Here is a 55889-nt window from a genome sequence, read left to right on the forward strand (position 1 = left end):
GAATGCTGTCGCCCGTAGAGTTCGAGAGGCAGCAGAAAATCTAACCCGAGGGGGTCTACGAAAATCGGGGCTATTCAATTGGCTATGACGGCAACACGCCGTTCGGACTTGCCTTGTCGACCATCTTCGGCAAATGTTCGGCAAGAAGTTGAGGGAGTTGGTCGACGTCGACACCGAACGACTGGGCGAGATTCCGCAAAGTATCGGACGAAAGTGCGGTTTTGATTTGACCTTCGGAAATCGGCAGGTTGGAGCCCGTCCCGATCCAGGACGTGACCTGTTCGCCCAGTCCTGCCTGGTTCAATTGCGCAACAATACCATTCAGGCCACCGGCGTTTTGCAAGACCTGCCCCGCCACCGCCATGAGGTCGACCGGCTTTCCGTTTAGGGCGTCACTGACAATGTTCTGCAGTCCATCAAGCAGTCCCATGGATATCTCCGATTCAGACCCGATCTGGCATTGCGAATAAGAGGATACTAAATTGTGCTCAAACGAAGGCAACGTGCCGGAGCTTTGAAAACGGCTCACGTAATCACTAGGCCGGGGGGCTTGGATGTGCCGCGCGTCGTCAGCTTGCGGTAGTCGCGGCTGGAGACGCTCACTGCTTCCAACAGTTCATTCTGTAGGCGTCGGCGAAACAGAACTGGCACTGAGGTTATGTCTACGCAGACCCGGGGACCGTTGGATTTTCGAGGATTTGGATCGACTTTCTTCTAGTTTGCTCTCGCGAAGTCCGTGAGCTGCAAGGGAAAGAAGCGCGCTGTTAGCTCTCTATTGTAGAATTTCAAGCAGCCCCATCCGAAACTTCTTTCGCTTTTCCTGTTTTAGAGTGCGTTGACAAGTAACCCGGTCAGTTAGATATTCACCGCGGAAGGGGCAACCTCCAAACAGGAGATTCAACAAGATGATCCGGACAGTAATTTTCTCATCCTTCGCGCTGCTTGCTACGGTGGCGCTCACTTCCCCCGCATCCGCGCTCACCATGAAGGAGTGCAGCACCAAATATCAGGCGGCAAAGGCCGATGGCTCTGCCAAGGGCATGAAATGGAATGACTTTCGTGCCAAGAATTGCGGGACCGACGCTGCTGCGGAAGATGCAGCAGACGAAAAAGACATAGCGGCCACGCCCGATAAAGAGCCGGCGAAGTCCACGAAGAAAGCCCCCAAAAGCGTTGTTTTCCCGAAGGCCGTTGACAAGAAGTATTCCAGCGAGACGCCCGGGAAGCAGCGGCTCCATACCTGCGTCGACAGCTATCGGGCAAACAAGGATAATGGCACCCTTGGCGATCTGAAATGGATCCAGAAGGGTGGTGGTTACTGGAGCCTGTGCAACACAGCCCTGAAGAGCTAACCCTCCGCGGCTAGCGAAGTCTCGAAGGTCGCTTGAACTTATCGGGCGGCCTTCTTGATTCAACAGCCCATGCGTTTGTTTCAGCGTAAGCATGAATGGATTGTACTGTCTCTTGTCCTTAGCTATGGAGAGGACAAGAAGCTTGAATAGCTCCTGGATTTGTAGACGTCTTCTTTCCTACTTTTGAGGTAGGATTTTCAATATCGACGCCCCCGAGCTGGAAGGTCAGTGCCGATATGAAATTGACCTCGCCTTTCGGTCAAAGCGTCGGCTGGCCGACATTCTCGACGGCCAGCGGGTGCAAATTCATCGACAGGGCACGGACCGTTACGGTCGCACATTGGCTGCCCTTTCGGTCAACGGGCGCGATGTCGGCGACCAGCTCGTGAGCGAAGGTCTTGCGCGGACGTGGAGCGGCCGTCGCGAACCTTGGTGCTGAATCGACAACGATGTGCCTGTGCAATTGGCCGCGCGCCATAAGGGCCGCCTTCGTTTTCGCTACGCCTCGAACGCGGAGTGATAACTGACGTCGCCGGCAGCCGGCGGGCCATTAAGGATCAGGCGCTGAAAGTAGGGCGAAGGATCGCCGCCATAGGTCAGAGCCGGATCGCTCACAAAACCGAACCGCTGATAATACCGGGGATCGCCCAGGACCACACAGCCCGCGGCCTGCAACGATCGAAGCCGTTCGAGCCCGGCTCGAATGAGCAACTGACCAATCCCCTGGCCCTGGTGCTCCAGACTGATGGAGACCGGCCCAAGGCCATACCAATCCTCTTGGACGTCGGCGATACTTATGGGCGAGAACGCCACATGACCGATGATCTCATCCTGATCGACGGCAACGAGAGATAGGGTCAGCGCTCCGGCCGCCCTCAGGCCCTCGATGATGCGAGCCTCGGTCCCGCTGCTGTGGGGCGCGGTCTTGAATGCCGCGGTGGTGACAGCGCTGATTGCGGCGATGTCGGCTGGTTGCTCGGATCTGATTTCCAATGTCATGAACCTTTATAGAAGCCCAAGTATACAACATGCGCCGCACCGCGGATCAGGCGACACGGGCAGGCTGCGATCGCGTGTCTCAAGCGAGATAGTTAGAGGGTTCCCACAAGCATGGGCGGAGGCTAAGCCACTCGAACCTCAATTGCAATTTACTCCTCTTCTGCGCCGGAACATCGGGATGACCTACTTTTGGAATTGAATAGCGAAATGCGGACCCAGGGATTTGTTCAATTCAAACAAACCACGCAGATCGAGGCTGTCACTCCCGCCCCTCATGCATAATATATAGGCTTGCCGTTGGCCGTTTCGTTGTCAGCTATCCAATTTACGCGCTCCGGTTCCGGCTACGGTCTGTCCGATTGCCGTCCGAGCGACATCCCGTCCTTCATCCAGTCCGCATCCCCCGAAGAAAGGTGCCTATCGTGACATCCGAAACCACAAGCCTGAAAGACAAGTTGCGTCGAATTCCATCCTTGAAGGCGCCACTTCCGGACATGGACCTGGAGGCATTCCCCAGAACTCCACAAGAGGCCTTTGCAATCTGGCTGGATGAGGCACTGGCGGCCGGCATACGCGAACCACATGCGATGACGCTTTCGACCCGCGACGAAAATGGCTGGCCGGATGCCCGCGTGCTGATCCTGAAAAATGTCGATGGGCGCGGCTGGCATTTTGCGATCAAGGCAGAAAGCCCAAAGGCACAGCAGATAGCAGCGGAGCCGCATGTTGCGTTGACGTTCTATTGGCCGGTGCTCGGCCGGCAAATCCGGCTGCGCGGACTGGCAAGTCTTCTTCCAACCGACGAATGCGCTGCCGACTACCTTGAGCGCCCGCAAGGCTCTCGGGCCAGTGCCCTTGCCTCGCGACAGAGCGCGGTGCTTTCGGACGCAACGGAACTGGAGAGAAAACTGGCGGAAGCGGAGGCGTTCCTTTCGGCCAATCCAGATCACGTCGCCCCGGGCTGGCAGGTCTATGCCGTCGCACCTACCGTTGTCGAGTTCTGGCAAGGGGCGAGCGACCGCAACCATAAGCGCCTGCGCTTCACGCTATCCGCCGATCACAAAGAATGGGATCGGGTTCGGCTCTGGCCTTGATCGTGGGTCATGTGGCTTGATGGCTTGGCTAATGCAACATTCTTTGCGTCGGTTACTTTGTTTCTTACCGTCGCCATTCTCCCTGCCACTTTGGCTCAAAAACCGGAAACGCCGTTTTCAAGGTCTCCCGATCCTTGACAACCGAAGCAGTTTTCACCAGACGCCTGGAACCAGTCTCCATCGCACCCAACGGGAATACGCGTCATATCCGGGCAGTTCGACTTGCAGCAGCCGATCTTCCCATGACGTGCGCAAGACAAGCACTGCCCTGCTCGTGCAGCCGGGATGAGCGCCCAGAACGAACCCAGCGCAAGCGCCATGCCGAAGAATGTCAATCGGCGCGGAATGTTGACCCCTTGGGGATGCGGACTAAAACTTGGACCACCAGGAGGTAGTTCATGTATTCCCATGCTGACAGAATTCGCGCGGTCGAGCTGTATATCAAGCTCGGCAAGCGGGTTAAGGCGACGATCCGCCAGTTGGGTTACCACCACGCCGCTCGGGGCCATAGCCCGCATCGAACATGCGCTTGACGGTTTCGAGGGCGAGCGGGAGCGCTATCGTCAGCGTCTCGCCGATGGCCGCCGCAGGCTGGCTTCATATCAGGCCCGCGACGGCGAGGCCGCATTCGCCTTCGCCGGCGAGTTGGCGGAAAAGCGCAAGCTGCTTGCCGTAGTCGACGAGGCGCTTGCCGCCGATATCGAGCGTCCAGACGATGCGCTCCAGATAGCGTCCTGATCCGGCCCTCGCGCCAGCCATCACCAGAAAAAACTTTGGCTGGGTAGGTGCTCGGGTTATTCCGCCTTCATTGTTACCGGAAGCAAAGGGGTGGAAGGGAGACAGTCCGGTCCTGGCTAAGGCGCGCTTGAGAGCTGACATCAGTTGGCGGGCGACGCCCGGACCGGGAGACGGCTGATGCTGTGCCCTGTGGCTGTTTCGGCTGCGCGACGCAGCATGGCCGGGTCTGACACTCCCTGATGGTCGAGCCGCGGCGTATAGGGCGCCTCCAGCCTTTCTGCCTCGTCGTCGGTGAGACTGATCGAGAGGGAGGCCACGGCGTCGTCGATATGGTCTGGTTTCAGCGCACCCACGATCGGCGCTGCCACCACGGGATTGCGACGCAACCAGGCCAGCGCGATCATCGACCGGCCGACGCCTCGCTCTTCGGCAATGGCCCCCACCTCATCGACAATCCGCTTGTCGCTGTCGGCCGTGGCTGCTCCCAGCTTGTAGGCCGTTTCGCTTTCCGCTCTTGCCGTGACCGCGCCCCACGGCCGGGCCAGCCGGCCACGGTTGAGAGGGCTATAGAGAATGGTCTGCACCCCTTCGTCGATGCAGAGCGCATGCATCTCGCGCTCTTCCTCGCGGTCAAGCAGATTGTAGGTATCCTGCATCGACACGAAGCGGGCCCAGCCGTTGGATTGCTGCAGGTGTAGCGCCTTGCCGAATTCCCAGGCCTTCATGGACGATGCACCGAGATAGCGGACCTTGCCGGCCTTGACGACATCGTTCAGGGCCTCGAGCGTTTCTTCCCAGGGCGTGGTCCTGTCGCGACGATGGATCTGGTAGAGGTCGATATAGTCGGTGCCAAGGCGCCTGAGGCTCATATCGACTTCGGTCATGATCGCCTTGCGCGACAGCCCTATACTGTTAGGTCCGTCGCGCATCGGGGCGCTGAGTTTGGTGGCGATCACAACGTTTTCGCGGTGCGCAAAGTCCTTGAGGGCCCGCCCGAGGATTTCCTCGCTGGACCCGTTTGAATAGAGATTGGCCGTGTCGAAGAAATTGATGCCCGCCTCCAGTGCGTGGCGAATGAGGCGCCGGCTTGCTTCCTCGTCAAGCGACCAGGAAGGGTAGCCTCGCGACGGGTCCCCGAACCCCATGCAGCCAATAGCGATAGGCGAAATATCGAGGCCGGTGCGGCCGAGCTTGGCATATTGCATGTCTGTCTCCGCATCCGCTATATTCGGACAAGTGTCCGCTTGCTGTTGTGTAACGGACAATTGTCCGTTTAGTCAAGGGGCGATATGGCTGCAGGAGAAGATGGATTGCGGGCGGACGCGCGCGCCAACCGTGATCGCATACTTGAGGTGGCGCGGGAGGCTCTGACCGCGGATCCCGAGACGCCGCTCAGCGCCATCGGCAAGGCAGCCGGCGTTGGACAAGGCACGCTCTATCGCCACTTCCCGACGCGGGAAGCTCTGGCCCTGGCTATCTATCGCAGGGAGATCAGCGCCCTGGCGGCTCTCCCATCCACGCTTCTGCAGGAGCATCCTCCCCTTGAGGCGTTTCGTCTGTGGTGCGCCCAGCTGGCCGTTTCCAGTGCGATGAAGCGCGGAGTGGCAAAACTTCTGCAAGGAGCTACGTCCGAGGACGATGAACGTGAGACCTATCGGCAGATCGTGTTGGCGGTGCGCTCACTCCTAGCTGCAAGTGAGGCTGCGGGTGCAATCGATCGCGGTGCAAATGCCGACGATGTCCTGATGCTTCTCGGCGTGCTTTGGCAAATCCCATCCCACCCCGGCAGGGATGCTCAGGCAGCGAGGATAATAGCTCTCATCTTCAGGGGGTTGGGCGCCAAGGACGAGCTGGATGGCCTTGCTGGACCATGAAGCTCGTTCCGTGTTGGAGCGCTTGTCGGGAGTGACCGGTTCGTCGGGTCTGCATGTACCGCGAGTGCAGAGTTGCGGTGCAAGCCCGTGCCTGATCTCACGCCTTCGATTTCAGGCGGCTGACGTCAGAAATGGGGGGGGAAGCGGACGGTCAGCTATTGCAAGGCAAGGCTACCAGATCGGACGAGCGTGAGCACGTTCGGCATGAACAGTGATCCGAAGGCAAGATGCGATGAAGGCCAGCGGCGATCTTGCGGCACAACTGAACTCGGTGGAAGCAAGCGGGCTCCATCGGGGGGCCCGCATACTCCCGATCAATCAGGCTACCGCAGCGCGCTTGAGTTTTCGAACAACGGCGTCGATGAACGTGCCCATCGTTACTTCACCCATATCCACGGCCTTGGCACCTTCGCCATGGATAGTCCTTACGTCGGTGATGCCGAGGACGTTGAGAATGGCCTTGAGGTATCGCGGGGCAAAATTGAGGTGGTCGATGGGCGAGGCCTCGCCATAGATGCCGCCGGACGCCAGCACCACGGTGGCTTTCTTGCCGATCAGCAGTCCCTTGCCGTCGAAGCCAAGCGTTACGCCCTTGCGCACGACGTGATCGATCCAGGCTTTGAGGCTGGCCGGGATATTGTAATTGTAGACCGGCGTGGCGATGACAAGCTCGTCGGCTGCCAGCAATTCGGCAACCAGCGCGTCCGAAAGACGCAGTTGCTCGGCCATGTCCGCGGTATGGGCATGCGGTGGCGTGAAATAGGCCGACAACCACGGCATGGTCACGTGCGGCAGCGCATCCACGGCCAGGTCGCGCCGCACGACCGCGCCATGCGGGTTCACCTCAAGCCAATTGGCGACAAGGCGTTTGGTCAGTTGACGGGAAATCGAAGCCTCGCCGCGCGCGCTGGTTTCGACAACGAGAAGGTTGGGCATGGCGTCCTCAAGGTTTTGGGCTGAACAGCCGTGACTGATACGGACGATATAGGGCTTTCCATCCAGCGGCGGGAGCGATAATAAAGTGATCATCTCTATCGGCAAATATGATGGATTATGATCGGCAGTCTCAGCCTCGATCAGTTGCGCATCCTGGTGACCATTGCTGATGCCGGCAGCTTTTCGGCGGCCGGGCGGCAATTGCGCCGTGCGCAATCGGCAATCAGCCAGTCGGTGGCGACGTTGGAAGCCGCCCAGGGCGTCCAGCTCTTCGACCGCAGCACCCATCGCCCCCGCCTGACTGAAACGGGCCGGGTTCTGGTCGATCAGGCCCGGCTGGTGCTTTCGAGCGCGGCTCGCTTCGAGGCCGTCGCGACCGGCGCGCGAGGCGGGGTCGAGCCCGAGCTTGCCCTGGCCATAGATCCGCTGGTGCCCACCGCCCCGCTCATCGAAAGCCTGCGCGCGTTGCACCTGGCCTATCCGCATCTTCCCGTCAGCTTCTCGACCGAGGGCCTGGGCGGGGCGCTGCGTCGTTTGCGCAGCGGCGACGTCGTACTGGCCTTCTGCCTGCTGCTGCCGGTGGTGCCCGAGGACGTCGTGGCTTCGCCGCTCCTGCGCGTGGTGCTGACGCCCGTGGTCAGCGCCGAACACCCATTGGCAGCGCTTGGCCGTCCGGCAACCCGCGACGACCTGGAGCGCCATATCCAGCTCGTCCTGTCCGATCCGGTCGATCGGGAAGCGAACAATTACGGCCTGGCCAGCGCCACGCGGTGGCGCTTTGTCGACCTCGGCCGCAGGTTGGATTTCCTGCTGGCCGGCTTCGGCTGGTGCCGGATGCCGGAGCATTTGATTGCCGATCATCTCGCAGCCAGCGATCTGGTTCGGCTCGAGCTGGCCGAAGATGCCCGTGACCCGGCAGACGCCCTGACCATCTACGCCGCCCGCATGGCGGGCCATGAACCTGGCCCGGCCGGCCGATGGCTCCTTAACGACCTGCAGGTCCGGCTGTCGCTCTGATCCGATCAAACACTTGTCGTCGGTATTGCCTAATCCCTGAGAGATACCGGAAGAGCCGCGATGAACGCGGTCAAAATCGGCTCTTCGGTGTTAGTCGCACTATCGCCAACGTCCGAAATGAGATCGATGAACGAACCGGCGCCTTTGGCGTGGTTAACCTGCGAATGACCATTAGGGGATCGGCACCAGACTGGCGATTCCCGGTGCCAGGATATCCGTGTTTTGATTGCCTACTGCCGCATGAACGGACAGATCGACGGCCGAGCCGAGATAATCGGCCAAAAATTGGCCGAACGCTTCCGCCAGCCGCTCGCTTTCATCGTTCTGCAGGGTGGCAGGCAAATGCCCTTCCCAAAGCGTTGCAAGATTGGTTATTCGGCGGCCATCGGCATGGCGTGGTGCTCGTCGAAAAGCTCACCCTGGCTGGCGGACTTCTCGTCTTCCTTTTTCGCCTTCGGCTCGCGGCCGAAGAACAGCGCGTAAGCTGCCGGCAGGACAAGGATGGTCAGCACGGTCGCAACCAGAATGCCACCCATCATCGCATAGGCCATCGGCCCCCAGAACAGACCGCGCGAGATCGGGATCAGCGCCAGCACGGCGGTCAGCGCTGTCAGCGTGATCGGCCGGAAACGGCGGACCGCCGCACCGACGATCGCTTCCATCCGCGGATGGCCGGCGGCGATATCCTGGTCGATCTGGTCGACGAGGATGATCGAGTTGCGCATGATGATACCGAGCAGGGCGATGACGCCGAGAATGGCGACGAAGCCGAAGGGGGCACCGGTGATCAAGAGCGCCATGGCAGCGCCGATGATACCGAGTGGGCCAGTCGCCAGAACCAGCATCGCCTTGCCGAAATGCTGCAGCTGGATCATCAGGAGCACGAGGATGACGAGCAGCATGATCGGCGCCTTGGCGGCGATCGACTGCTGGCTTTCCGCCGCATCCTCGGCACCCCCCTGAATCTCGACCTTGTACCCTGCCGGCAGCTTGGCGCGCAGATCGGCCATGCTGTTATAGAGGTTCATCGTCACCTGGGTCGGCTCAACGCCATCGGGCAGCGTTGCCTTGACGGTGATGGTCGGCAGGCGGTCGCGGCGCCATTCGATACCCTGTTCGAGCAGCGGTACGACCTTAGCGATCTGCGAGGCCGGCACGAAACCGCCATTGTCGGTCGGGATATAGACCGAGTTGACGGCCGAGAGGAGGCTGCGGGTCGCATCCGGCTCGCGCACTACGATCGAGACGGTTTCCTCGCCATCACGGAAATCGCTGATCGGGGCGCCGTTGGTCGCAGTCTGCAGCATCTGCCGCACGCGCTGCGAGGAGGCGCCGAGGGCACGCGCACGATCCTGGTCGATCACCAGTTTCATCGCCGGCACCTGCTCCATCCAGTCGTCATGAACGGCGCCGAAATTCGGCTGCTGTTCAAAACGCTGCTTCACTTGATCGGCAATGCTGCGCACTTTCGCACGGTCCGGGCCAATAACGCGCATCTGCACGGCCCAGCCGACGGGAGGTCCGAGGAAGAGGCGGTCGACCTTGCCACGCACGGTCGGGAAATCCTCGGCCAAAATCTTGCGCAGCTTGACGATCATCCGTTCGCGCTCTTCGAGCCCGTTCGACATGACGAGAAGCTGGGCATAGTTCGGGTTGCGCAGCTGCTGGTCAAGCGGCAGGAAGAAGCGCGGCGCGCCTTCACCGATGAACGTGGCGACGAACTTCTTGTCCGGATCGTCCATGATCTTGGCTTCGAGCGCCTTGGCCTGGCGTTCGACTTCCTTGATCGCGGTGCCTTCTGGCAGCCACATGTCGACAAGGATTTCCGGCCGCGACGATTGTGGGAAGAAGCTCTGCGGAATGAACTGGAAGGACCAGAGGCTACCGACAAAGGCCCCGAGCGTCAGGAGCAGCACGATCGCCTTGTGGCGCACGGCCCAGCCCACGGTGTGGCCGACGCCGCGATAAAAACGGGTGTCATAGGCATCATGATGCGTGCCGGCATGCGCCCGCTGCTTCAGGATCATATAGCCGAGCCAAGGGGTGAAATAGACGGCGACGAACCATGAGGTCACCAGCGCAATGCCGACCACGAAGAACAGCGAGCGGACATATTCACCCGCCGTGGAGGCGGCAAAACCGACCGGGATAAAGCCGGCCGTGGTGATCAGCGTGCCGGTCAGCATCGGAAAGGCGGTCGAGGAATAGGCGAAGCTCGCCGCATCCAGGCGGTTCAACCCCTCTTCCAGCTTGCGCTCCATCATCTCGACGACGATCATCGCATCATCGACTAGAAGGCCGAGCGCAATGATCAGTGCGCCGAGCGAGATGCGCTGCAGCTCGATGCCCATATAGAACATGATGGCCAACGTCGCAGCGAGAACGAGCGGAATGGCAATCGCGATGACGATGCCCGAACGCCAGCCGATCGAAATCAGCGAGACGATCAGCACGATGACCAGAGCTTCCATCAGCGCCTGGGTGAATTCGCCGACCGCTTCGGTGACGACTTCGGGCTGGTTGGAGATCTGCGTCACCTCGACCCCGACCGGCAGCGTGTCTTCAAAGCGTTTGTAGGTTTCCTCGACGCCCTTGCCGACATCGGTGACCTTGAAGCCCTTGGCCATCACCACGCCGAGTTCGACGGTATCATGGCCATTGACGCGGAATTTTCTCTGATAGGGCTCTTCGAGCCCGTCCTTGACGGTGGCGATATCGCCGAGACGGATCACCTGATCACCGGCCTTGAGCCTGAGTTCGCGGATTTCAGCCGGCGTCGTGACATCGCCTTCAACGGAGATGCGTACGGAGCGATCGGCGGTTTCGACACTGCCGGCCGGATCGACATCGTTCTGGCCCTGCAGGGCGTTCTGGATATCGACCACGGTCAGGCCGCGTTCGGCCAGTGCCTTGGAGGAGACGTCGATAAAAATCTTCTGCGGCTGGTCGCCGAGGATGACGGCCTTTTCGACGCCGGGCGTGGCGATCAGCATGTCGCGTGCCTGGATCGCGAACTTCTTCAGCTCCGGATAGGAATAACCGTCGCCGCTGATCGCGTGCAGAGTGATGTAGGTATCGCCGAATTCGTCGTTGAAATAGGGGCCGAGCAGGCCGGACGGCAGATCCTGCTTGATATCGCCGACCTTCTTGCGCACCTGGTAAAAGGCGTCTGCCACATCGGCGCCGTTGGTGTCACCCTTGATCTGGATCGTGGTGATCGCCACGCCAGCGCGGATATAGGATTTGACCCAGTCGAGATGCGGGGTTTCCTGCAGCTTGCGCTCGATCTTGTTGACGACCTGGTTCTGCATGTCGTCGATCGAGGCGCCCGGCCAGACCGACTGCACGACCATGACACGGAAGGTGAAATCCGGATCTTCCTTCTGGCCCATGTTCATGACGCCAAGGGCGCCCATGACGATGATCAGGCCGAACAGGAAACGGGCGATGCTGGGATGTGAGATCGCCCAGCGGGAAAGGTTGAATTTATGCTTCTCTTCCGTCGAAGAAGGCGCGTTGTGCGAAGTCATGAGCGTGGTTCTTCGATCCTAAGAGTCAGGGTGCGACCGAGGCCGTGGTGAGGCTGTTGACGCTGCCGAAGCGTGAGGTCACTGTTTCCGGCAGCCTCACCTTCATGTCTTCGCGCATGAACTGCGTGCCGGCCGAAACGACCAGAACGCCGGTCGAAAGACCCTTGGAGATGCGGGCGCCGTCATCGGAAAAATCGACGACTTCGACCGGCCGCGAGCTGACCGTGCCCTTCTGGCGGTCGACGACCCAGACGACCTTCTTGCCGTCCTTTTCGCCGAGCGCGGCAAGCGGCACGGAAAACGCGGGAACCGCATTGTCGGCCTTTGCCTCGATCGTCGCGGTCATGCCGAGCAGCACACGCTGATCCTCGGGCAGGCTGACGCGGACGGAGAAGGTGCGCGACTGGGGATCGGCACTCTGGGCGACTTCACGGACTTTTCCTGTCAGCACAGTCGTGTTGGCAGCCCAGAAGCTGGCGGAGACCTGTTTGCCCGGCTGGAAATGCGAAACATCCATTTCCGGCACGGCGATCTGCACTTCCTTTTCGCCATCGACGGCGACCGTGACGATCGGCGTGCCGGCCGACACGACCTGGCCGACATCGGCGCTGACCGTGGTGACGATGCCCTTCTGATCGGATTTCAGATCGGAATAGGCAACCTGGTTGCGGGCCTGCTCGAGTGCGGACTCGGCCGACTGGAGGGAGGACACGGCCTGATCGCGTGACAGCGACGCCTGCTCGAGGGTCGATTGCGACGTGACATTTTGGGCAGCGAGCGTCTGGGCGCGGCGATACGCGAGATCGGTGATTTCGACCTGTTTCCGGGCTGACGAGAGATCGGCTTCGGCGCGGGTGAGGGCAAGCTTGTAATCGACCGGGTCGAGGCGCGCGAGCACGGCGCCGGGGCTGACACGGTCGCCGACATTAACCAGCCGCTCGGTGATCTTGCCGGAAACACGGAAGCCGAGGTTCATCTCGGTGCGAGCCTTGACCGCACCGGAATAGACGAGCTTGCGGCCTTCATCCGGCGCGCCGATCTCGGCGACCTTGACGGGGCGCACCACGTCCGGTGCCTCCGCCTTTTTCTCTTCCGAGCAGGCGGCAAGAAACGAAAGGGCTCCTACAACTACGGCGATTTTCAGAACTGTCGTGGCAGTAACAAAACGAAACGAGGACATGGCCCCACTCCATGGAATGATGACGGGTGGCGCGGGAGACGCCGGTGCTTGGGTAGAAATTATTTCAGGCCCCGAAGGGCGAAATCGATCAGGTCTTCCGGCTTGCCGATACGGGTTTCGGCAAGGCATTTGGCAACAAGCTGCGGATGACAGAGGAGGATTGTTGCCGACATGAAATTCTCGGCGGCAAGTGCTGCATTCTGTTCGCGGAACTCTTCGGCGGCGATGCCCTCGGCGATCACACGTTCGATAACGATGCGGATCCGTTCAATATGTTCCTCGATGACGGGCCAGTTCTCTTCCATGGCGACGACGACCATTTCATGGACCTTCTTGTCGGCCAGCATGGTCTCGGCGGTGATCTTGAACTGGGCAAGGATGAAATCCCTCAGCCGCACGCAGGCGCTGTCTTTGCGCGCGGCAATTTCCACGGCAACCTGCTGGCTGGCGGCGAGCATCCGGCGGCAGAGTGCTTGGTGGATATCGGCCTTGGAGGAGAAAAAACGGTAGATATTTGCCGGCGACATGCCGAGATCGCGGGCAATGTCGGCGACATTCGTTTTCGTATAACCGTAATGCTTGAACAGCCGCTCGGCCGCATCAAGGATGCGGGTGATATTTTCCCGGCGGACTTCGTCGAAGCTGGTGGTCGTATCCATGGCAGTGACGGCTTTCGAGTGACGTGTGACGATTTTCATTTTTCGTTAGTCGTAAAACGAAAGCCAGCATCTGTCAACCATTTGCAGGCTTGATGGGCGATCAGTGGCTGGGAAATCGTAACCGCCGCAGCATTCGCCTCAGCGGCTGACACCCGGCGGTGGCGGTGGCGAGAGCTCTGTCATTGGTGTGTGTTACGCTTCGAAGAGCTTCTTCAATCTTCTAAAGCGAGAACGTATACGTCGCAGGGTCTATCGTTCACGCGATGAAGCACGCCAGGACGTGTTCGACTACATCGAAATGTTCTACAACCCGAAACGCAAGCACGTCAGAAACGGGATACTGTCGCCCGTCTCGTTTGAGAAGCAGCAGAGAATCTAACCCGAGGGTGTCTACGAAACTCGGGGCTATTCAAGTCCTAGCGCTGGACCTCCCAGGTCACTGCCCCTCTCCGGCAAGTGTGAGGCGCAATGTCATTCACCATTCCCGGGAATTGTTTTTTCGCCGATCCATGCCCGGGTCTCGGACAAGAGTTCGCCCGACAGCGCGGGGTCATCGATCGACCGCGAGAGGATGAGGGCGCCGACCATCGCGGACCAGCTACCAATTGCCGCCCGGCGCCGCTTGGCAGGGTCAGCACCTGGCATGACATCGGTGAGCGTGTTGATCTGCAAGGCGAGGACCTGTGCCATGGACGCGCGTGCTTCCGGGGCCTGCTGCCGCATGAACCCCGCAAGGGCAGCCATTGGGCAGCCCAGGTCCGGATGCTCACGATGCAGTTCGGAGAGGTAGGTGTCGATCCAGACGCCAAGGTCGTCGATCACTGATTGGCTGCCGACGGCGTGAGCGATGGCTTGGGCGACCAGATCGTCCTTTGACTGGAAATGTCCATAAAAGCCACCATGGGTCATGCCGGCCGCTTTCATCACTTCGGCGACACTGACCGCATCGAAACCCTTTTCCCGAAACAGCCGCGCTGCCGCGGTTAAAATGCGGTCTCGGTTTTGCGCCTTCTGCTCCTGACTCACTTTCATCTCGCCTGGTCTCCGCTCGCTATTGACATTTTGATGATGGCTATCATATTTAGGATCAATGATGACAATCATCATGAATATAGTTTCAATGCCACGAAAGGGCAATGCCATGACCGACAAGCCAACCGTCCTTATTACCGGCGCCTCCACTGGCATCGGCGCCGCCTACGCCGAGCGCTTCGCGCGCCGTGGTCATGATCTGGTGCTGGTCGCCCGTAACACGGCGCGGATGGAGACGCTGGCTGATCGCCTGCGGCGCGACACCGGCGTGACGATCGACATCGTGGCGGCCGATCTCGTCAATCCGGCAGAGCGCGCAGCGGTTGAGGCGCGACTGCGCGATGACGCGCGGATCGGCATTCTCATCAACAATGCCGGTGCGAGCCTGGCGGGCAACTTCCTCGAACAAGCCGCTGACGATATCGACAGGCTGGTGGCGCTCAACACGACGGCGCTCGTGCGCCTTGCCCGCGCCATCGCCCCCCGCCTTGCGCAAGCGGGTGAAGGCGCGATCGTGAATATCGGCTCCGTGGTCGGCCTCGCGCCGGAATTCGGCATGCCGGTCTACGGCGCGACCAAAGCCTTCGTGTTGCATCTCTCCCAGGCGTTGAGTCTCCAGCTCGCGTCTCACGGTGTCTATGTCCAGGCTGTGCTTCCGGCAGCGACACGCACCGAGATCTGGGGCCATGCGGGCGTCGATGTCGACACTCTTTCAGGCGTGATGGAGGTGGACGATCTGGTGGACGCGGCTTTGGTTGGCTTCGACCGCCGCGAGCCCGTCACCATCCCGCCACTTCATGATGGGGAACAATGGACGACTCTCGAGGCCACGCGTCAGGCTATGATCCCCGGTTTCGCGCAGTCCCGGCCCGCCGATCGCTATCTCGCGAGCGTGTGAGAAGCCGCAGAATTACGCAAACGCTTTCAACGCATTCGAACGGAAAATGAGAAAATGACTGATACCGATCTGTTTGGCCCTTACGACATTGACGGGCTCGTGCTTGCGAACCGCATCGTCATGGCGCCCTTGACCCGCAACCGCGCCGGTGCGGGCCTTGTGCCTAGCCCGTTTGCTGCGGAATACTATTCCCAGCGGGCGAGCGCCGGGCTGATCATCACCGAGGCGACGCAGGTCTCGCGGCAGGCCCAGGGCTATCAGGATACGCCCGGCCTCTATACGCCCGAACAGATCGCAGCTTGGCGCAAGGTGACCGACGCGGTCCATGCCAAGGGCGGCCGCATCTTCGTGCAGCTCTGGCATGTCGGCCGTGTCAGTCATGTCGATCTTCATGACGGAGAGGCGCCGGTCGCGCCATCGGCGATCCGTGCCGAGACCAAGACGTTCGTGAACAATGGTTTCGCCGATGTATCCGAGCCGCGCGCGCTCGAAGCGGAAGAGATCCCCGGCATCGTCGAGGATTTCCGCAAGGCTGCGGCCAATGCGATCGCGGCCGGTTTCGACGGGGTCGAGGTCCATGGCGCGAATGGCTATCTGCTCGACCAGTTCCTGCGCGAGACCGCGAATGTCCGCACGGACGCTTATGGTGGTTCGATCGAGAACCGAGCCCGGCTGCTGATTGAGGTCACGGCCGCCGTGGCGAAGGAAATTGGTGCCGAGCGCGCGGGCGTCCGCCTCTCGCCGGTCTCGCCCGCAGGTGGCTCCGTGCTGTCGGGCAATGAGCAAGCGCAATACGGCTACGTCGTCGAAAAGCTCGACGGTCTCGGCATCGCCTATATCCACGTCGTCGAGGGCGCGACCGGCGGACCGCGGGATGCGGCACCTTTCGATTACGATGCACTGCGTCAGCGCTTCCGCAACACCTATATCGCCAACAACGGCTATGAGCTTGATCTTGCCAAGTCGCGCCTCAGCGAGGGCAAGGCCGACCTGTTCGCCTTCGGCCACCACTTCATCGCCAATCCCGATCTGGTCGATCGATTCAAAAGCGGTGTGCCGCTCGCCCAGCTCAATCCGGCCACGCTCTACGGCGGCGGCGCGCAGGGCTACACCGATTATCCCGCCGCGATCGTTTCAGCCGACGCCTGAACTGGAGTAGAGCATCATGAAGGCCTTCATCCTCGACCGCTACGGCAAGAAACAACAGTTGCGACTGGGCGACATGCCCGACCCCGTGGCAGGTCCCGACGACGTGCTGGTCGAAATTGCCGCGGCAGCGCTCAACCCGATCGATTCCAAGATCCGGGACGGCGCATTCAAGCCGGTCCTGCCCTACAAGACGCCGCTCGTGCTTGGGCACGATCTCGCGGGCACCGTGATCAGCGTCGGCGCAAACGTGCGGCGCTTCAAAGTCGGCGACGCCGTCTATGCCCGCCCCCGTGACGGGCGGATCGGCGCCTTTGCCGAACGGATCGCCGTCGACGAGAGCGATCTGGCCCTCAAGCCGGGCAATATCTCGATGGCCGAGGCCGCATCGATCCCGCTGATCGGGCTGACTGTCTGGCAGGCACTGGTCGAACGCGCGCAGATCAAACCAGGACAGAAGGTCCTGATCCACGCCGGATCGGGCGGTGTCGGCACATTCGCCATCCAGCTCGCCAAACATCTCGGCGCGACGGTCGCGACGACGACGAGTGCCGCCAACATTCCGATGGTGAAGGAGCTGGGGGCCGATGTCGTCATCGACTATCGCAGCCAGAACTTCGAGGAAGAGCTGTCGGGCTACGACCTTGTCCTCCACACGCTCGATGCCACGACGCTGGAAAAATCGCTGAAGGTGCTGAAGCCCGGCGGCAAGCTCATCTCGATCTCCGGCGCTCCCGATCCCGCTTTCGCGCGCGCCCAGGGCTTGAACGTGGTGCTTCGGCTCGTGCTGCGCCTGCTCAGCGCCGGCATCCGGCGCAAGGCAAAGCGCGCGGGCGTCGACTATTCCTTTCTCTTCATGCACGCCGACGGCGAGCAGCTAGGCCGGATCACGAAGCTGATCGAAGATGGCGTCATCCGTCCGGTGGTCGATCGCACATTCCCGTTCGAGAAGTTGAACGATGCGTTGGCCTATGTCGATACCGGTCGCGCCAAAGGGAAGGTCGTCGTCACACTGAAGTGACGCCATACCCAAGAACAAGGATTCCATCATGACCACCCACACGCGCAACGCAGACTGGAAGACGGCGCCCACCCACCACGTTGAGGCTGCCGGCACGCACTTCGCCTATCGTCGTCTCGGGCCTGACGGCGGCGTGCCGGTGGTGCTTCTCAACCATTGGGGCGCGAACCTCGACAATTTCGATCCTCCGATCGTCGAGGGCCTGGCTGTCGATCGAACGGTCTATGCCCTCGATTATCGCGGCATCGGCGCGTCCGGCGGCACAGCCCCTCTGACCATCGCCGAAATGGCGAGCGACACCATCGCCACGATCCGCGCGCTCGGACTGACGTCGATCGATCTGATCGGCTTCTCGCTCGGTGGCTTCGTCGCCCAGCAGATCTTGTTCGACGCACCCGATCTTGTCCGCCGCGTCATCCTCGCCGGCACGGGTCCGGCGGGTGGAACCGGAATCGAACGGGTCGGCTTGGTGTCGTGGCCGCTCATCATCAAAGGCCTGCTGACCTTCCGCGACCCCAAATTCTATCTCTTCTTCACGTCGAGCGTGGCGGGCAAGCGGGCGGCCAAGACCTTCCTCGCCCGATTGAAAGCGCGCGCGGAGGATCGCGACAAGGCGGTCTCGCTGAAAGTTTTTCTGCGACAGTTGAAGGCTATCAAGGCCTGGGGCCAGCAGGCGCCGCAGCCGCTGGAGACCATCGCCAAGCCCGTCCTTGTAGCGAACGGCGATCATGACATCATGGTGCCGAGCGAGAACTCGTCCGACCTGGCGCGCCACATCCCCGGAGCCGAGCTCGTCCTTTACCCCGACGCAGGCCATGGCGGCATCTTCCAGTATCACGACGCCTTTATCACGAAAGCCAAGGCTTTCCTGGCCGTTTGATTGCCACCGCCGCAGCGGCAAGGATATTTGCGATGGACTACGTGACATTCGGCCGCACGGGCCTTCAACTTTCGAGACTGGCGTTGGGGACCGGCAATTTTGGCACTGGTTATCCGCAGCGCAGACTGGAGGGCGACGCCCAACCCCACGTCGAGGCTACCGGTGCGCGGTTCTCCGACTTTCTGGCCTAGCGCCTGGCGCGCGGCAATGGTGGAAGTGTTGAAGCGTTCGTATCGCATCGAGTGCATGGCGAGCCTGAAGCCGACTCGGTCCCCGTTTAACAGACGCTGGGAATCGGTGCCAATAACGGCATACGAAGGGCGTGCCGCCACAGAACTCGGGCGATTGCCATCCGAAAGAATCTGAGCCGAGCCGGACTGTCGGGCGTGGAGATCGGGGCAGTGGTGATGGTCAACGTCATCCAGGCCGGAAACCAGACGAACCCGGCGCGCAGACGTCTATTGGCGGCACCCTGCCGGTACTCGTTCCGGGGCTGGCCGTCAACCGTGTCTGCGGATCGGGCGCTCTGACGATCCTGTCGGTAGCACTCCACATGGCCGCGGGTGACAGAGATGCCAAGATCGCGGATAGCATCGAGGACACGGACCTAGCGCCTTTCGTCGGGCGGCCGGACGCCAACCCGGCCGATTGCTCTCCACAGACCGATATTCTGCCGATCACTGTGTACTATAGTGTGCCGCCGTAAGCACGCATACCGTCGGTCGGTTACAGGGCGTACGGCACAATCGTGAACATGTGCATGACGGGCGGTGCGGCCAGAAAGGGCGCGGTGAGCAGGCGATTGGCCGCCATGTGCGGCGATGCGCGGTGCGCCTGAAGCGCGGCATCATCCTCGTAGATTTCAACGAGCGTGTAGCTGTCGGCTAGGGTGGTCGACTTGAACAGTTCGTACAGGCGGTTGCCCGGTTCGTTGGCACGCACCGCAGCCGCCTGAACGGCGAAGGCGCATTCGAATGCTGCACCGCTGTCAGGCGTGACTGCGAGTTCGACCATCAATCCAATCATCGTATCGCCTCCGAAGCCCTGATAAACCAAGGCCCGACCCTGAAAGGCCGGGCTGTGGTATTTCACTCATGCGACACGAACTCCTGGGCGGTGATCGCGTTGGCGTAGAAAGGTGTGATCTCGGCCACGAAGTCGTCCTGCTGCTTGCGGGTATATCCGGCTGAGGCGTCGTAGATGACGTTGGTGTGGTAGCCGAGGTCATGGGCATTGCGCATCGAAGACTCGACGCACTGGCGTAGCGAGAAGCCGGCGAGGTAGATATCGAAGATGCCGTTGTTGCGCAGGTAGCCGTCGAGCGTGGTTCCGACGAAGACGCTGCTACCGCCGGCGCGCGCGCGGACGACATGCTCGCCTTCCGCCGGTTCGAAGCCAGGGAAGAAATCAGCCTGCTCGCCCAGGAAAGACCCGTAGTCGCGCATCATCTTGCGCAGGCCATATTTTGCTTCGCCCAGCACCTTGAAGGTCGGCTCGAACTTCAGCGCCGCGTGGATCACGTGCATGCCGCGACGGCGGGCCTCTTCGAGGATGATCTTCGAATTGGCAATGGCGGTGTCGACCTGCTCCCGGTCCTGAAACGCCGGATAGATGCCGCCGGTCGGGGAGAGCCAGTCATTGACATATTCGATCAGGATCAGCGCACTCTTGGATGGGTCGGCCATGCTGTAAATCCTTGGATGATGGTCAGGGTTAGGCGACGATCATCGCGCCTTGCCGGCGCAGATGGTCGCGAAACAGGTCGGGATAGTTGTCGATCACGGCGTTCTTGACGCTGGATCGCTCGGCAAGTGCCCCGCGCCACGCCGTCACACGTGGCAGGCCAGCAAAGATCGGGTCCGCCACTTCCGGATCGATGATCCCGAAATAGCGAAACAGCGGTGCGTAGACCGCATCGACGAGACCAAATTCCGCCCCGGCGAAATACGGACCGTCGCCCAGTTCGGCCTCGATCTTGCTTAGCCGATCACGGAAGGCAGCGCGCTTGGCGTCGGCGGTCGCCATGTCCTTGGCGTGGAGGAACTGCCAGCCCTCGGCAAAGGTCTGGGTGGCGAACTCGATCCAGGCGCGATGCCGGGCACGCAGCAATGCATCGTCGGGATACATCGCAGCGCCGCCTCGTGTCTCGTTCAGATATTCGCAGATAACAACGCTTTCGAAGAGGATTGCCTCCTCACCGTGCGGCTGGCGCACCTTCAGCGCCGGCACCTTGCCGGTCGGCGACAAGGCCAGGAACCAGTCGGGCTTGGCCGATAGATCGACGTTGACCCGGTTGAACGGAACGCCTTTTTCCAGAAGTACGATCGCGGCACGCTGGACGAACGGGCACAGCGGATGGCTGATGAGAGTAAGATCGGTTTCGGTCATGACGATTTCTCCGATGGAGCCGGATGCAGCATCAGAGCGACTGACCACCCGAGACATCGAAGGTCGTACCGTTGGCCCAACCCATGTCGTCGGACAGGATTGCTGCGACCGCGCCGCCAATGTCGTCGGGCTGACCGACGCGGCCCAGTGCGATCTTGCTCGCGACGAAGGCATGAGCCTGTTCGTTATCGCGGACCCTACCACCGCCGAAATCGGTGGCGATGGCACCGGGCGCGATGGCGTTAACGCGAATCTGCCGCGCGCCGAGTTCCAGCGCCATGAACCGGGTCAGCGTCTCGAGCCCCGCTTTGGCTGCCGCATAAAGACCGAAGGTGGCCATCGACGTGCGCGTGAAGCCCGTAGAGACATTAAGAATGCGTCCGCCATCAGCGATGATCGGTAGCAATGCCTGCGTCAGGAACACCGGTCCGCGCAGGTGCATGTCAATCATCATGTCGAACTGTTCCTCGCTGGCGTCAGCGACCTGCACGTGGACGACCGCACCGGCGTTGTTGACCAGATAATCGAACCGGTCGCTGTCGAAGCGGCTTCGGAGCGTCTCAGCGAAGGATGCGGCGAAGGCCGGAAAGCCTGCTACCTTGGTGACGTCGAGCTCGAGCATCGCCGCGGTGCCGCCCAGCGCCTCGATCTCGCTTACCAGCGCATCGGCTTCCGCCGCGCCCTGGCGATAGGTGCCCACGATGCCGACGCCGCGACGGGCGAGGTGCAGCGCCATGCTGCGACCGAGGCCGCGGCTAGCGCCGGTAATGAGTGCGATCTTCTGAGACATGGCTACGTTCCTGTTATTTTGATTTTCCTGACGGCACACCGTTGGGGGCCGCCTTCGCTGCCAGTCAAATAGGCGATCGGCGTGTCCGACACCCCGCCTAATACTCTCAATTGATTGCCTGATTGTCTCAAGCTCTTTGCAGAGGGAAGAAATGGTGTCATAGTGTTGCCATGACAGACAACCTACAGCCTCTTCGCGATATTGCGCTCCGCCACGGGCGGATCGGAATGGCCCTCACGCCGATACCCCGCCTGGAAATCGGCGTAGGACAGGCAACCTCAGGAACCTCGCCGTGTCTCTACCGCTCGATGATCTGCTTCATTCTGCAGGGATCGAAAGAGGTGGTCATCCACGATGACCTGTTGCGCTACGATGCGTCTCAATACTTGGTCAGCGCACTCGATTTGCCCTTGAGCGGCCAGATCCATGATGCTGATAACGGCAGTCCTTACGTGTCGGTTTCGCTGGTCCTTGATCCGGCGCTTCTTGCCGAGGTCGCATCGACGATGCCTGCGGTGCGCGACGCGGAAATTCCAGGCAGCGGCATCGCGCTCAATCCGATGACGCCGCCGCTGCGCGACACGCTGCTGCGGCTGCTGGCGTTGCTCGACTCGCCTGCGGACATTCCGGCGCTCGCGCCGATGGCCGAACGCGAATTGCTTTATCGTCTCCTCCAGGGCCCGCAAGGGCGTCTGTTGCGCCACATCGCCCGCCCGGAAGGTGCGATCGGCGGCATCCGTCGCGCAGTCGAATGGATCCGCGACCATGGCAACAGGCGGCTGCGAATCGAGGCGCTGTGCGAAGCCGCCGGCATGAGCCGCGCCAGCCTGCACCGCCATTTCGTCGCGCTGACGGGATTGAGCCCGATCCAGTATCAGAAGCAGCTACGCCTTCAGGAGGCACGCCAGTTGTTGCTCGCCGGAGACCATAGTGCCTCCGACGTTGCCTATGCGGTCGGCTATGAAAGCGCCTCTCAGTTCAGCCGCGAATATTTGCGGCAATTCGGGGCGCCGCCTGTCCGCGACGTTCGCAAGCTCAGGCAGTCGATCGACAATCAAATGGTCAATTAGAGAGCGTAGCGTTCGAAGTACGCTAAACAACGGCAAGGGCGAACAGCGGGAGAACATCCTATGCGGCCTTTGTCCCTCTCGGCAGGATGAGGGATTTTCGAGCCTTTGCTTGCGCGGCCCGATCCCACAGGAAGTCGCCCGAGAACGCGATGTGCTCCCAGCCTACCGGAGATGTGTGCGCTATAAGATCGTCGGTCACGACATTTCCGGCTGAGCGCAGATGCGCAATAGCATCGGCCATGTAAGTGGAATTCCAATAGACAATCGCGGCGATGACGAGATTGAGGCCGGGCGCTCGATACTGCTGGGCCTCGTGGCTACGGTCAACGATCCGCCCCTGTCGGAATGTGCAGATAGCCTGTGTGAGGGCGTGGCGCTGCTCGCTTTTGTTGCTTCATCATTGATGAAACAACGTGACATCGCCCTAAAATGACTTGGGCCGGACCAGCAGCCATAGAAGGTAGACGCCGCCCAGGAGACCTGTGGTCAGACCGATGGGCATGTGGATATTGAGCGGAAAGTGCTGACTCGTCAGGTCCGCTCCCAGGAGCAACACCATACCCATTAATGCGCCGGACATAACGGGCACATCCGGCGATCCGCTAAGCCGGCGGGCGAGTTGCGGCGCCGCGAGCCCTATGAAAGCGATCGGACCGGCGGCAGCGGTGGCGACAGATGTCAATCCGACGGCGGCCATGATCATAAGCAGTCGCGTGCGCTCGGCATCCATGCCGAGTTGCCGCGCAGTATCATCGCCCATCTCAAGCAGATTGAGGCCGCGTGCATGGGCGATCACCACCGGTAGGACGAGGATAAAGCCGATCGCTGCAGGCACCACATGCGACCAGGTCCGTGTGTTGAGTGAGCCGGCAAGCCAGAGCTGGGCGGAGGCCGCCTGATCGAGGTCGCCGCTCACCAGCAGGATCGTGTTGATGCCGGAGAGCGTGGCGCCGACGCCGATGCCGATCAGCACGAGCCGGTAACCGCCGGTGGAACGCCCCTTGCGGGCTAGAAGGAATACCGCAACGGCGGTCAGAGCGCCTGACAACACAGCCGCGGCAGAGGTTTCGATCGGGCCGGCATCGAGCAGCATGATCTGAACGATCGCACCCGTGGCTGCACCCGTCGTGAAGCCGATGATATCGGGCGAGCCAAGCGCGTTGCGCGAGATGGACTGGAAGATCGACCCCGACATGCCGAGGGCTCCGCCGACGATAATGGCCGTCAAGACACGCGGAAGCCGAATGCGCAGCATGATGCGCTCGGCTTTCGCATCATCGCCCTGCCCGACGAGCGTCGCGAAAACATCTTTCAGGCCGAGCGACAGGGAGCCGCTGGACAGCAGCAGGACGGCAAGGACTACAAGCGCCAGGATCAGCAGGCCGCAAAACACGGCGACACGCGGCCGCCACCGCACCGACAGTTGCCCCAGACGGCACACGGATGCAGGCGCCGTTTTCATAACGGCCTCAACTGGTACCTGCGGACGATGAGGATGAAGAAGGGTCCACCGACCAGTGCGGTGACGATACCCGCGGCGATCTCCTCCGGTGCGGCAATTATGCGACCGAGGCAATCTGCACCGAGCAAGAGGATAGACGCTAGCAGCGCGGAATAGGGAAGGATCCAGCGATAATCCGGCCCCGTGACAGTGCGTGCGAGATGCGGCGCCACCAGGCCCACGAAGCCTATCGGCCCGGCCGCGGCCGTCGCGCCGCCGGCCAGCAGCATGACGGCCAGGCATGCAAGGAAGAGTGTGCGGCCCGTATGCAGACCGAGCGCCCTGCCGAGTTCGTCTCCCAGCGCAATCGCATTGAGGTTCGCGGCAATGGAAAAGGCCACAACGAGCCCAAGGATCGTCACGACGGCCAGGACGCCGGCGACATCGAAGCCGCGTCCGGCCACCGATCCTGCCGCCCAGGTACGAAAGTCATCAAGCACAGCGGTCGGTGCGTTGATCAGGACGATACCCGTGAGCGCGCCGAGCATGACCGACAGCCCTGCCCCGGCCAGCACCAGCCGCACCGGGTTTGTTCCGGTTTCATGCGCACGCCCCAGCAAGAAGACGGCCCCGCCCGCAAGACCTGCGCCGGCAATACCGAACCATACGCGACCGGCCATTGTCGCGACCCCGAAAAAGGATGCACCGAGCACGACGGAGACGGCTGCGCCCGCGTTGACGCCGAGCAGCCCCGGTTCAGCCAACGGATTGCGTGTAATGGCCTGCATCACGGCACCTGATACGCCGAGCGCTAGCCCCGCAAGCAGCGCAACCGCAGTCCTGGGAACGCGCAGGGACCAGACGATCAGATGCCGATCGTCGCTCGGGTTGTAAGCATTGATCGCATCGAGAACCACATCAAGAGGAATGGGTCGCGACCCGAAGGCAAGGCTGAGAAGGCATAGAACGATGAGCGCGACCAGGCCTGAAAGCACACCCCAAATCCTCCGCTCGCGTCTGCCCGTATCGCGTGCTACCCTCACGAAAGCCCAGGTCATTTGCCCTTCAGCGCCCGGGCGGCAGCATCTATCATTTGGCGGCCCGAATAATAGTCGATGCGGAAGGATGTCGCGCCCAACGGGTAGACATGCTTGGTTTTCACGGCGGGCAGATTGGCCAGCACAGGATCGGCCAGGAATGCCTCCACATCCTCATTCGTCGCCCGCAGCAGGAAGACGCTATCGCCCGTGATCGCCGCAGGCAGGTTCTCCTGCGAAATGAACTCGAAATCGGAAGCCCGCGTCACCTGCCCACGCAGGCTTTCGGGCAAGCCGGTCACGGTCATGCCAAGCGCAGCGAGGAGCCGTGCCTGCGGGCTCTTCGGCTTGCTGATGGAATAGCTGCCGCCAATATTATAGCCGACGATGCTGACCGGCCCCTCGACGGGCGGCAAGGATGAAGCGACATCGGCCGCATAGCTATCGAAACGGGCGATCGCATCCGCCGCTTCGGATTCAAGGCCGGTGGCCCTGCCGAGCTGGACGGCAATATCCTGCCAGCTCTGGTTGGAGTAGTTGATGACGATGGCCGGTATGCCCTGCGCCACCAGTTCGGCGTGGTGCTGGACGACGCTGTCGGCCCCGGTTGCCGAGATGATCAGCAGATCCGGCTCGGCCGCGATAACAGCCTCGATATCGAATTCGAGCTTGCTGTAAAGCACCTCCACCCGGCGCTCGTCAGCGACCTTGGCCCATTGCGAGAAGAAACCCTTCTCATCCGTGAGGATGCTCGGGGTCGTGGCAGCGCTGGCAATAACGGGCGCGCCAATGGCAAGCAGGATGCCAGTAAGGCTCGGCGCCGTCGAGACGATCCGCCGGGGCTGCGCGGGGAGCGTCAACTCACCGGCGTCATGGCGTATGGTGCGCGGCCATCCCTCCTGCGCATGGGCGGTCAGCGGCGGCAGGAGGGTACTGATGGCAAGTCCGAAAGCGGATGTCAGAAGAGTACGGCGCTGGATCATGGTCTGATCGTCAAGCGAGAACGTCGAGATCGTTCATCTGCCGCAAGCCTCCGCCTGCCGCGCGCACCGTCTCATACTGCTTGAGACGCGTCCGGTCGATTTCCGAGCTGCTGACACCCTTGCGCCAGTATCCGAAGACGCGAACACGCTCTTTAGGCAGGCCGCATTCCTCGGTGAAATAGGCACGGATGGCACGGACATCCTGACGCTCTCCTGCCGCCCAAATCATGCGCCCCTCGGGATTGGGCAACGCGCGCGCGGCCGCGACCAACCGCCCGGTCGTGCCGGCTGGCTCATGGGGCTCCCGAAGCAGCAGGTGACGCACCACACCATCCACTTTTGGCAATTCCTCGAAGGCGGCCGGGTCCGCGGTTTCCACGTAGAGCTCGCCGCGGCTTCCGCCCTGCCATGCGCTGAGGATGGCGTGGATTGCCGGGATGGCTGTTTCGTCGGCAAAAAGCGCGACACCGCCTGCAACATCGTGATCGGGAAGATAATGGGCGCGCGGTCCGACAAGATGGATGATGCTGCCGATGGCCGCGCCATTCAGCCAGCGCATGGCGGGGCTGTCGTCGGCATGGATGACGAAATCGATTTCGACAAGGCTCAGCGCCGCATCAAAGGAACGGATGGTGTAGACGCGGGAAACCGGCCGCTGGCCCTCCGGACTTTCGACTTCAAGGCGCACAGCGAGATTGGGCCGACGCCATGGAGCCGGATCGCTCGGAGAAATGCGTCCCGTAACCCTCATGACCGAGGGAACCGGACGCTCGAGTGCAACGACTTCCATCGCCAGCCGTTCCATGCCGGCCATATGGTCGTCCTGTGCGAGCAGATTGTTTCGGTCCTCGACGCTCTCACGGTGCTGCATGTCACCATACTCCTAACGTTCATGTCGGTCGAATTGGTGTAGGAAGTGGACCCAAGACGATAAACATGACAAATTGAGTCTATATTGTTTTGCCCATATTGCAGAATGCATTCCGCAATGCAATACGAATTAACATTATCAGGTGACAGAAGAATGCCATGACCCATCGCCTCCATGCCCGTGCCGTGACGCTACGTTATGACGAGCGAACGATATCGCGCGGTCTGACAATCGCCTTACCCGATGGCGCCTTCACTGTGATCGTTGGACCCAACGCGTGCGGTAAATCCACCCTTTTGAGAGCAATGGCCCGCCTCCTGAAGCCATCGACCGGCGACGTGATATTGGACGGAAGAGACATCGCCGATTTTCCAACACGCGAGATCGCACGCCGGCTTGGTCTGCTGCCGCAGAGCGCAGTCGCACCCTCAGGCATCACAGTCGCCGATCTGGTGGCGCGGGGGCGCTACCCGCATCAATCGTTCTTCCGGCAATGGTCGAAGGCGGACGAGGCGGCGGTGGCCGCGGCCATTCAAGCCACCCGCATCACCGAGCTTTCTGACCGATCGGTCGACGAACTCTCCGGCGGTCAGCGACAACGCGTCTGGATCGCCATGGTCCTGGCGCAGGAGACACCGATCCTGCTTCTCGACGAGCCGACGACTTTTCTCGATATCGCCCATCAGATCGAGTTGCTGGATTTGCTCACAGATCTCAATGCCGCTGGGCGGACAGTCGTCGCCGTACTGCATGACCTCAACCACGCCTGCCGATACGCCACCCATCTTGTCGCCATGCGCGATGGCATGATTTTCGCCGAGGGCCGTCCTTCCGAGGTGGTGACGGAGAATCTGGTCGAGGCCGTTTTCGGACTTCAATGCACCGTGATCGATGATCCCGTGTCGCATACGCCGCTCATCGTCCCGCTTGGACGCCATCGTGCGACACATCGGCGGAACTCGGCACAATGAAGGGCAGGCAGCTTCATATCGGGCTTTGCCTTACGGAAACGTGGCTGCAGGGGCGTGAGCCCAATGATGCCGAGCGCTCCGAGCAGCAGCGAGACCCGACCGGCTTCTACATCCGGCTGGCGCAAGCGGCAGAACGAGCTAAGCTCGACTTCGTCTTCAAGCCAGATGTCCTGGCCATGCGACGGGGCAAATCTGGCACCGCACCGTCGTTTGTCGGTTTGGATCTGACGGTCCTGCTGGCCGCCATCGCCACGGCCACGCATCGCATAGGGCTTGTCACAACCGCCTCGACGACCTTCAATCCGCCCTATGTCGTCGCCCGGCAGATTCAGACGTTGCACTGGGTCAGCAACGGGCGTGCGGCCTGGAACATCGTCACCTCGATCGAGGGAGCGGAGAACTTCGGCGATGCGCCGATGCCGCCGGCGCCGGAGCGCTATCGCAAGGCCGCGGAATTCACCGATCTCGTGCGCAGCTTGTGGCAGAGCTATCCACATGCGGCACTGGACAATAAGGCGCAACCGGCGGCGCTCAACCACCGCGGTGAATTCTTCAGCGTCAAGGGACCGCTCAACGTGCCGGGTCATGCCAGCGGCCCACCGCCTTTGTTCCAAGCCGGTGCGTCGGAGATCGGGCGGGACTTCGCAGCCTCAGTGGCGGACGCGACCTTCGCCTCCACCCCCGACATGGGCGCCGCACTCGACCTGCGGAACGATCTACGCATCCGCGCCCAGAAACATGGACGGACTGATGCGCCAAGGGTCCTTCCCGGCCTCTACTTTTTCCTGGCAAAGACGCGGGAGGAAGCCGTGGCGATGCACCGGCGCGCCCATGCGCATTTGACGAAAGAGCAGCGCCTCGACGCCGTGAAGACCATTCTCGGCCTGGATCTTTCTCACTTGAAGCCGAATGCCCGGGTGACTGCCGATCTGCTACAGTTCGACGACCGAACGGTGCGTAGCCGCACCCACGCCGATCTGCTGCGCCGACACATCCAAAACAACGAGCCTCTGCTTGAGGACCTTCTGGCGCGGCCGGAAGTCGTCGGCTCCGCCCATTGGGTGTCCGTGGGCACGGTAGAGGATGTCGCGGTCGACATCGTGAAATGGTTCGAAGCCGGCGCGATCGACGGGTTCATCGCGCTGCCGGGCGGTTCACTCGAATCGCTGCGCCTGTTCCTGGAAGAACTCGTGCCACTGCTCGTGCGGCAAGGTCTCTTTCGCCAAGACTACGACGGAGAGACGTTGCGGGCACATCTGCGTCTTGGGTCACAGGCATAAACCGATGCAGGGTCAGGCCCCGCCCGAATCTCGCGTCGCCTGTTTTCCCGCGTCGATCAATGCTGCGGCGTGTCCCTCGCTCTCTGCCGTCTCGACGAAGGATACGGTGGTGACCACACAACAGATTTCGCCGTAGACATCGAAAACAGGCGCGGCTTTGCCAGTGAGCGCGGAGAAAAGCCGCTCGTTCAGTTCGGCGCCACCGGCGCGGCGAATGTCCTCCAGCATGCCAGGTGCGGGCGGGCGACCGCGAAAGGCATCCGGCTGCAACTGGCGCACCGCCTCGATCCGCTCCGCCGGCAGATAGGCCTGGAACACAAGCCCGCACGCCGTGTTATCCAGCGGCAGGACATCGCCCAGTGTCACAGTGCTGATGGCAAAGCGGGCACTGCGATACCATTGCACGATTGTCGGGCCGCGATCCGTCCAGATCGCAACGCCGCAGCTGGCGGCAAAGCGCGACGCCATCACCTTCATGTGCCGCGCTGCGACGGCGACCGGATCAATCCGTTTGAGCGCACTGATGCCGATACTAAGCGCGGCGGGACCGAGATCGTAACAGCCCGTCACCTGATCCTGTGCGACGAGCCCCTCGCGTACCAGACTTTGCATATAGCGATGGGCGGTCGACCGCCCGGTCCCTGCACGACGGGCCAATTCGACCAGTGGGAGTTCGCCATCCGATATCGCGAGGATGTTCAGGAAACGCGACGCGATGGAGACGGACTGAATGACACCGGCACGCTTTTCCCCTGCGACATCCGACAGTTCGTCTGAATTCTCTTCGAACTCGGTCAACTACATCCTCCCATCGATTTCTCCGGCGCTGATGCGACGCCAATAGCACACTGTTGCAGATATGACACGGGCTGCATCTCACGACAATCTGCTCATTATGTGGAAAGCATTCCCTATTGCGGAATGCTTTCGGCCTCGCTACGCCAACATGAGTTTAATACTCATGTTTAGGGGTTGATATGAGCACTCATCTTTCTCGCAAGCTCGCAGCCGGCGTCAGCGTCGCGGCATTGACGTTGCTCCCGGCAATGGCGCCCGCGCAGGACACAGCGACGAACGGCGCGACGGTTCTGGAGGCCATCACTGTGACGGGCGAGAAGGTCTCTCGGGACATGAAGAGCACAGCCTCTTCGGTATCGATCAAGACGAGCCGAGAGATCGACCGGGAGAAGACGGGCAACGCGACCGTCTCGGAAGTGATCGCCGATGTGCCGAACGTCGTTTATTCCGATACCGTCAGCGCGCCGGTCATCCGCGGGCAGGACAGCCAGGGTCCGCTGACCGGACAGGGCTCGTTCTGGGGCGGCACGGTGCCGCGCGCCACCATCAATCTCGACGGCCACTACCTGAACTACAACGAGTTCTACTTCGGTGCGACATCGGTGTGGGATCTCGACAGCATCGAGGTGTTCCGCGGTCCGCAGACCACGTCGCAGGGCGCCAACGCCATTGCCGGCGCCATCATCGTCAACACGAAGGATCCGACATTCACGCCCGAGGCGGCCTATCAGGCCGAAATCGGCAACTACAACAGCAAGCGAGCGTCCATCGCCCTATCCGGCCCCATCGTCGAAGACCAGCTGGCCGCTCGTCTGGCCATTGATTATTCCGGACGCGGCACCTTCATCGATTATGTCAATGCCGGTTTCAGGCACGAAGGGACGGATCAGGATTTCAGCGCCCTGAACGCACGTCTAAAGCTGCTGTGGGAGCCAACCGACATTCCTGGTCTGACGGCGAAGCTGACCTATTCGCATACCAGCAGCAACAGGCCGTCGCAGGAGGCGGCGTCACGTCCGTTCGATGCGCTCGAGCATGTCACCAACACGATGCCAAGCTGGAAGCAGCATACCAATACTGGGATCCTCGACATCGGGTATGACTTCGAGAGCGGCATCAAGCTATTCAACCAGACGCAATACTCGTCTTCAAACGTTCAGCGAGCCACAGGCATCGTCAACGGCGGAAACGCCGATATCGATCAAGCCAACGTGTCGAACGAGACACGCGTCATGTTCGGAGACGAGACCGATACGGTGAGTGGTGTTGCCGGCCTCTATTACGCGCGCACGCACACCGACGAGGCGCTCTACCTCTCTGGACTGTCGTCGTTCGATGACACCAAGCGCAATCTCGGTCTCTTCGGTGAGATGAGCTACCGATTTGCCGAACGATGGACGCTCACGACGGGACTGCGTTATCAGAACGATCGCATCGAACGCGCCGGCTCCTCGGTCTTCGCGCCGACGCCGGTCGATTTCGACACGACCTTCTCGGCCCTCCTGCCAAAAGCCTCGCTTGCCTATGCGGCCACCGACGACTGGACCGTCGGCGCGCTCGTCAGCCGCGGCTACAATCCCGGCGGCGTCTCCCTCAACCTGAATGCCCGGCGCTGGCAGTCCTTCGAGGAGGAGTCGATCTGGAACTACGAGGTCTTCACCCGCGCGACCCTTCTCGATGATCGTCTGACGGTGAACGGCAATTTGTTCTACATGGATTTCAAGAACGCACAGTATACCATCCCCGTCGTCATCTCGCCGGGTGTTACGCAATCCTACACGATCAACGCCGAGGAGGCGCACGCTTACGGCCTGGAGATCGGCGCGGACTATCAACTGCTCGACAACCTTACGCTTAAGGGCAGCGCCGGCATCCTGCGCACAAAAATCGACCGGATCGCCAGTAACGTCGCCTATGAGGGCAACGAGTTCGCAAAGTCGCCGGGCTATATGGTCACCTTCGGCGTGAGTTGGGACGTGACCGAGAAGTTCAACCTGTCGGGCCAGGTGCGCCATCTCGATGGCTATTATTCCGACACGGCCAATACCGCAGCCTACGCCATTGAGCCCTACACGATCGCCGATATCAGAGCGAGCTACAAACTGCATGACAACATGGAGGCCTACGGCTACGTGAAGAACGTCTTCGACGAGCGCGCACCGACCTATATGCAGCAGAACCGCGGCATCGGTGGCATCGAAGCCAGCATGACCGCCCCACGCATGTTCGGCATCGGCGTCAAGGGCACGTTCTGATCAATAGCCGGAACAATTTCCGACGTAACACCGTGTAACGGTCGACGGATGTCGACCCGGCTCAGAATGCGCTTGTGATGTTGAGCGAATGGCGACGGCGAACTAGGTTCGCCGTCGCTCCTCCAGCTTGCCACTAGTATTTGTCCCTTCCTGCGACCGCGCACGAGTCGTAAGAAGCCCAACGCAGCTGTCGCTGAGGTTATTCGGGCGTGATGGACCATCCTGATACGGACTAAGGGGATGGGCCTGCGTGCAGAAGATCAAGGCCTTCTTCGCCCTTCTATTGATGCGTCGGAAGGACGTTTCCTACATCAGCTTTCCTGCCGCCAGATTTCGCATCAACTGCGAAGCGCCAAACGTCAAGGGTGAGCATTCCGTCGATAGTTTGACCATGTTTACGAGCGCGCCGAGCTTCTCGCGTGAAACCGTGCCTAGGTGCGTCCCGGTCCTCGACGGGCGCAAAGAGTGTACCGAGAAACTGCACGAAGCCATCCGGATACTGGTGATGCGCGGCGCGCGTCTGTGCGACGAGATCGAGAGGGTCGCGACTGATCTCCTTCATCGAACTCTTGCCGTGCAGCACGAAGCCGTCCTTGCCCTCGACGCGCAGGTCCAACTCGGCATTGCACGTCGTCGATCGTATAGTTCTCATCGAACAGACGGACAAAGGGACCGATGGCGCGGGACGCGTTGTTGTCCTTGGCCTTGCCGAGCAACAGGGCCGAGCGCCCTTCGACATCGGGAAGGTTCACATCGTTGCCGAGTGCCGCGCCCTTGACCCGGCCTTCGCTGTCGACCGCCAGCACGATCTCCGGTTCGGGGCTGTTCCATTTCGAAACCGGGTGCAGCCCCACGGCGGCCCCTGTGCCCACGGAAGACATGATCTGCGCCTTGGTGAACACTTCGGCATCCGGTCCGATCCCGACCTCCAGATATTGCGGACACAGACCTTCCTCGATAAGCGGGGATTTCACCCGCTGGGCATTTTGCGAACCGGCCTTGAGGTCGCGAAGGCTGGCGCGTGGGCCGTAATGCATTCTTCCCTTAACCGGCACGAGCGTTGTCCCATGCACGATAGCAGAAGTGCGTTCCGATCGTTCGCAGGGAGATTCTATCAACCACTGGCCACATTAAGAACTTGAAGGGATTCGAACTTGAAACCATCCCTTTAACTTGCTTGCGATGTCCGGGATTTGAGACAACAGCCAGTATCTCGCAGGCGAGTTCATCAAAGCATTATCTCAGTAGCTGACCCGTCCGGCGAGCGGGCACTCCACTTATGTTATGGCTTCAAGGGCGTTCTGCAAGTGCCTCAAGCTCACCCGAGCGACCTCGCCGGGGTCGGCACCGCGGCGACCGAAACCGGTTTCGACTGTAACATTGCCGGTGTAGTTTGCCGTCACGAGTGCCTCCATGCGAGGCAGCCAGTCCGTCGTGCCCTCGCCGATAGCCTTTCGCTGCGTGTCGGCCATGTGGATGTTGACGAGGTCAGCGCCCATCTCGGCAACGTAGTCCGCGAAGCTTCCGCCTTCGAAATCCATGTGGAACGTGTCGAACATCAGCTTCACGTTCGATGTGCCGACTGCCTCCATCATCCGGCGCGCATCGGCCGGCGTGTCAATGAGGTTTGTATCGGACGTGGTCGGCTCGATGGCAATGATAATGCCCCTGTCCTGCGCGTGGACGGCGATCTGGCGCAGGCATTCGGCGCTGTAGTCCCAGCCGGCTTCCAACGACATGCCCTGCGCTCGCCAGCCGCCGATGTAGAGAACCATGCCGGCGCCGAGATCGGAAGCGAGATCGATGATGTCGATGTAATGCGATACCGTCGCCTGACGCTCCGCCCGCGACGACGAGCAGGGATTGCAGCCGAAGCCGCCGCCGATGGCAGGAAGGAGCGCTGAGATTTCCAGCCCCTCACCACCGGCGATCGCGCGGATTTCCTGCCGGCGGTCCTTTGCCAGGTGCTGCGGCCAGGCATGGGGGGCGCAGCAACCGATTTCGACGGCATCATAGCCGGCCTCGGCGATGGAGCGGATCGTCTCGTCCAGCGTGTAGGTGGGCAGGAAGGTCGGGAAGCTGCTGTAGGGAAAGGTGTTGAAGGCGAATTTCATGGCATCGATGTCCTTCGGCTTTCTTGCCGCGCCGCACGCGACGGAGGGTTCGAGAGATCAGGCCGCGATCGGCGCCGCCATGGCCCCGGTCATGATCGCCACCGCATCGGACATGGAATAGTCCTTCGGCGAGATGACCGCCGCGCGTCGGCCGAGACGATGGATATGGATGCGATCAGCGACCTCGAAGACATGCGGCATGTTGTGGCTGATGAGGACGATCGGCACGCCTCGGGCCCGCACCTTGAGGATGAGATCGAGCACCTTGCGCGATTCCTTCACGCCGAGTGCCGCCGTCGGCTCGTCCATGATAATGACCTTGCTGCCGAAGGCGGCGGCGCGCGCGACGGCGACACCCTGCCGCTGGCCGCCCGACAGCGTCTCCACCGGCTGCTGGATATTCTGGATCGTCAGGAGGCCGAGTTCAGCGAGCTTCGCGCGGGCGATGTCGTTCATCGCCTGCCGGTCGAGCTGATGGAACAGCTTGCCGAAGAGGTTCGGACTGTAAATTTCCCGGCCGAGAAACATATTGTCGCTGATCGACAGGGCGGGTGAAAGCGCCAGCGTCTGGTAGACGGTCTCGATGCCGGCCTTGCGCGCCTCGATGGGCGATGAGAACGAGATCGGCACGCCATCCAGGCGGATCTCGCCGCTATCGGGGCGGATGGCGCCCGACAGCGCCTTGATTAGGCTCGATTTGCCCGCGCCGTTGTCGCCGATAACGGCGAGGATTTCGCCCGGCATCAGGTCGAATTCGCCATTGTCGATCGCAACCACGCGGCCATAGCGTTTCATCAGGCCGCGGGCACTGAGAACGGGGGTGACTTCGGTGTTCATGCGGAAACCTTTCTGATCCACTGGTCGACGGCGACGGCGAGGATGATCAGCCAGCCGATGGCGAAGAGCTGCCAGAGGACGTCGACGCCGGCGATGCGCAGGCCCGACTGGAAGACGCCGACGATGAGCGCGCCGACCAGCGGCCCGAGAATGGAGCCGCGCCCGCCGAACAGCGAGATGCCCCCGATCACGACGGCGGTGATCGACTGGAGATTACCTTCGAAGAAGCTGGTGGGCGACACCGCGCCGACGCGACCGATGGCCGACCAGCCGGCGAGCGCGCAGATGAAACCGGCCACCGCATAGACCGAGATGAGCACGCGGTCGGTGCGGATGCCGGCGAGTTCCGCCGCCTCCTTGTCGTCGCCGACGGCATAGATGTGCCGGCCCCAGGCGGTGCGGGTCAGCGCATACCAGAGCACGAGGAAGACGGCGACGAACAGGAGCGAGCCGTAGCTGATCTTCGTTCCAAAGACCGACAGACTCTCGCCGAAGATCTTCAGGATGGGCGCGGTCTGGTCGATTTCGCTGCCCCGGATCGACTGCGCGCCCGAGAGATAGAGATTAAGCGCATAGAAAACGTTCCAAGTGCCGAGCGTGGCGATGAACGGCGGCAACTTCACGCGGGTGACGAGGAAACCGTTCATCAGGCCGATGCCGGTGCCGACGAGAAACGAGGTAAGGAGCGACGGAATGGGCGGCCAGCCGAGCTTGACCGCCAGATTGCCTGCCACGACCGAACTCAGCACCATTATAGCGGCCACCGAGAGATCGATACCGGCCGTGAGGATGACCAGGCTCTGGGCGACGGCGAGAATGCCGATGATCGAGACCTGCTGGACGATCAGCGACATGTTGTAGGGCGTGAAGAATTTGCTGCCGGCGAAGAGACCGAAACCGATCAGCGATACCGCCAGCACGATGAGCGGCACGAAAGTGGGGTAGCTGTGCAGGAAACGCTGAAGCTTCTGCACCGGGCCGATCGCGTCGGTATCAAATTGCGCAAAGCCGCGCGCGGGCTCTGCCGCTGCATCGACGCTTTCCGTCTTGTCGGCCAGCGCGTTGAGATTGTTCGTCATGGATTATATCCCTATGTGAGCCGGGAATGGGGCGGGCGGGTGACCGCCCACCCCGCAGCTTGCCCCGGGAGTGGCAGGCGAAATGTCGTCAGTGACGTGCGGGCGCTAGCGCCGCATCAGCCCCAGCACTTCTTCAGGCCCTCATCGGCGGTGATCGACGGAAGGCCGTCGACGGGCTGGTCGGTGATCAGCTCGACGCCGGTGTTGAAGAAGTCAAGGCCGGGCGTCGGCTCCGGCTTCTTGCCGCTGTCGGCAAAGGCCTTGATAGCCTCAATGCCCATGGAGGCCATCAGCAGCGGGAACTGCATGGAGGTGGCACCGATCACGCCTTCCTTGATGTTCTGGACACCCGGGCAACCGCCGTCGACGGAGACGATCGTCACGTCCTTTTCGCGACCCGCGGCCTTGATCGCTTCATAGGCGCCGGCAGCCGTCGGCTCGTTGATCGTGTAGACGAGGTTGATCTCGGGATCGATCTGCAGCAGGCTTTCCATGCCCGTGCGACCGCCCTCTTCGTTGGCGTTGGTCACGGCATTGCCGATGATGCGCGGGTCATCCTCATCGCCGATATCGGTGGGGTTCTTGATGTCGATGCCGAAGCCGGACAGGAAGCCCTGGTTGCGCATGTAGTCGACGGTGATTTCCTGGGCGTTGAGGTTCAGAAGCGCGATCTTGGCATCCTTGGCGGCGTCACCAAGCTTGCCGGCTGCCCATTTGCCAACGAATTCGCCCGCCTTGAAATTGTCCGTCGCGAAGGTTGCGTCAGCCGCGCTTGCCGGATCGAGCGGCGTGTCGAGCGCGATGGTGAGCAGGCCGGCCTCGCGCGCCTTCGTAATGATCGGCACGAGCGCGCTGGAATCGTTCGGCGTCAGAAGAATGCCCTTCGCGCCGCTGGCGATGCAGGATTCGATGGCGGCGATCTGCGTGTCGGCATCGCCGTCCTGCTTGCCGGCAAAGGTCAGAAGCTCGATACCGAGTTCGGCGGCCTTGGCGCTGGCGCCTTCCTTCATCTTGACGAAGAAGGGGTTGATCTCGGTCTTCGTGACCAGGCAGGCGGTGATCTTTTCCTGGGCCTGGACCGGCGCGACGAAGGCGGCGGACGCCAGAAGAACGCCAAAGGCGGCGCGAGTAAAAGTGGAATGCATTTTATCCTCCCATGAAGCAGGGACTCCCCTGCGAATGTTGCGCGGACAGGCGCTCTCCCTAGCGCCCCGCCGGCAAGGACTGCCCCTTCGACCGGCGACGGGAATGCAAACATCGATGGCCAATCTTGTCAATATTTAATGCGGTATGATTTATTAAACGCCTGCTTTGAATGCAAAGACATGCGTCCGGGCGACCACTGCTGAAATCTATATAACGTATTAACATACTGATTTAACATCAATATTTTCGTTATGCGCCATGAAACATATGCTGAAATTTTGCAAGGAACAGTGCAAGCGATACGCAATATAAAGACTTCCGCATGATTTATTATTGACGATGCGGTTGTTGCCCCTCATATTTCGCTCACATCGGAGGAGCGACGCACATCCAGTTGGTGTGCAAGGCAAAGCGATATAAATTCGCGTCGGCGCAATGCACATGATGGGAGGTGCAGTGAAGATGTTGAGCACGGACAAGGCGGCCAGCGATGCCGGTGAGCGGCTGGATACCAGCCGGGGCACGAACCAGACCGGCGTGAAGCTCTATAACGAGCGGCTCGTGCTTTCGCTCGTGCGCACGCACGGTCCGCTGTCGAAGGGCGAGATTTCGCGCATGACCGGGCTTTCCGCTCAGGCCAGCTCCGTCATCATGAAACAGCTCGAGATGGACGGCCTTCTGGTGCGCGGCGAGCCGCAGCGCGGCAAGGTGGGCCAGCCCTCCATTCCGATGGCTCTCAATCCGGAAGGTGCCTTCTCCGTCGGCTTCAAGATCGGCCGGCGCTCCGCCGATCTCGTGCTGATGGATATGGTCGGCACGCCGCGCCAGATGATCCGCACGACCTTCGCCTATCCGACGCCGGCGCTGCTGAAGCAGTTCTTCCAGACGAGCCTCGAGACGATCACTGACAACATGACGCGCATCCAGTTCAGCAGGGTGCGTGGCGTAGGCATCGCTGCGCCGTCGGAAATGTGGAGCTGGGAAGAGGAGGTCGGCGCGCCGCATGACGTGGTCGATGCCTGGCGCAGCTTCGATCTCAAGGCCGAGGTCGCGCAGCTCTGCGATTGGCCGGTCCATTTCTACAACGACGCCACGGCGGCCTGCGCAGCCGAGCTCGCCTTCGGCGAAGGCGGCAAGTATCCGGATTTCCTCTACGTCTTCTTCGCCACCCTGGTCGGCGGCGGCGTGGTGCTCGACGGCAGCCTCTATCCCGGCCGCCGCGGTTATGCTGGCGCGATCGGGTCGGCGCCGGTTTCCACGACCGAGGCCGGCAAGCCGCCGAAACGGTTGATCCAGTGCGCCTCCATCTACCTTCTCGAGCGGATGATCCGCGACAGCGGCGGCGATCCGAGCCTCATCTGGCACAACAACCAGGACTGGAGCGCGCTCGGCGATGTCGTGGACCGCTGGGTGGAGCAGGCAACCGACAGCCTCGCGCTGGCGATCGGCAGCGCCATCTCCGTTATCGACTTCCACAATGTGGTGATCGACGGCGGCTTTCCGCCGGACGTGCGGGCGAAGGTGGTGGCGCGCACGCGCCAGAAGCTCGCCGCCATGGACGTGCAGGGCGTGGCGCCGGTGGAGATCGTGGAAGGGAAAATCGGCAGTGATGCCCGCGTGCTGGGAGCGGCAAGCCTGCCGCTGCTGGCCGAATATGCGCGGCACCGGGACCTGCTTTTCAATTGACCGCACGGCGCGGGAGCGCCTTGCGGGCAGGAACATCGACAGACAACGAACGGGGCGCCCGTTTTACGGGTGCCGGGAGGATTTGCGTGCTTATCGGAATCGACTGGGGCGGAACAAAGATCGAAGGCGTGGCGATGGAGCCGGACGGGCGCGAGCTCCTGCGCCTGCGCCAGGACACGCCGCGTCATGATTATTTCGGCTGCATCCGCATGATCAAGGAGATGATCGAGGGGCTGGAAACACAGACGGGCCGCAGTGGCTCGGTCGGCATCGGCATTCCCGGCTCGCTCGAGCCCGTCAGCCGTCTCGGCAAGGGGGCTAGTTCCACTTGGCTGCTCGGCCAGCCGGTGGAGAAAGATCTCAACGACATCATCAAGCGCGAGCTGCGCATCGAAAACGATGCTGACTGCTTTGCTGCCTCGGAAGCAGTCGATGGCGCGGGGGCGGGCCACAACGTCGTTTTTGCCGTCATCCTCGGCTCGGGCGCGGGGGCGGGCATCGCGATCGGTGGAAAGGCGCATCACGGTCCCAACAACAGCGGCGGCGAATGGGGCCACAATCCCCTGCCTTTTCCCGATGTCACCGAGATTTCCGGCCGCCCGTGCTATTGCGGCCGCCATGGCTGCATGGAGACCTGGGTGTCCGGCCGCGCCTTCGAGGCGGAATACACCCGCCACACCGGCGAGAAATTGAAGGCTCGCGCTATCATCGAAAAGAAGCGGGCCGGCGACCGGCTTTGCGGCCTGCTCTGGGACCGCTATGTCGATCGCGTGGCGCGCGGCCTAGCGACGGTCGTCAACACGCTCGATCCGGACGTGCTGATCATGGGCGGCGGCATGTCGAATGTCGACGAGCTCTATGACGACCTGCCGCCGGCGCTTGCCAGACGAACGTTCTCGACGGTGTTCCACACGCCCATCAAGCGGGCGGTACACGGTGATTCCAGCGGCGTGCGCGGCGCGGCCTGGCTCTGGCGCGATTGAAAGGAAAATTCCGATGGCCAATTCCACGCTCGCCGAGCGCTACGCCTTCGCGCTGACGCTGATCCGCGATGCCGGCGACCTCGCCCATGGCTATTTCCGCCAGCGCGACAGTCTGACGATCAAGAGCAAGGGTGCCCAGGACATGGCCAGCGAGGCCGACCTGAACACCGAGCTTCTCATCAAGGAACGGCTGGCGACCGGTTTTCCCGAGGATGCCTTCTTCGGCGAGGAAACCGGCATCTCCACCTATGCGCCAGGTCAGGGAATCTGGGTCGTCGATCCGATCGACGGTACGCAGCCGTTCATTTCAGGCCTGTCCAGCTGGTGCGTGTCGATCGCCTTCGTGCAGGACAACGAACTGAAGTTCGGCATGGTCTATGCGCCGGCGCGCGACGAGCTGTTTGCCGGCGGCGTCGATTTCGCGGCCACGCTGAACGGCAGGCCCGTCGAGCGCCATCCCGGCCGCTCGGTACGCGAAGGCATCTGCGGCGTGGGCTATTCGCCGCGCGTCAAACCGGATGAATTCCTGCCGATGTTCGGCCGTCTGCTCCATGCCGGCGGCATGTTCTACCGCGAGGGCTCCGGCGCGCTAACCCTGTGCTACGTCGCAAGTGGCCGGCTTCTCGGCTATATCGAGCCGCATATCAATTCCTACGATTGCCTGGGCGCCATTGCCGTCATTCGCGCCGCCGGCCTGAAAACCAACGACTTTCTTGCCGATGACGGGCTGAACAAGGGCAATCGTGTCATCGCCGGCAACGACGCCGTCTACGCCGCGCTTCTCGAAATCTATGGCGGTTGACCGATGAGGGCGACCGCATTCCGTGCCGGGCGCACCTACGATGCCTTCCTGTTCGACATGGACGGCACGCTTCTCGATTCGACCGCGGTGGTGGAACGCGTTTGGGGGCGTTGGTGCACGCGTCACGGTTTCGACCCCGCCGTGTTCATACCGACGATCCACGGTGTGCGGGCGATCGATGTCATCACGCCGCTTGCACTGCCGGGTGTCGATCCGCTCCGGGAAGCGCTTGCGATACAGGACGAGGAACTGGAGGATGTCGCTGGCATATCTGTTGTGGTGCGACGAAGAGAAGAAACGCCTGTTCGGTTCCGTTCGTCTGATGCCGACGACCGGCCCGACCCTCCTCTATGACGTGTTTAGGGGTACATTCCCCGACGCCTGCGATCTCGTCGCACCTGGAATCTGGGAAGGCACGAGGATGTGCATCGACGAAGACGCGATCGCACCAGATATGCGCCCGGACCGCGCGTTTTGCCTTTTACTTTTGGCGCTCTGCGAAGTCGCAATCGACAATGGCATCCATACGATGATTTCGAATTACGAGCCGCACATGAAGCGCGTCTACAGACAAGCGGGGGCAAAACTCGACGAACTTGGCCGCTCGGATGGATATGGCCGCCTCCCGGTCTGCTGCGGTGCATTCGAGGTGTCGAACCGCGTGCTCGCTGCCATGCGCGAAAAGCCCAGGGTCAGCGACAGACTTTACCGCCGTCCTGCGTTCCCGACACGCGTCTTTTCCGAGCACGCAAGGATACCGGCGTGACGCAAACGGTCCCGGCCGAGGCCAAGCTCCGCCCGGCCGGAACGCTTCGAGATCCTGGAGTTGCTGCCATGTACAAACACGTCGCCGAGGCATTCGTGCCAGTTACGCATGCCCGATGCGTTGCCGAAAAACTCCGCACGAAATGCTGCGGCTATTGCCTGTCGATCGACGTCGCCGGCGCCGACAGGTTCCTCATGTTCGAGGACGCCCGCGCAATCCTTCGGCCGGCCGACGCTGGTCTTCGGATGCGGGTCGAAGGACAAAACCTGGTTGTCTTTTGCGGCGTTCGAATGCTCCTGCAGGGTCAGCTTTCCGCCGTGGGCACCGCCCAGGTCAGAGCGGTCGAATGGGAGCCGGCCGGACGCGTGCCTTTTGGAACCGATGGAGCGTCGCCATAAGACGTCCGAACGGCTCCGTGACCGGCATGCGGGTTTGGGCCGCTGAATTCGGCATCAACGGCGGAGCCCTATCTGGGTTCCACGAACGATCTCGCGGTTCTGGCGAAGGTTCCTCTCCTGCAGAGCTCGCGCCTGCTCATGGATCTGCCTCAATGATGCGGCCTGGTCCCGTGTCACGCTGAGCGATGAAGCGAGCCGAGCGACATTGCCGCCCTTCAGATCGGCTTTGTCAGTGGGCGCTAACGACCCAAGTCCGCCAGCGGGCAAGCGCCGTGGCGAGTTTCGAAACAAACGCTTTCATGACATCACCCACACATGAAGCCGAACCAGGAGCACGGCAGGTTGGAAAGATAGGCGCCGGCAGCGGCGATGATGGCGACGATTCCGGCGCCGGCAGCGGCCGCACCGGGCGAGACCGGCCCCCGTTCTGGGGTGGTGCCCAAATCGGTGCTTTTCTCGCTGAAGGCGCTGGGTTCCGAGGCTTTCGGGGTGATGCCCGCAGAAGGCTTTTTCGGGCTGTAGCCGGCGGCCACAAGGGCGCGTTCGAAGGCCTTGGCATAGCCGGCAATAAGCGCGGCCTTGTCCATACCATTCACGATACGGCGCGCACCCTCGTAGTCGGCCCGGCCGTCGCTGATGTAGTCGGAGAGCGATTTCCCGGTGAAGCTGCCGAGCTCCATGCCAACGAACAGGATCTGGACTGCGGTGGAAAGCTCCAGCGCCTTCGACGGATCTTTCACGAGATCGACGCCGATCAGCAGGCCGAGCTTCTGGTAATTGGCCTTGTGGGTGATCTGCACGAGCCCGCGGCCGAACCACGACTTGCCGTCCGCGTCCTTGCGCCAGTAGGGCGTCTTCACCCAAGTCAGCTGGCCGGTCTTCCAAGCCTTTTCCAGCGCGGCAATCGCGCCTGCATCGGTCTTGGCTAGCGTCTCCCGCACCGCCTGCATGGTGTGGGCGGATTCGTGGTAGGCGGTGGCGAGGATATAGGCCAGTTGCCGAAGTGGCGTTCCTCGCCGCTCTGCCTCGTCAAGGATGGCCTCGGTGCCCTGCACCTGGCTCTGGCTGATGGACGTGCCGAAAACGCCGGGCGCGCGCTCGCGCACCGACGCATAAAATGTGGAGCGGTTCATGGAGGATTCCTTCGTTGGGGTGATGTTGCCGTGACACCGGCATGACACGGGCGTCGCTTCGCTCGGGCAGTCGCCCTTTGGCTCCAATGAGCGATGTAACGTCGAGGAACAAACTGGTAGGCTCGGTGTTTGTAGGTGCATGAACGCGTCGGGGTCCGCAACAGCCGCTTGCGCCGACGCAGCCCCTTTTCTCCTGGCTGTTTGAGAAGAGGTGACACTGTGCCGAAGTTCTTTTTCCACATCAGGACTGCGTTCAACTTCCAACCTGGCGAGGAGGGGCTGGAATTCGGATCGAGCGCGCTCGCGCGTTTGGGGGCAATCGCGGCCATACGGGAAGCTCTGTCCCCGGCGATGTCGCGCGGCCACACGATTGATGGCCGATGGTTCGAAATAGCCGATGAGGCTGGAGCGACCGTCGAGGTTGTCTCGTTCAACGAAGCAATCCGCTCAGCATAAATGAAGCGCTGGGCGCGGCGTCAAGCGCCCCTTAGAAGGGATGCCCCTCGGCGCCGAACTGCGCGCACCTCGCGACGTAGGATTTTCCGCGCAATCTGCCCGCCTAACCGTCCACCCATACGATCGTTCCCCATTGAAGACGTTGGTACCGAGCCGACCTTACTGGCATCGATCACAGATGGCCTTATTTGTTTCCTTGCTAATGCCTCAATAAGCGCGCATGGTTGATATTCCAGTAGCCATCATCACGGGCGCTACTGTTTGAGGGCTTGCTACCCTAGCCCCAACGAAAGGAGGACAACATGTCTTCCGATACGAGACCTACTGTTTCCTCTGCCGATATGAAAATGATCCGCTCACTGCTTTTTCGTGCAGGGTACAGCGCGGGGTCCCCCATAGAGGGAGAGTTTCGTGCTGATACGGCGACCGCTATGCTTATGGAGAAAGTGCGTGACGGCGAAACTTCCCCAGCGGTTCTTGAGCGTTTTCTTGGCAACAGCTATGGCCGCCCCGAGCCGGAGACAGAGTTGTTTAAATCGGGTCTCCCGCAGTTCGCCATTCAAGGCCTGCCTACTCGCGCCGCCTATCGGATTAGGCAAGCAGAGACCAAGTGATCCAAGCGGTGAGAGCCGGGCTGGTTTCGGTAAACCCCAACGGCTTCAAATGACCTTATTTGTTTCTTGTAAACGCTTCGATAGGCGCACAGGATAATTTCTTCGGCAGCCGACGTTTTGGGCGCTGCCACGTGAGGGTTTACTACCCTGAACCCAACCGAAAGGAGGACAACATGTCTTCCGTCATCAATCCTCGTCAAAACGGACATCTCGTCGCGACCGCGACGTCGCATCTCGTCGTAACGGCGAGCATACTCATGATCCTCTACGTCCTTGCGGCGGGATGGCTTTGGTAGACCTCCGGCTGACGAACCGAAGGACAGCAGCCAGATCCCGAAGCGCGATCTATCGAGCACTCCCGACCGCCGCCAATGACGGTCCGGTCCATACCAATGAAACCCCGGATGAGTGCGCCATGAGAACGACAGAGACCGAAATCACCTTCACCCGGCCTTTCCGGATTGAATCTCTCGTCGAGTTGCAGGACGCCGGCACCTACAAGCTTATCGTCGATGAAGAACTCATCGCTGGCTTGAGCTTCCCCGCATATAAGCGGGTTGCCACACACATTGAGATACCATCGCTTTCGGCGCCGACAGTGATGAGGCAACGCCTTCAGGTCTCCTATGATGAAATTTACCGGGCTCTTGCGCTGGATGCCAGGCAGGCTTCGCCTCCTAGTCTCGATCCGTTTGCCTGAACAAGCATTCACCGTCATCCCACTGAAAGGATGGAACTATGTCTTCCATAATCCACAACGTAGACTTTAGCCGAGCGAGCAATCGCATTCTCAATCAGATGCTCCAAAGGGCCGGCTACGTCACAGAACGAATGAAACCCCTCATCGGCCCACTGGCAGAGCAATCCCGGACGGTGCTCCAACGTTTCATGGAGGGAATTCTTGACCGACACGAAAACCACACCCCCTCGGGTCCGATTGCAGGAGCGGTATACGGCCGGCCCTAATACGCCGATCGTCGTGCGGCCTGCCGCACCGGCTGGGACCTTGCTCTGTTGCAAAACCTTACGGTCGATGTCTGAGCCTGTCGGCTACTCTGCCGCAAGACGCATGTCGGGTTCCAGGTTATTGTCATCCTGGGAGTGCTCATGGTCGTGGTGCATAGCGCTGTCCTCGGTCGGCTTGATCCGGAACCAGGCGGCATAGAGTGCCGGCAGGAAGAGCAGGATCATCAGCGTGCCGACAGCCGTTCCGCCGATCAGCGTGTAGGCCATCGACCCCCAGAAGACCGAATGGGTCAGCGGGATGAAGGCAAGAACAGCGGCAAGGGCCGTCAGGATGACCGGGCGGGTTCGTTGCACCGTCGCTTCGATCACCGCGTGATAATCATCGAGACCTGCCGCCTTGTTGTCCTTGATCTGCTCGGTCAAAATAAGCGTGTTTCGCATGAGAATACCGGCGAGCCCGATCAATCCCAGAATAGCGTTGAAACCAAAGGGCTGATTAAAGAGAAGAAGCGCTGGCACTGCACCGGCAAGGCCGAGCGGAGCGGTCAGCATGACCATGGTCATGGTCGAGAGGCTGCGAACTTGTAGAATGATGACAATCAGCATTGCTGCGATCATCAATGGGAAGACCTTGACGAGGGCGTCGTTCGCCTTAAGCGATTCTTCGATATTGCCGCCCATCTCGATGCGGTAGCCGACGGGAAGCGAGGCGATCAGCGGCTGGAGGGCCGTCATCACGGCTTGTGAAACCTCAGGCGGTTGCGTTGCCTCGTTGATGTCAGAGCGGATGGTGATGACGGACGTGCGGTCTCGGCGCTTCATGATCGGCTCTTCGAACGTCACCTCGGAGTGTCCGATCTGGTCGAGCGGAACGGCGCGTCCGTCTCTGCTGATCAGGGAGAAATCTCCTAGCCGCGAGGGATCGAGGCGGATTTCTCCGCCGCTGCGGGCTACCACTGGAACGTTGCGGATGTTTTCGCGAACCTGGGTGATCGGAACGCCCGACAAGAGGAGCTGGATCTGCTGTGCCGCTTCAGCCGGAGAAAGCCCGATGAGGTTGAGCCGCTCCTGATCCGGGATAAACCGGACGACAGGCGTGCGGTTACCCCAGTCGCGGTTGGCCTGGCGAACGTCCGGCACGGTGTTCATGACGGCCCGCGCCTGTTCGGAGATCTCGTAGAGCTTTTTCGGATCGGGTCCCATGATACGGAACTCGACCGGAAACGGTGTGTAGGGACCGAACACGAGCTGGTTAACCCGCACGGCGGCTTCAGGTGCAAGACCTTCTGCGATGGCGGCCCTCAGGCGATGCTTCAGGGCTTCACGTCCCTGTGCATCAGGGGTGAGCGCGACGATTTTGGCAAAGGCGGGGTCGGGCAGTTCTGGCGACATGGCGAAGAAGAAGCGCGGCGCCCCTTGGCCAACATAACTGGTGACGATCTTGGATTCCGGCTGCTGCTTCAGCCACTTTTCCAACTTCTCGACGGTCGCCGTCGTTGTTTCAATGCTGGTGCCTTCGGGCAAGCGGACTTCGACCAGGACTTCAGGGCGGTCGGATGTCGGGAAGAACTGCTGCTTGACGCTGCCCATTCCGACGATCGAAAGGCCCATGATGACGACAACGGCGGCGCAGGTCAGGAACTTGTGGCGGACCGCAAACTTGATCACTGACCGCAGGCGCTGGTAGTTCGGCGTGCCGTAGATTGCCTCGTGGCCACCGGTGACCGGCTTGATGGCAGGAAGCATCTTGACGCCAAGATAAGGCGTGAACACCACCGCGATGATCCAGGACACGATGAGGGCAAAGCCGACGACCCAGAAGATGTTGCCGGCATATTCGCCGGCGCTCGATTGGGCGAAACCAACCGGCATGAGGCCGATGATGGTGACAAGCGTACCCGAGAGCATGGGCGCCGCAGTATGGCTCCAGGCATAGGCGGCGGCCTTGATGCGGTCCATGCCCTCCTCCATCTTCACCACCATCACCTCAATCGCGATGATAGCGTCGTCGACGAGGAGCCCGAGCGCGAGGATCAGGGCGCCGAGCGTGATGCGGTCGAAAAACCGTCCGGTTTCGAGCATGATGAGGAACACGACAGCGAGCGTCAGCGGCACGGCAAGCGCAACAACGATGCCGACGCGCCAGCCCAAGGCGATAAGACTGACGAACAGCACGACGCCGAGCGCCATGGCGAACTTGAGCATGAATTCGCCGACCGCCTCGTCGATGTTGACGGCCTGGTCGCTGACTTTCTCAAGGGTCATCCCGAGCGGAAGCGACTGGGCGATGGTCGCCGAGCGCTCCTCAAGTGCCTTGCCGAGTTCCAGACCATTCCATCCCGCCTGCATGACAGCACCGAGCATGATGGCGGGCTCGCCGTTGTGGCGGATGACGTAAGTCGCAGGGTCTTCGTAGCCGCGACGAATGTTGGCGAAATCGGATAGTTTCAGGGTGCGACCGCCGGCGACGATCGGTGTGTCGGCGATGGCCTGGATATTGTTGTAGGCACCATCGAACCGGATAAACACCTGTGGCCCCCGCGTATCGATCGAGCCGGCCGGCGTGACCGTATTCTGGTTCTGGAGAGCCGACGCGATGCTCTGGGCCGAGACACCGAGGGTCGCGAGCTTGGCGAAGGAGAATTCGACAAAGATCTGCTCGGGACGTTCGCCCAGAATATTGATCTTCTTGACGCCGGGCACGTGTAGCAGATCCTGCCGGATGGTTTCGGCCTGACGCACCAGATCACGCATTGGCATGCCCTTGGCCTTCAGGGCATAAAGGCCAAAACTGACGTCGGAATATTCATCGTTGACGAAAGGCCCAAACACACCCGGGGGCAGGTTTCGCGCCTCGTCGCCGAGTTTCTTGCGCGCCTGATAGAACTCTTCCTCTACCGCGCTGGCGGGCGTGTTATCCTTCAGCGTCACCGTCAGATAGGCATAACCGGGGCGTGTCGTTGTCTCGACACGATCATACCAGGTCAGTTCCTGAATACGCTTTTCCAGCGGCTCGGCGACAAGGTCCTGAATTTCTCGGGCGGTTGCACCCGGCCAGACGGACGTCACCGTCATCGTCTTGATGGTAAAGGACGGATCTTCCGCGCGCCCGAGGCTTAAAAACGCATAGACGCCTGCAGCCGCCAGGAGAACGATAAAAAAAAGGGTGACGGATCGCTCACGAACGGCAAGCGCGGAAAGATTGAAGCTCATCAGTTTGCCGCCTCTGCTTTTTCGACGCTGGTGCGAATTTTCTCGCCATCGGTCAGGAGATGGGCGCCGAGGGCGACAACCGTTTCTCCCGCTTTCAAGCCCGAGACGATTGCGGTGTCCTCGCTCAACCGTTCGACTTTCAAGGGACGGAAATTGACGCTGGAAGCCGTCTCATCGACGACCCAGGCCCCCGTGCGATTGCCATCGTCGAGAATGGACCCGAGTGGTATCTCGGCATGGGCCAGAGCATCTTTGTTGGCGATCTTGATCGTGACGGTCGCACCGAGCGGCGCATCGGCGACCGTTCCTTGCAACACCCAGCGCGTCTCATAGGTGCGTGTCTGCGCATCGGCGGAAGCGGAGATCTGGCGCAGAACCGCATTGTCTTCAGCATCGCGACCGTAAATGCTCGCCTGAGCGGTAGCACCCGGCTCAGGTCTGAGGTTTTCCGGCATCCAGACCAAGGCCTCGCGCGCACCGGATTTGGCTAGCTTGACGACGGTCTGGCCGGCTGCAACCACCTGCCCCGGCTCGCCCAGGGTTTCGACAATCGTGCCGTCAGCGTCGGCCAGAAGAACAGTGTACGTCGCCTCGTTCTCGGCGACCGTCGCGTCAGCCTTGGCTGCGGCAAGCTGTGCTGTAGCAGTGTCCAGCACCGCTTTCGCTCTCTCGTACTGTTGCGTCGATGCGGCATTGGTCTTGACCAGCGCTGCAAAACGCTTCTCGTCGCTCACAGCCTGCACGTAAGTCGCCTGTGCGGCGGCGACCGCGTTGCGCTTTGCCGTCAGCGCAAGACGCAGATCGGTTCCGTCGATCTTCATCAGCGGCTGTCCAGCCTTGACGTCCTCGCCGAGATTGACGAGCCGCTCAACAATCTTGCCCGGAACCCTGAAGCCGAGATCGCTTTGAACACGTGCGGCGATCGTTCCGGTAAAGCTGCGCGAAGCGCTATCGGGCGCCCTGACTTTTACGACGCTGACAAGCGGGATCGCGGTCCTCGGATCAGCAGCTGCCGAGAATTTTTCCGTCGGCCAGAACATGACTGCCGCCGTCGCGGCACCCGCGATGATCACCGCTGTGGTGAGGAGAAACTTGGTTTTCATGTGCTGACCCTTCTTGACGGTCGAGGTATTCGGAATAGATTGCAATCTAACTCTAAAAGATTTATAGATGTCAAACGAAATCTAAAAGGAGAGCACGATGAGAGTCAGTCGCGTCCAGGCCGAAGCCAACCGAGAAGCCGTGATCAACGCGGCAAGCCGCCTCTTTCGCGAGCACGGATTTGACGGGATCGGTCTCAAGGATCTGATGAAGGGAGCCGGCCTGACACAGGGCGGCTTCTACAAGCAGTTCGATTCCAAGGACGATCTTGCCGCACTCGCATCGCGCCGGGCGATGGAGAGCGCAACGCGCCGCTGGTCGTCCGTTGCCGCCTCCAGCAACGATCCACTCCAGGCAGTCGTCGATCTCTATTTGTCGGCAGGACATCGGGGCGAGACCGGCGATGGATGCCCTCTCGTCGCACTCGGCTCTGATGCGGCTCGTCAAAGTCCGGAGGTCCGGACGCCCTTCCAGGACGGGATCAAGGCCCATCTTCAGGTGCTGGAGGAACTCATCCCGAACGATGGTGCACCCGAGGCAGCCGAAAAGGCCATGGTCGTGCTGTCATTGATGGTCGGTGCGGTCACGCTTTCGCGGATCATGACGGACGAAGCGATGTCCGATCGTGTTCTCGAAGCTGCATCGAACGAGGTGAAGCGCCTGGCTTCGACCGAATAGGTCTGGCGCCAAGCGTCTCTTCTCCAAAGTGAACAGGTGAAATCGTCATGCGTCGTATCGTCGTCACAGGCATGGGAGCGGTGAGCCCGCTCGGTGCCAGCGTCTCCAGTTCCTGGGCGCGGCTGTTAGCCGGTCAATCGGGCATTCGCCGCCTGCCGGAGGAAATCGTCGGCGATCTCCCCGCCAAGGTCGGGGGCGTCGTGCCGTCGATCGAAGACGATCCGGAAGCAGGTTTCAACCCCGACCTCATCCTCGCGCCGAAGGATCAGCGCAAGGTGGACCGCTTCATCCTTCTAGCGCTCGCCGCAGCCGACGAAGCCTTGGCACAGGCCAAATGGAAGCCCGCGTCCGAAGAGGATCGCATGAGAACGGCAACTATTATTGCTTCTGGGATCGGGGGCTTTCCGGCGATTACCGACGCGGTCAGGACCGTCGATCAGAAAGGACCGCGGCGTCTGTCGCCATTCACGATCCCCTCGTTTCTCGTCAATCTGGCGGCGGGCCACGTCTCCATCCGCCATGGCTTCCGGGGTCCGTTGGGTGCGCCGGTGACGGCATGCGCCGCGGGTGTCCAGGCTATCGGCGACGCCGCCCGCCTTATCCGCGCTGGCGAGGCCGACATAGCAGTCTGCGGCGGGACCGAAGCCTGCATCAATACGGTCAGCCTCGGAGGCTTTGCGGCTGCACGGTCTCTGTCCGCAGGCTTCAACGATACGCCGGAGCTGGCCTCGCGTCCGTTCGATATGTTGCGCGACGGCTTCGTCATGGGCGAAGGTGCTGGCGTGCTGGTCATCGAAGCCCTCAGCCATGCCCTGGCGCGCGGTGCAGAGCCGCTTGCCGAACTGGTCGGCTACGGCACGACGGCCGATGCCCATCATATCACGTCCGGTCCGGAGGACGGCTCCGGAGCCGCTCGCGCCATGCGGATCGCCATTAAGCAGGCCGGTATCGCGCCGGAAGAGATCCAGCATCTCAACGCCCATGCCACGTCGACTCCAGTCGGGGATCGTGGCGAGATCGAAGCGATCAAATCGGTGTTTGGCTCGGGATCGGGCCTTGCCGTGAGTGGCACGAAGTCGGCAACCGGTCACCTTCTCGGAGCGGCCGGTGGCCTGGAAGCGATCTTTACCATCATGGCACTCAGGGACCAGATCGCACCGCCGACGCTCAACCTCAATGCTCCCGACCCCGCAAGCGACGGGATCGACATCGTTGCAAAGCGGGCGCGCCCGCATCTGATGAACTACGCCATTTCGAACGGATTCGGTTTTGGCGGTGTCAACGCCAGCGCCGTGTTCAAACGCTGGTCGTAGGCCCTTCGATTGGCCGATGTCCCTTTCGATGCTCCAGCCAGCAAGAGGATAACAGCTATGATGAACGCTCAATACCGCACGGTCGACCAACTGCCCAAAATCACCGTGATCGGGGTCGGCGGCGGTGGTGGAAACGCGGTCGACAACATGATCGCGAAAGAGGTGGCCGGAGTGGGCTTCCTGGCAGCCAATACCGACGCGCAAGCGCTTGCCAAATCATCGGCGCCGCAGATCGTCCAGCTTGGCCCGCAGCTCACTGAGGGACTTGGCGCGGGTTCCCTGCCCGATATCGGACGTGCAGCCGCCGAGGAGTCGATCGGCGATCTGATGGCCTACCTGACCCGTGCCGACATGCTGTTTCTGGCTGGCGGCATGGGTGGCGGGACCGGGACAGGCGCCATGCCGGTTATCGCACGCGCGGCCCGCGCGGCAGGCATTTTGACCGTCGCTGTCGTCACCGAGCCCTTCATGTTCGAAGGGTCTCACCGCTTGCGCCAGGCGCGAGCCGGGATTGAGGCTCTTGTTCAGAGCGCGGATACCGTGATCGTTGTGCCGAACCAGAGCCTGTTTAGCCTTTCCAATCCGCATACGACCCTCGCAGAGGCCTTCGCCATGGCGGATGCGGTGCTGCATGCCGGCGTCAGCTCGGTCGTCGATCTGATCTTGAAGGAAGGCATCGTCAATCTCGATTTCGCCGACGTCCGCGCCGTCATGCAGGGCATGGGCAGAGCCGTCATGAGCACCGGCGAGGCGAGCGGGCCCGACCGAGCGGCCAAGGCCGCGAAGGCGGCGGTGGAAAACCCGCTGTTCGGCGACGCCGTCCTCAGCGGCGCAAGGGGTGTTCTTGTTTCGGTTTCGGCTGGCCGGGACCTGACCTTGCACGAAGTCGACGAGGCCGCCAGCCGCGTTCGCGAAACAGTCGACACGGAGGCGGAAATCATCTTTGGCGCCGCCTTCGACCCTGGTCTTGGTGACACGATGCGTGTGTCGATCGTGGCGACAGGCTTGCAGTCTGAAGAGATCGCCATGGGGCGCGTCGCATAGCGCATTGTCGTCGCGCTGGGATTCAGGAATTTCGACCGAGACGGAGCATGAAGATGTGGAAGCGTTTTTGGGCAAAATGGCGCATTTGGGAAGAAGCGCTCGGCGGTATCGATGGTCTGCAAGGAGACCATCTCATCAGCCTGGAGAGGCGCGTAGCGAGCCTCGAAAACAGAGTGGCAATCCTGAAGGAGCGCGGTGACCCGACTGATGGCTTGAGCGACGGCCTCGATCTTTGTTCCTGATTGCTATGAGCAGGCCTCGTAACGATAAAACTTCCCTCTATTCTCAGGGTTGGGACAGCAAGCGCAGCGCGGCCACAACCTCTTCGAGAACACCATGCGCTGCCAGCTTCTGTTTGATCGCGTCATCCATTGTGTTCAGGATCTTTCGGGACGATTGAAGCCGCATCTCCCCTTCCGGCGTCAGCTTCACGCGCCTCACGCGCCGGTCAACGACATCTTCCGTGATGACGACGAACTGGCGTTTCAGCAAGGGTTTCAGGTTCGCCGAAACCGTCGAGGGATCAAGACCGAGCGCAATGCGCAGGTCTGTCACCCGCGGGCAATCCAGCGCGGCGATCGTTTCAAGCACCACCGCCTGCTCTACAGTGAGTTCGTGGATCTTGAGTGCCGCATTGATCTTGCGCGACAGGCGTCGGTTGAGTCGAAGGACGGCGGAACAGAGATCGTCGTTTTGGGTGGAGTTCATCTTTTCTGTCCGATAGCGACCGCGATGCTGAGCGCAGTGCGCGAGTTTTTTCGTCTGATAGATTTTGAACGTAATCCATCATTGACTTAGATTCTGATAGCAATCTAAGTCAATATGCGCGCGGCGCGTTGAAGGGATTTTCCATGAACAGCACATCGTCGGCGCAAACGCCGTCTTCCCCGTCACGCAGGAATATACCTCATGCACTCAGCGGGCCGGTTGCGCCTGCCATTCTGCGTCTTGCGGCGCCGACCGTGCTCGTACTCGTGGTGCAGACCATGGTTGGCGTGGCCGAAACATACTTCGTCAGCTTTTTAGGGACAGAAGCGCTGGCTGGCGTCACGCTGGTCTTTCCCATTCTGATGCTGATGCAGATGATGGCGAACGGTGGGATCGGTGGCGGAACCGCGGCGGCAATCGCCCGCGCATCGGGTGCTGGCCGTCACGACGATGCCAATGCCCTCCTTTGGCATTCGATCGTCCTCGCCTGCGGTCTCGGTGTCGTCTTCTCCGCAGTCGCCTTCATGATCGGGTCGACGCTTTACCAGGCGATGGGCGGGACCGGCGGGACTTTATCGGCGGCGATGACCTACTCGATGGTGGTGTTTTCCGCCTCTGTGCCGATCTGGCTGACGGCGATGATGTCATCAGCGCTTCGAGGCGCCGGCAATGCCCGCTTTCCTGCCATGGTAACGATTTCTGGAACCTTCGTCCTGCTTCCGCTCTCTCCCACATTGATATTCGGGTGGGGGCCGTTTCCGGCTTTGGGCGTCGCTGGCGCCGGGCTCGCGGTCGCAGTCTACTATCTCATCACAGCGACGTGGCTGTTTGTCCACCTTCGCAGCGTCGGCAGTGTCCTCAAGTTCAGGCCTGTCCCGCTTGAACGGCGCCTGTTCGGGGAAATCCTTGGCGTCGGTCTGCTGTCCGCTATTGGTACCATTCAGGTGAATATAACGGTGACCTTCGTTACGGCGACCGTTGGCCACTTTGGCACGGAAGCGCTGGCAGGCTACGGCATTGCGTCCCGTCTTGATTATCTTCAGATCCCCATCCTGTTCGGGTTGGGCACGGCCATCGTCACCCTGGTCGGCATCAATATCGGCGCAAACCAGATCGAGCGCGCGCGGAAAATAGCGTGGACGGGGGCAGGCATGGCGTTTGCTTTCTCGACAACCGTCGGTCTCGTGGTCGCGATCTGGCCGCAGTTATGGATGGGGCTGTTCACAGATGATCCCGATGTTGCCGCGCAAGGTGCGCTCTACCTGCACATCGTGGCGCCATTCTATGGCGCCGTGGGACTGGGGCTTGCGCTTTACTTCGCAAACCAGGCGGCAAAGCGCGTGTTCCTGCCGGTGCTTGCTGGCACGGCCAGGATGGTCGTCGCCGCATTTCTGGGCTGGTCCGCTGTAGCGTTGTGGGGTGCCAACCTCACGCAACTATATTGGATCGTTGCAGTGGCTGCAGCGCTTTACGGCATGCTGACAGCCTTCGCGGTCTACCGACAGACCTGGAAATGAAGCCTCTCACTCGCGCTTTGGGACGGGCATAGAGCCGAGCCTGTCCTCGTTCCCGTCCATGTCAAAATCTGTCAGAAAGCACATTAAGCGTATGTTAGCGCAGGTCTGGCGCCTCGTTCATCAGCGCCGGATCGCAATGCTTGGCAGCTTTACCGTCCCTTGTGCGCGTTGATAAATATGGCGACGGCCGATCGGCAATAGGATTCGATCTCTTTCTCATCATTTGCTTTCGCCACGTCAAAGCGTGCGACGAGCAAGAGATCGGAACCCTTGAAAAGTGCGGCAAACAAGCGGGCGGATTGAAGAGGATCGGGCACGAACAGAAGTGACTTTGCATGCAGCTGACGCAACAGGCCCTCGATCTGCGCAATGATATGGGCAGGACCTGCTTCGTAGTGCATCTTGCTCAACGACTTCTGGTTTGGCGTGTCGGCCATGACCATGGCTTCAGCATTGCGGACCTCCGGGCGCAGAAGCGAGCGAAGCAGCGACGATCCCGCCGCCATGAGCTGATTTTCGGCTGAACCATCGACGCCTTCAAAGAGTTTCGGCGGCACTAACTGCTGGCAGCGGGCCGCAAAGGCCGCGCCAAACAGCGCCTCCTTGTTTTCGAAGTGCTTGTAGATGCTGAGCTTGGATATCTTCGCTCGCTGGGCAACCTTGTCCAATGTCGCTGCATGAAATCCCAGTTCCTCAAACAGGTCGCACGCTGCATCAACGATCGTTTGAGCAAGCGCCTCGTTGGCAGGCCGGCCGCGCCGGTTTTGGACATTTTCACTCATGGCTATTTGCGATCCTTGACAGTATCGTTATTTAGCCTTACGATACCACCCAGTATCTGAAATATGCAAGTCGAAACCGCTGACCCCAGCCACGAGGCCGCCATGCAACGACGAGCACTGCTGAAACTGGCCGCGTTTTCCGCCATTGGTATTCCTCTCGCTCCAGTAACTGCAAAGTCCAACCCAACCCTCATTACCCGCAACACGGAGCCCACAATAATGAACGACGTCATCATCATCGGCGGCAGCTTTGCTGGACTCGCCGCTGCCCTGCAGCTCGGTCGTGCCCGCCGCAAAGTCATCGTTCTCGATA

The 55889-nt window shown here is 61.2% G+C and carries 54 protein-coding genes and 6 pseudogenes (1 of these 60 running past the window's edge); 31 read left to right on the plus strand and 29 right to left on the minus strand.

Translation table 11 applies throughout. The features are described 5' to 3' along the window. Window positions 1-82: 82 nt before the first annotated feature. Complete coding sequence (locus tag GR158_RS23400; protein ID WP_134651433.1) at window positions 83-430, minus strand: YidB family protein; 348 nt, start codon at window positions 428-430, stop codon at window positions 83-85. Window positions 431-905: 475 nt separating this feature from the next. Here GR158_RS23400 and GR158_RS23405 point away from each other — a divergent pair, with 475 nt between their 5' ends. Both GR158_RS23405 and GR158_RS23410 read left to right on the plus strand, forming a co-directional pair. Continuing rightward, window positions 906-1352 (plus strand): hypothetical protein, encoded by a 447-nt coding sequence (locus GR158_RS23405; protein ID WP_134651435.1) that lies wholly within the window; start codon window positions 906-908, stop codon window positions 1350-1352. 202 nt (window positions 1353-1554) lie between these two features. Continuing rightward, window positions 1555-1791, plus strand: a complete 237-nt coding sequence (locus GR158_RS23410; protein ID WP_371731785.1) for a thermonuclease family protein — start codon at window positions 1555-1557, stop codon at window positions 1789-1791. A gap of 59 nt (window positions 1792-1850) precedes the next feature. Here the strand turns inward: GR158_RS23410 and GR158_RS23415 are convergent, their stop codons facing one another. Beyond that, window positions 1851-2345 carry a GNAT family N-acetyltransferase gene (locus GR158_RS23415; RefSeq protein WP_160872846.1) on the minus strand — a complete coding sequence of 165 codons (495 nt, stop codon included), beginning with the start codon at window positions 2343-2345 and terminating at the stop codon, window positions 1851-1853. 428 nt (window positions 2346-2773) lie between these two features. Between GR158_RS23415 and GR158_RS23420 the strand changes: the two genes are divergently transcribed. The 3 genes and pseudogenes from GR158_RS23420 to GR158_RS25675 all read left to right on the plus strand — a co-directional run. Further along, window positions 2774-3445: a pyridoxal 5'-phosphate synthase gene (locus tag GR158_RS23420; RefSeq protein WP_371731780.1), complete on the plus strand. Its 672-nt coding sequence runs from the start codon at window positions 2774-2776 to the stop codon at window positions 3443-3445. A 398-nt stretch (window positions 3446-3843) separates the two neighbouring features. Continuing rightward, window positions 3844-3933: pseudogene (locus GR158_RS25580) on the plus strand (integrase); the annotation flags it as partial. Continuing rightward, a pseudogene (locus tag GR158_RS25675) lies at window positions 3929-4183 on the plus strand (hypothetical protein); the annotation flags it as partial. The pseudogenes GR158_RS25580 and GR158_RS25675, both read left to right, overlap by 5 nt. Before the next feature lie 140 nt (window positions 4184-4323). On the opposite strand, the gene GR158_RS23430 reads toward GR158_RS25675, so the two are convergent. Further along, complete coding sequence (locus GR158_RS23430) at window positions 4324-5388, minus strand: aldo/keto reductase (protein WP_160872810.1); 1065 nt, start codon at window positions 5386-5388, stop codon at window positions 4324-4326. Window positions 5389-5472: 84 nt separating this feature from the next. Here GR158_RS23430 and GR158_RS23435 point away from each other — a divergent pair, with 84 nt between their 5' ends. Next, window positions 5473-6057, plus strand: a complete 585-nt coding sequence (locus tag GR158_RS23435; protein ID WP_160872811.1) for a TetR/AcrR family transcriptional regulator — start codon at window positions 5473-5475, stop codon at window positions 6055-6057. A 318-nt stretch (window positions 6058-6375) separates the two neighbouring features. On the opposite strand, the gene GR158_RS23440 is transcribed toward GR158_RS23435, so the two are convergent. Next, window positions 6376-6993, minus strand: a complete 618-nt coding sequence (locus GR158_RS23440) for an FMN-dependent NADH-azoreductase (RefSeq protein ID WP_160872812.1) — start codon at window positions 6991-6993, stop codon at window positions 6376-6378. Between the two features lie 117 nt (window positions 6994-7110). Here GR158_RS23440 and GR158_RS23445 point away from each other — a divergent pair, with 117 nt between their 5' ends. Beyond that, window positions 7111-8010: a LysR family transcriptional regulator gene (locus tag GR158_RS23445; protein ID WP_160872813.1), complete on the plus strand. Its 900-nt coding sequence runs from the start codon at window positions 7111-7113 to the stop codon at window positions 8008-8010. 171 nt (window positions 8011-8181) lie between these two features. Here GR158_RS23445 and GR158_RS23450 read toward each other — a convergent pair whose 3' ends face one another. The 4 genes from GR158_RS23450 to GR158_RS23465 are packed head-to-tail and all read right to left on the minus strand — an operon-like array spanning window position 8182 to window position 13418. Next, complete coding sequence (locus GR158_RS23450) at window positions 8182-8352, minus strand: hypothetical protein (RefSeq protein WP_160872814.1); 171 nt, start codon at window positions 8350-8352, stop codon at window positions 8182-8184. Between the two features lie 29 nt (window positions 8353-8381). Further along, a complete protein-coding gene (locus tag GR158_RS23455) occupies window positions 8382-11540 on the minus strand; it encodes an efflux RND transporter permease subunit (RefSeq protein ID WP_160872815.1) in 3159 nt (1052 codons plus the stop codon). Window positions 11541-11565: 25 nt separating this feature from the next. Continuing rightward, window positions 11566-12720 carry an efflux RND transporter periplasmic adaptor subunit gene (locus tag GR158_RS23460; protein WP_160872816.1) on the minus strand — a complete coding sequence of 385 codons (1155 nt, stop codon included), beginning with the start codon at window positions 12718-12720 and terminating at the stop codon, window positions 11566-11568. Between the two features lie 59 nt (window positions 12721-12779). Then, window positions 12780-13418 carry a TetR/AcrR family transcriptional regulator gene (locus tag GR158_RS23465; RefSeq protein WP_371731781.1) on the minus strand — a complete coding sequence of 213 codons (639 nt, stop codon included), beginning with the start codon at window positions 13416-13418 and terminating at the stop codon, window positions 12780-12782. A 160-nt stretch (window positions 13419-13578) separates the two neighbouring features. Here GR158_RS23465 and GR158_RS23470 point away from each other — a divergent pair. Next, window positions 13579-13758, plus strand: a pseudogene (locus GR158_RS23470) (IS3 family transposase); the annotation flags it as partial. A 92-nt stretch (window positions 13759-13850) separates the two neighbouring features. Here the strand turns inward: GR158_RS23470 and GR158_RS23475 are convergent. Next, the gene (locus GR158_RS23475) at window positions 13851-14411 is read right to left on the minus strand and encodes a TetR/AcrR family transcriptional regulator (RefSeq protein WP_160872848.1); all 561 of its coding nucleotides are present in this window, start codon (window positions 14409-14411) and stop codon (window positions 13851-13853) included. A 109-nt stretch (window positions 14412-14520) separates the two neighbouring features. Between GR158_RS23475 and GR158_RS23480 the strand changes: the two genes are divergently transcribed. The 4 genes from GR158_RS23480 to GR158_RS23495 are packed head-to-tail and all read left to right on the plus strand — an operon-like array spanning window position 14521 to window position 18356. Next, window positions 14521-15309, plus strand: coding sequence for an SDR family oxidoreductase (locus tag GR158_RS23480; RefSeq protein WP_160872817.1), 789 nt, complete (start codon window positions 14521-14523; stop codon window positions 15307-15309). A 54-nt stretch (window positions 15310-15363) separates the two neighbouring features. Further along, entirely contained in the window at window positions 15364-16458 is a 1095-nt protein-coding gene (locus tag GR158_RS23485) for an alkene reductase (protein WP_160872818.1), read from the plus strand. 16 nt (window positions 16459-16474) lie between these two features. Further along, window positions 16475-17476: an NADP-dependent oxidoreductase gene (locus GR158_RS23490; RefSeq protein WP_160872819.1), complete on the plus strand. Its 1002-nt coding sequence runs from the start codon at window positions 16475-16477 to the stop codon at window positions 17474-17476. Between the two features lie 28 nt (window positions 17477-17504). Beyond that, window positions 17505-18356, plus strand: a complete 852-nt coding sequence (locus GR158_RS23495) for an alpha/beta fold hydrolase (protein ID WP_160872820.1) — start codon at window positions 17505-17507, stop codon at window positions 18354-18356. A 726-nt stretch (window positions 18357-19082) separates the two neighbouring features. Here the strand turns inward: GR158_RS23495 and GR158_RS23500 are convergent. From GR158_RS23500 to GR158_RS23515, 4 genes are read right to left on the minus strand one after another with little or no spacing between them, the layout of a single operon-like run. Next, window positions 19083-19448, minus strand: coding sequence for a putative quinol monooxygenase (locus GR158_RS23500; RefSeq protein WP_371731782.1), 366 nt, complete (start codon window positions 19446-19448; stop codon window positions 19083-19085). Further along, window positions 19445-20041 carry an isochorismatase family cysteine hydrolase gene (locus tag GR158_RS23505; protein ID WP_160872821.1) on the minus strand — a complete coding sequence of 199 codons (597 nt, stop codon included), beginning with the start codon at window positions 20039-20041 and terminating at the stop codon, window positions 19445-19447. Before GR158_RS23505 ends, GR158_RS23500 begins: the two co-directional genes overlap by 4 nt. A 28-nt stretch (window positions 20042-20069) precedes the next feature. Beyond that, window positions 20070-20744, minus strand: coding sequence for a glutathione S-transferase family protein (locus GR158_RS23510; RefSeq protein WP_160872822.1), 675 nt, complete (start codon window positions 20742-20744; stop codon window positions 20070-20072). A 31-nt stretch (window positions 20745-20775) separates the two neighbouring features. Next, the gene (locus GR158_RS23515; RefSeq protein WP_160872823.1) at window positions 20776-21534 is read right to left on the minus strand and encodes an SDR family NAD(P)-dependent oxidoreductase; all 759 of its coding nucleotides are present in this window, start codon (window positions 21532-21534) and stop codon (window positions 20776-20778) included. 170 nt (window positions 21535-21704) lie between these two features. Here GR158_RS23515 and GR158_RS23520 point away from each other — a divergent pair, with 170 nt between their 5' ends. After that, window positions 21705-22604, plus strand: coding sequence for an AraC family transcriptional regulator (locus tag GR158_RS23520; protein ID WP_160872824.1), 900 nt, complete (start codon window positions 21705-21707; stop codon window positions 22602-22604). 58 nt (window positions 22605-22662) lie between these two features. On the opposite strand, the pseudogene GR158_RS23525 reads toward GR158_RS23520, so the two are convergent. The 5 genes and pseudogenes from GR158_RS23525 to GR158_RS23545 all read right to left on the minus strand — a co-directional run. Then, window positions 22663-22995, minus strand: a pseudogene (locus tag GR158_RS23525) (Tn3 family transposase); the annotation flags it as partial. A gap of 33 nt (window positions 22996-23028) precedes the next feature. Then, on the minus strand, window positions 23029-24066 hold the full coding sequence (locus tag GR158_RS23530; protein ID WP_160872825.1) for an iron chelate uptake ABC transporter family permease subunit: 1038 nt from the start codon (window positions 24064-24066) through the stop codon (window positions 23029-23031). Continuing rightward, window positions 24063-25040: a FecCD family ABC transporter permease gene (locus GR158_RS23535; RefSeq protein ID WP_371731783.1), complete on the minus strand. Its 978-nt coding sequence runs from the start codon at window positions 25038-25040 to the stop codon at window positions 24063-24065. The genes GR158_RS23530 and GR158_RS23535 overlap by 4 nt, the downstream gene beginning before the upstream one ends. A 59-nt stretch (window positions 25041-25099) precedes the next feature. Continuing rightward, window positions 25100-26065, minus strand: coding sequence for a Fe2+-enterobactin ABC transporter substrate-binding protein (gene fepB, locus GR158_RS23540; RefSeq protein ID WP_160872827.1), 966 nt, complete (start codon window positions 26063-26065; stop codon window positions 25100-25102). Window positions 26066-26075: 10 nt separating this feature from the next. Then, entirely contained in the window at window positions 26076-26936 is an 861-nt protein-coding gene (locus GR158_RS23545; RefSeq protein ID WP_202402420.1) for a siderophore-interacting protein, read from the minus strand. Window positions 26937-27094: 158 nt separating this feature from the next. Between GR158_RS23545 and GR158_RS23550 the strand changes: the two genes are divergently transcribed. Next, a complete protein-coding gene (locus GR158_RS23550; protein WP_160872828.1) occupies window positions 27095-27907 on the plus strand; it encodes an ABC transporter ATP-binding protein in 813 nt (270 codons plus the stop codon). Continuing rightward, complete coding sequence (locus tag GR158_RS23555) at window positions 27904-29187, plus strand: NtaA/DmoA family FMN-dependent monooxygenase (protein ID WP_160872829.1); 1284 nt, start codon at window positions 27904-27906, stop codon at window positions 29185-29187. The genes GR158_RS23550 and GR158_RS23555 overlap by 4 nt, the downstream gene beginning before the upstream one ends. A gap of 12 nt (window positions 29188-29199) precedes the next feature. Here the strand turns inward: GR158_RS23555 and GR158_RS23560 are convergent, their stop codons facing one another. Then, entirely contained in the window at window positions 29200-29985 is a 786-nt protein-coding gene (locus GR158_RS23560; RefSeq protein ID WP_160872830.1) for an IclR family transcriptional regulator, read from the minus strand. Window positions 29986-30164: 179 nt separating this feature from the next. Between GR158_RS23560 and GR158_RS23565 the strand changes: the two genes are divergently transcribed. Beyond that, the gene (locus GR158_RS23565) at window positions 30165-32240 is read left to right on the plus strand and encodes a TonB-dependent receptor (RefSeq protein WP_160872831.1); all 2076 of its coding nucleotides are present in this window, start codon (window positions 30165-30167) and stop codon (window positions 32238-32240) included. 306 nt (window positions 32241-32546) lie between these two features. Here GR158_RS23565 and GR158_RS23570 read toward each other — a convergent pair. The 5 genes and pseudogenes from GR158_RS23570 to GR158_RS23590 form a co-directional block, all read right to left on the minus strand. Beyond that, window positions 32547-33256, minus strand: a pseudogene (locus GR158_RS23570) (fumarylacetoacetate hydrolase family protein); the annotation flags it as partial. Window positions 33257-33517: 261 nt separating this feature from the next. Beyond that, window positions 33518-34354, minus strand: a complete 837-nt coding sequence (locus tag GR158_RS23575) for a sugar phosphate isomerase/epimerase (protein ID WP_160872832.1) — start codon at window positions 34352-34354, stop codon at window positions 33518-33520. A gap of 57 nt (window positions 34355-34411) precedes the next feature. Further along, window positions 34412-35191, minus strand: coding sequence for an ATP-binding cassette domain-containing protein (locus tag GR158_RS23580; protein WP_134651484.1), 780 nt, complete (start codon window positions 35189-35191; stop codon window positions 34412-34414). After that, complete coding sequence (locus GR158_RS23585) at window positions 35188-36270, minus strand: ABC transporter permease (RefSeq protein ID WP_134651486.1); 1083 nt, start codon at window positions 36268-36270, stop codon at window positions 35188-35190. The genes GR158_RS23580 and GR158_RS23585 overlap by 4 nt, the downstream gene beginning before the upstream one ends. Window positions 36271-36386: 116 nt before the next feature. After that, window positions 36387-37415 (minus strand): sugar ABC transporter substrate-binding protein, encoded by a 1029-nt coding sequence (locus GR158_RS23590; protein WP_160872833.1) that lies wholly within the window; start codon window positions 37413-37415, stop codon window positions 36387-36389. 463 nt (window positions 37416-37878) lie between these two features. Here GR158_RS23590 and GR158_RS23595 point away from each other — a divergent pair, with 463 nt between their 5' ends. From GR158_RS23595 to GR158_RS23620, 6 genes and pseudogenes are all read left to right on the plus strand, one after another. Next, entirely contained in the window at window positions 37879-39102 is a 1224-nt protein-coding gene (locus tag GR158_RS23595; protein ID WP_160872851.1) for an ROK family transcriptional regulator, read from the plus strand. A gap of 86 nt (window positions 39103-39188) precedes the next feature. After that, window positions 39189-40085, plus strand: a complete 897-nt coding sequence (locus tag GR158_RS23600) for an ROK family protein (protein ID WP_134651497.1) — start codon at window positions 39189-39191, stop codon at window positions 40083-40085. 13 nt (window positions 40086-40098) lie between these two features. Then, window positions 40099-40887, plus strand: a complete 789-nt coding sequence (locus tag GR158_RS23605) for an inositol monophosphatase (protein ID WP_134651499.1) — start codon at window positions 40099-40101, stop codon at window positions 40885-40887. Window positions 40888-40890: 3 nt separating this feature from the next. Next, window positions 40891-41223, plus strand: a pseudogene (locus GR158_RS23610) (hypothetical protein); the annotation flags it as partial. Further along, window positions 41117-41653, plus strand: coding sequence for an acyl-homoserine-lactone synthase (locus GR158_RS23615; protein WP_371731784.1), 537 nt, complete (start codon window positions 41117-41119; stop codon window positions 41651-41653). The pseudogene GR158_RS23610 and the gene GR158_RS23615, both read left to right, overlap by 107 nt. A 68-nt stretch (window positions 41654-41721) precedes the next feature. Next, window positions 41722-42051: a hypothetical protein gene (locus GR158_RS23620; RefSeq protein ID WP_160872835.1), complete on the plus strand. Its 330-nt coding sequence runs from the start codon at window positions 41722-41724 to the stop codon at window positions 42049-42051. Window positions 42052-42356: 305 nt separating this feature from the next. On the opposite strand, the gene GR158_RS23625 is transcribed toward GR158_RS23620, so the two are convergent. Beyond that, window positions 42357-43184 (minus strand): glycoside hydrolase family 19 protein, encoded by an 828-nt coding sequence (locus GR158_RS23625; RefSeq protein ID WP_160872836.1) that lies wholly within the window; start codon window positions 43182-43184, stop codon window positions 42357-42359. 219 nt (window positions 43185-43403) lie between these two features. Between GR158_RS23625 and GR158_RS23630 the strand changes: the two genes are divergently transcribed. The 3 genes from GR158_RS23630 to GR158_RS23640 all read left to right on the plus strand — a co-directional run bounded on the left by GR158_RS23630 (window position 43404) and on the right by GR158_RS23640 (window position 44954). After that, window positions 43404-43640: a hypothetical protein gene (locus GR158_RS23630; protein ID WP_160872837.1), complete on the plus strand. Its 237-nt coding sequence runs from the start codon at window positions 43404-43406 to the stop codon at window positions 43638-43640. Between the two features lie 302 nt (window positions 43641-43942). Continuing rightward, window positions 43943-44254: a hypothetical protein gene (locus GR158_RS23635; protein ID WP_160872838.1), complete on the plus strand. Its 312-nt coding sequence runs from the start codon at window positions 43943-43945 to the stop codon at window positions 44252-44254. 415 nt (window positions 44255-44669) lie between these two features. Next, on the plus strand, window positions 44670-44954 hold the full coding sequence (locus GR158_RS23640; protein WP_134651505.1) for a hypothetical protein: 285 nt from the start codon (window positions 44670-44672) through the stop codon (window positions 44952-44954). 350 nt (window positions 44955-45304) lie between these two features. Here the strand turns inward: GR158_RS23640 and GR158_RS23645 are convergent, their stop codons facing one another. Next, on the minus strand, window positions 45305-48433 hold the full coding sequence (locus GR158_RS23645) for an efflux RND transporter permease subunit (protein WP_134652791.1): 3129 nt from the start codon (window positions 48431-48433) through the stop codon (window positions 45305-45307). Then, window positions 48433-49536 (minus strand): efflux RND transporter periplasmic adaptor subunit, encoded by a 1104-nt coding sequence (locus GR158_RS23650; RefSeq protein WP_160872839.1) that lies wholly within the window; start codon window positions 49534-49536, stop codon window positions 48433-48435. The genes GR158_RS23645 and GR158_RS23650 overlap by 1 nt, the downstream gene beginning before the upstream one ends. Before the next feature lie 97 nt (window positions 49537-49633). Between GR158_RS23650 and GR158_RS23655 the strand changes: the two genes are divergently transcribed. Genes GR158_RS23655 through GR158_RS23670 form a run of 4 tightly spaced genes read left to right on the plus strand, consistent with a single transcriptional unit; the run spans window position 49634 to window position 52811 of the window. Next, window positions 49634-50212: a TetR/AcrR family transcriptional regulator gene (locus GR158_RS23655; protein WP_160872840.1), complete on the plus strand. Its 579-nt coding sequence runs from the start codon at window positions 49634-49636 to the stop codon at window positions 50210-50212. A gap of 47 nt (window positions 50213-50259) precedes the next feature. Further along, window positions 50260-51525: a beta-ketoacyl-ACP synthase II gene (gene fabF / locus GR158_RS23660; protein ID WP_160872841.1), complete on the plus strand. Its 1266-nt coding sequence runs from the start codon at window positions 50260-50262 to the stop codon at window positions 51523-51525. 60 nt (window positions 51526-51585) lie between these two features. Beyond that, window positions 51586-52569 (plus strand): cell division protein FtsZ, encoded by a 984-nt coding sequence (gene ftsZ / locus GR158_RS23665; RefSeq protein WP_160872852.1) that lies wholly within the window; start codon window positions 51586-51588, stop codon window positions 52567-52569. Window positions 52570-52616: 47 nt separating this feature from the next. Next, window positions 52617-52811, plus strand: coding sequence for a hypothetical protein (locus GR158_RS23670; protein ID WP_230640373.1), 195 nt, complete (start codon window positions 52617-52619; stop codon window positions 52809-52811). 43 nt (window positions 52812-52854) lie between these two features. On the opposite strand, the gene GR158_RS23675 is transcribed toward GR158_RS23670, so the two are convergent. Further along, on the minus strand, window positions 52855-53277 hold the full coding sequence (locus GR158_RS23675) for a MarR family winged helix-turn-helix transcriptional regulator (protein ID WP_160872842.1): 423 nt from the start codon (window positions 53275-53277) through the stop codon (window positions 52855-52857). A 143-nt stretch (window positions 53278-53420) separates the two neighbouring features. Between GR158_RS23675 and GR158_RS23680 the strand changes: the two genes are divergently transcribed. Beyond that, window positions 53421-54794, plus strand: coding sequence for an MATE family efflux transporter (locus GR158_RS23680; protein ID WP_160872843.1), 1374 nt, complete (start codon window positions 53421-53423; stop codon window positions 54792-54794). 149 nt (window positions 54795-54943) lie between these two features. Here the strand turns inward: GR158_RS23680 and GR158_RS23685 are convergent, their stop codons facing one another. After that, a complete protein-coding gene (locus tag GR158_RS23685) occupies window positions 54944-55576 on the minus strand; it encodes a TetR/AcrR family transcriptional regulator (protein WP_160872844.1) in 633 nt (210 codons plus the stop codon). Window positions 55577-55795: 219 nt separating this feature from the next. Here GR158_RS23685 and GR158_RS23690 point away from each other — a divergent pair, with 219 nt between their 5' ends. Then, window positions 55796-55889, plus strand: the 5' portion of a protein-coding gene (locus GR158_RS23690; protein ID WP_202402421.1) for an NAD(P)/FAD-dependent oxidoreductase. The gene runs 800 nt beyond the window's last position; the window shows 94 of its 894 coding nt (coding positions 1-94); the start codon lies at window positions 55796-55798; its stop codon lies beyond the right edge, outside the window.

The organism is Shinella sp. AETb1-6 (assembly GCF_009826875.1).
In the GTDB taxonomy this organism is placed as follows: Bacteria; Pseudomonadota; Alphaproteobacteria; order Rhizobiales; family Rhizobiaceae; genus Shinella; species Shinella sumterensis.

What these genes read in the sequence shown, in the direction of transcription:
- GR158_RS23400 (WP_134651433.1), bottom strand. Translation starts at nt 430, where the DNA reads ATGGGACTGCTTGATGGACTGCAGAACATTGTCAGTGACGCCCTAAAC.
- GR158_RS23405 (WP_134651435.1), top strand. Translation starts at nt 906, where the DNA reads ATGATCCGGACAGTAATTTTCTCATCCTTCGCGCTGCTTGCTACGGTG.
- GR158_RS23430 (WP_160872810.1), bottom strand. Translation starts at nt 5,388, where the DNA reads ATGCAATATGCCAAGCTCGGCCGCACCGGCCTCGATATTTCGCCTATC.
- GR158_RS23435 (WP_160872811.1), top strand. Translation starts at nt 5,473, where the DNA reads ATGGCTGCAGGAGAAGATGGATTGCGGGCGGACGCGCGCGCCAACCGT.
- GR158_RS23440 (WP_160872812.1), bottom strand. Translation starts at nt 6,993, where the DNA reads ATGCCCAACCTTCTCGTTGTCGAAACCAGCGCGCGCGGCGAGGCTTCG.
- GR158_RS23445 (WP_160872813.1), top strand. Translation starts at nt 7,111, where the DNA reads ATGATCGGCAGTCTCAGCCTCGATCAGTTGCGCATCCTGGTGACCATT.
- GR158_RS23455 (WP_160872815.1), bottom strand. Translation starts at nt 11,540, where the DNA reads ATGACTTCGCACAACGCGCCTTCTTCGACGGAAGAGAAGCATAAATTC.
- GR158_RS23460 (WP_160872816.1), bottom strand. Translation starts at nt 12,720, where the DNA reads ATGTCCTCGTTTCGTTTTGTTACTGCCACGACAGTTCTGAAAATCGCC.
- GR158_RS23465 (WP_371731781.1), bottom strand. Translation starts at nt 13,418, where the DNA reads ATGAAAATCGTCACACGTCACTCGAAAGCCGTCACTGCCATGGATACG.
- GR158_RS23475 (WP_160872848.1), bottom strand. Translation starts at nt 14,411, where the DNA reads ATGAAAGTGAGTCAGGAGCAGAAGGCGCAAAACCGAGACCGCATTTTA.
- GR158_RS23480 (WP_160872817.1), top strand. Translation starts at nt 14,521, where the DNA reads ATGACCGACAAGCCAACCGTCCTTATTACCGGCGCCTCCACTGGCATC.
- GR158_RS23485 (WP_160872818.1), top strand. Translation starts at nt 15,364, where the DNA reads ATGACTGATACCGATCTGTTTGGCCCTTACGACATTGACGGGCTCGTG.
- GR158_RS23490 (WP_160872819.1), top strand. Translation starts at nt 16,475, where the DNA reads ATGAAGGCCTTCATCCTCGACCGCTACGGCAAGAAACAACAGTTGCGA.
- GR158_RS23495 (WP_160872820.1), top strand. Translation starts at nt 17,505, where the DNA reads ATGACCACCCACACGCGCAACGCAGACTGGAAGACGGCGCCCACCCAC.
- GR158_RS23505 (WP_160872821.1), bottom strand. Translation starts at nt 20,041, where the DNA reads ATGGCCGACCCATCCAAGAGTGCGCTGATCCTGATCGAATATGTCAAT.
- GR158_RS23510 (WP_160872822.1), bottom strand. Translation starts at nt 20,744, where the DNA reads ATGACCGAAACCGATCTTACTCTCATCAGCCATCCGCTGTGCCCGTTC.
- GR158_RS23515 (WP_160872823.1), bottom strand. Translation starts at nt 21,534, where the DNA reads ATGTCTCAGAAGATCGCACTCATTACCGGCGCTAGCCGCGGCCTCGGT.
- GR158_RS23520 (WP_160872824.1), top strand. Translation starts at nt 21,705, where the DNA reads ATGACAGACAACCTACAGCCTCTTCGCGATATTGCGCTCCGCCACGGG.
- GR158_RS23530 (WP_160872825.1), bottom strand. Translation starts at nt 24,066, where the DNA reads ATGAAAACGGCGCCTGCATCCGTGTGCCGTCTGGGGCAACTGTCGGTG.
- fepB (WP_160872827.1), bottom strand. Translation starts at nt 26,065, where the DNA reads ATGATCCAGCGCCGTACTCTTCTGACATCCGCTTTCGGACTTGCCATC.
- GR158_RS23545 (WP_202402420.1), bottom strand. Translation starts at nt 26,936, where the DNA reads ATGCAGCACCGTGAGAGCGTCGAGGACCGAAACAATCTGCTCGCACAG.
- GR158_RS23550 (WP_160872828.1), top strand. Translation starts at nt 27,095, where the DNA reads ATGACCCATCGCCTCCATGCCCGTGCCGTGACGCTACGTTATGACGAG.
- GR158_RS23555 (WP_160872829.1), top strand. Translation starts at nt 27,904, where the DNA reads ATGAAGGGCAGGCAGCTTCATATCGGGCTTTGCCTTACGGAAACGTGG.
- GR158_RS23565 (WP_160872831.1), top strand. Translation starts at nt 30,165, where the DNA reads ATGAGCACTCATCTTTCTCGCAAGCTCGCAGCCGGCGTCAGCGTCGCG.
- GR158_RS23575 (WP_160872832.1), bottom strand. Translation starts at nt 34,354, where the DNA reads ATGAAATTCGCCTTCAACACCTTTCCCTACAGCAGCTTCCCGACCTTC.
- GR158_RS23580 (WP_134651484.1), bottom strand. Translation starts at nt 35,191, where the DNA reads ATGAACACCGAAGTCACCCCCGTTCTCAGTGCCCGCGGCCTGATGAAA.
- GR158_RS23585 (WP_134651486.1), bottom strand. Translation starts at nt 36,270, where the DNA reads ATGACGAACAATCTCAACGCGCTGGCCGACAAGACGGAAAGCGTCGAT.
- GR158_RS23590 (WP_160872833.1), bottom strand. Translation starts at nt 37,415, where the DNA reads ATGCATTCCACTTTTACTCGCGCCGCCTTTGGCGTTCTTCTGGCGTCC.
- GR158_RS23595 (WP_160872851.1), top strand. Translation starts at nt 37,879, where the DNA reads ATGTTGAGCACGGACAAGGCGGCCAGCGATGCCGGTGAGCGGCTGGAT.
- GR158_RS23605 (WP_134651499.1), top strand. Translation starts at nt 40,099, where the DNA reads ATGGCCAATTCCACGCTCGCCGAGCGCTACGCCTTCGCGCTGACGCTG.
- GR158_RS23620 (WP_160872835.1), top strand. Translation starts at nt 41,722, where the DNA reads ATGTACAAACACGTCGCCGAGGCATTCGTGCCAGTTACGCATGCCCGA.
- GR158_RS23625 (WP_160872836.1), bottom strand. Translation starts at nt 43,184, where the DNA reads ATGAACCGCTCCACATTTTATGCGTCGGTGCGCGAGCGCGCGCCCGGC.
- GR158_RS23635 (WP_160872838.1), top strand. Translation starts at nt 43,943, where the DNA reads ATGTCTTCCGATACGAGACCTACTGTTTCCTCTGCCGATATGAAAATG.
- GR158_RS23640 (WP_134651505.1), top strand. Translation starts at nt 44,670, where the DNA reads ATGAGAACGACAGAGACCGAAATCACCTTCACCCGGCCTTTCCGGATT.
- GR158_RS23645 (WP_134652791.1), bottom strand. Translation starts at nt 48,433, where the DNA reads ATGAGCTTCAATCTTTCCGCGCTTGCCGTTCGTGAGCGATCCGTCACC.
- GR158_RS23650 (WP_160872839.1), bottom strand. Translation starts at nt 49,536, where the DNA reads ATGAAAACCAAGTTTCTCCTCACCACAGCGGTGATCATCGCGGGTGCC.
- GR158_RS23655 (WP_160872840.1), top strand. Translation starts at nt 49,634, where the DNA reads ATGAGAGTCAGTCGCGTCCAGGCCGAAGCCAACCGAGAAGCCGTGATC.
- fabF (WP_160872841.1), top strand. Translation starts at nt 50,260, where the DNA reads ATGCGTCGTATCGTCGTCACAGGCATGGGAGCGGTGAGCCCGCTCGGT.
- ftsZ (WP_160872852.1), top strand. Translation starts at nt 51,586, where the DNA reads ATGAACGCTCAATACCGCACGGTCGACCAACTGCCCAAAATCACCGTG.
- GR158_RS23670 (WP_230640373.1), top strand. Translation starts at nt 52,617, where the DNA reads ATGAAGATGTGGAAGCGTTTTTGGGCAAAATGGCGCATTTGGGAAGAA.
- GR158_RS23675 (WP_160872842.1), bottom strand. Translation starts at nt 53,277, where the DNA reads ATGAACTCCACCCAAAACGACGATCTCTGTTCCGCCGTCCTTCGACTC.
- GR158_RS23680 (WP_160872843.1), top strand. Translation starts at nt 53,421, where the DNA reads ATGAACAGCACATCGTCGGCGCAAACGCCGTCTTCCCCGTCACGCAGG.
- GR158_RS23685 (WP_160872844.1), bottom strand. Translation starts at nt 55,576, where the DNA reads ATGAGTGAAAATGTCCAAAACCGGCGCGGCCGGCCTGCCAACGAGGCG.